At 65.7% G+C, this 53199-nt stretch carries 65 protein-coding genes (1 of these 65 only partly in view); 46 read left to right on the forward strand and 19 right to left on the reverse strand.

Annotation, left to right across the window (positions count from 1 at the left end; all coding sequences use genetic code 11):
• Nucleotides 1–946: IS481 family transposase (locus ASE11_RS11485; protein ID WP_056272151.1), on the reverse strand; the 946-nt coding region annotated here is incomplete at its 3' end.
• A 582-nt stretch (nt 947–1528) separates the two neighbouring features.
• On the opposite strand from ASE11_RS11485, the gene ASE11_RS26130 reads away from it, so the two are divergent.
• The 6 genes from ASE11_RS26130 (at nt 1529) to ASE11_RS25835 (ending at nt 4890) form a co-directional block, all read left to right on the forward strand.
• Entirely contained in the window at nt 1529–2044 is a 516-nt protein-coding gene (locus ASE11_RS26130; protein WP_200959345.1) for a hypothetical protein, read from the forward strand.
• Nucleotides 2045–2125: 81 nt separating this feature from the next.
• A complete protein-coding gene (locus tag ASE11_RS11490; RefSeq protein ID WP_056270983.1) occupies nt 2126–2842 on the forward strand; it encodes a phospholipase D family protein in 717 nt (238 codons plus the stop codon).
• Between the two features lie 55 nt (nt 2843–2897).
• On the forward strand, nt 2898–3785 hold the full coding sequence (locus tag ASE11_RS11495; RefSeq protein ID WP_156406327.1) for a restriction endonuclease: 888 nt from the start codon (nt 2898–2900) through the stop codon (nt 3783–3785).
• 23 nt (nt 3786–3808) lie between these two features.
• Nucleotides 3809–4216, forward strand: a complete 408-nt coding sequence (locus tag ASE11_RS11500) for a phage holin family protein (protein ID WP_056270989.1) — start codon at nt 3809–3811, stop codon at nt 4214–4216.
• A 67-nt stretch (nt 4217–4283) separates the two neighbouring features.
• Nucleotides 4284–4592, forward strand: a complete 309-nt coding sequence (locus ASE11_RS11505) for a nucleotidyltransferase family protein (protein WP_056270992.1) — start codon at nt 4284–4286, stop codon at nt 4590–4592.
• Nucleotides 4593–4689: 97 nt separating this feature from the next.
• Nucleotides 4690–4890 (forward strand): DUF86 domain-containing protein, encoded by a 201-nt coding sequence (locus ASE11_RS25835; RefSeq protein WP_200959346.1) that lies wholly within the window; start codon nt 4690–4692, stop codon nt 4888–4890.
• Nucleotides 4891–4979: 89 nt separating this feature from the next.
• On the opposite strand, the gene ASE11_RS11515 is transcribed toward ASE11_RS25835, so the two are convergent.
• Nucleotides 4980–5408: a hypothetical protein gene (locus ASE11_RS11515; protein WP_056270996.1), complete on the reverse strand. Its 429-nt coding sequence runs from the start codon at nt 5406–5408 to the stop codon at nt 4980–4982.
• 214 nt (nt 5409–5622) lie between these two features.
• Between ASE11_RS11515 and ASE11_RS11520 the strand changes: the two genes are divergently transcribed.
• Both ASE11_RS11520 and ASE11_RS11525 read left to right on the forward strand, forming a co-directional pair.
• A complete protein-coding gene (locus ASE11_RS11520; protein WP_056271000.1) occupies nt 5623–6138 on the forward strand; it encodes a helix-turn-helix domain-containing protein in 516 nt (171 codons plus the stop codon).
• A complete protein-coding gene (locus ASE11_RS11525) occupies nt 6131–6841 on the forward strand; it encodes a nucleotidyl transferase AbiEii/AbiGii toxin family protein (protein ID WP_056271003.1) in 711 nt (236 codons plus the stop codon). Before ASE11_RS11520 ends, ASE11_RS11525 begins: the two co-directional genes overlap by 8 nt.
• A 92-nt stretch (nt 6842–6933) precedes the next feature.
• On the opposite strand, the gene ASE11_RS11530 is transcribed toward ASE11_RS11525, so the two are convergent.
• A complete protein-coding gene (locus ASE11_RS11530) occupies nt 6934–7332 on the reverse strand; it encodes a RidA family protein (RefSeq protein ID WP_056271007.1) in 399 nt (132 codons plus the stop codon).
• Between the two features lie 125 nt (nt 7333–7457).
• Between ASE11_RS11530 and ASE11_RS11535 the strand changes: the two genes are divergently transcribed.
• On the forward strand, nt 7458–8381 hold the full coding sequence (locus tag ASE11_RS11535) for a LysR family transcriptional regulator (protein WP_056271010.1): 924 nt from the start codon (nt 7458–7460) through the stop codon (nt 8379–8381).
• Nucleotides 8382–8403: 22 nt separating this feature from the next.
• Here the strand turns inward: ASE11_RS11535 and ASE11_RS11540 are convergent, their stop codons facing one another.
• Nucleotides 8404–9096 carry a cold shock domain-containing protein gene (locus ASE11_RS11540; RefSeq protein WP_235501268.1) on the reverse strand — a complete coding sequence of 231 codons (693 nt, stop codon included), beginning with the start codon at nt 9094–9096 and terminating at the stop codon, nt 8404–8406.
• Here ASE11_RS11540 and ASE11_RS11545 point away from each other — a divergent pair.
• Both ASE11_RS11545 and ASE11_RS11550 read left to right on the forward strand, forming a co-directional pair.
• Entirely contained in the window at nt 9095–10006 is a 912-nt protein-coding gene (locus ASE11_RS11545; RefSeq protein WP_056271016.1) for a restriction endonuclease, read from the forward strand. The two genes, ASE11_RS11540 and ASE11_RS11545, sit on opposite strands and share 2 nt — an antisense overlap.
• A gap of 25 nt (nt 10007–10031) precedes the next feature.
• Entirely contained in the window at nt 10032–10358 is a 327-nt protein-coding gene (locus ASE11_RS11550; RefSeq protein ID WP_056271021.1) for a hypothetical protein, read from the forward strand.
• On the opposite strand, the gene pcp is transcribed toward ASE11_RS11550, so the two are convergent.
• From pcp to ASE11_RS11570, 4 genes are read right to left on the reverse strand one after another with little or no spacing between them, the layout of a single operon-like run.
• Nucleotides 10359–11000, reverse strand: a complete 642-nt coding sequence (pcp, locus tag ASE11_RS11555; RefSeq protein WP_056271024.1) for a pyroglutamyl-peptidase I — start codon at nt 10998–11000, stop codon at nt 10359–10361.
• An 8-nt stretch (nt 11001–11008) separates the two neighbouring features.
• Nucleotides 11009–11557: an rRNA large subunit pseudouridine synthase E gene (locus ASE11_RS11560; protein ID WP_082585688.1), complete on the reverse strand. Its 549-nt coding sequence runs from the start codon at nt 11555–11557 to the stop codon at nt 11009–11011.
• A gap of 20 nt (nt 11558–11577) precedes the next feature.
• The gene (locus ASE11_RS11565) at nt 11578–12447 is read right to left on the reverse strand and encodes a DUF3014 domain-containing protein (protein WP_056271032.1); all 870 of its coding nucleotides are present in this window, start codon (nt 12445–12447) and stop codon (nt 11578–11580) included.
• A 37-nt stretch (nt 12448–12484) separates the two neighbouring features.
• A complete protein-coding gene (locus tag ASE11_RS11570; RefSeq protein ID WP_056271036.1) occupies nt 12485–13279 on the reverse strand; it encodes a tRNA-uridine aminocarboxypropyltransferase in 795 nt (264 codons plus the stop codon).
• A 128-nt stretch (nt 13280–13407) separates the two neighbouring features.
• Between ASE11_RS11570 and ASE11_RS11575 the strand changes: the two genes are divergently transcribed.
• Both ASE11_RS11575 and ASE11_RS11580 read left to right on the forward strand, forming a co-directional pair.
• The gene (locus tag ASE11_RS11575) at nt 13408–14637 is read left to right on the forward strand and encodes a diguanylate cyclase (RefSeq protein ID WP_156406329.1); all 1230 of its coding nucleotides are present in this window, start codon (nt 13408–13410) and stop codon (nt 14635–14637) included.
• A gap of 159 nt (nt 14638–14796) precedes the next feature.
• Nucleotides 14797–15189 carry a hypothetical protein gene (locus ASE11_RS11580; RefSeq protein ID WP_056271042.1) on the forward strand — a complete coding sequence of 131 codons (393 nt, stop codon included), beginning with the start codon at nt 14797–14799 and terminating at the stop codon, nt 15187–15189.
• A gap of 15 nt (nt 15190–15204) precedes the next feature.
• Here the strand turns inward: ASE11_RS11580 and ASE11_RS11585 are convergent, their stop codons facing one another.
• Nucleotides 15205–15882, reverse strand: coding sequence for an SOS response-associated peptidase (locus ASE11_RS11585; RefSeq protein ID WP_056271045.1), 678 nt, complete (start codon nt 15880–15882; stop codon nt 15205–15207).
• Between the two features lie 110 nt (nt 15883–15992).
• Between ASE11_RS11585 and ASE11_RS11590 the strand changes: the two genes are divergently transcribed.
• The 9 genes from ASE11_RS11590 (at nt 15993) to ASE11_RS11625 (ending at nt 21019) form a co-directional block, all read left to right on the forward strand.
• Nucleotides 15993–16970, forward strand: coding sequence for a hypothetical protein (locus ASE11_RS11590; protein ID WP_056271050.1), 978 nt, complete (start codon nt 15993–15995; stop codon nt 16968–16970).
• A gap of 14 nt (nt 16971–16984) precedes the next feature.
• Nucleotides 16985–17344 (forward strand): hypothetical protein, encoded by a 360-nt coding sequence (locus ASE11_RS11595; protein WP_056271053.1) that lies wholly within the window; start codon nt 16985–16987, stop codon nt 17342–17344.
• A 36-nt stretch (nt 17345–17380) separates the two neighbouring features.
• Nucleotides 17381–18025 carry a DUF938 domain-containing protein gene (locus ASE11_RS11600; RefSeq protein ID WP_056271057.1) on the forward strand — a complete coding sequence of 215 codons (645 nt, stop codon included), beginning with the start codon at nt 17381–17383 and terminating at the stop codon, nt 18023–18025.
• Between the two features lie 40 nt (nt 18026–18065).
• Nucleotides 18066–18542 (forward strand): TerB family tellurite resistance protein, encoded by a 477-nt coding sequence (locus ASE11_RS11605; protein WP_056271060.1) that lies wholly within the window; start codon nt 18066–18068, stop codon nt 18540–18542.
• Nucleotides 18543–18660: 118 nt separating this feature from the next.
• Nucleotides 18661–19140, forward strand: coding sequence for an RcnB family protein (locus ASE11_RS11610; protein ID WP_082585689.1), 480 nt, complete (start codon nt 18661–18663; stop codon nt 19138–19140).
• A gap of 124 nt (nt 19141–19264) precedes the next feature.
• Nucleotides 19265–19870, forward strand: coding sequence for a thioredoxin fold domain-containing protein (locus ASE11_RS11615; protein ID WP_056271068.1), 606 nt, complete (start codon nt 19265–19267; stop codon nt 19868–19870).
• Between the two features lie 66 nt (nt 19871–19936).
• Nucleotides 19937–20077, forward strand: a complete 141-nt coding sequence (locus tag ASE11_RS26220; protein WP_164474141.1) for a hypothetical protein — start codon at nt 19937–19939, stop codon at nt 20075–20077.
• 7 nt (nt 20078–20084) lie between these two features.
• Nucleotides 20085–20366, forward strand: coding sequence for a DUF427 domain-containing protein (locus ASE11_RS11620; protein ID WP_056271071.1), 282 nt, complete (start codon nt 20085–20087; stop codon nt 20364–20366).
• A gap of 110 nt (nt 20367–20476) precedes the next feature.
• Complete coding sequence (locus ASE11_RS11625; protein WP_200959347.1) at nt 20477–21019, forward strand: DUF4399 domain-containing protein; 543 nt, start codon at nt 20477–20479, stop codon at nt 21017–21019.
• Nucleotides 21020–21040: 21 nt separating this feature from the next.
• Here ASE11_RS11625 and ASE11_RS11630 read toward each other — a convergent pair whose 3' ends face one another.
• Both ASE11_RS11630 and ylqF read right to left on the reverse strand, forming a co-directional pair.
• Nucleotides 21041–21634, reverse strand: a complete 594-nt coding sequence (locus tag ASE11_RS11630; protein ID WP_235501270.1) for an NAD(P)H-dependent oxidoreductase — start codon at nt 21632–21634, stop codon at nt 21041–21043.
• Between the two features lie 83 nt (nt 21635–21717).
• Nucleotides 21718–22659: a ribosome biogenesis GTPase YlqF gene (ylqF, locus tag ASE11_RS11635; protein WP_056271077.1), complete on the reverse strand. Its 942-nt coding sequence runs from the start codon at nt 22657–22659 to the stop codon at nt 21718–21720.
• A gap of 133 nt (nt 22660–22792) precedes the next feature.
• Between ylqF and ASE11_RS11640 the strand changes: the two genes are divergently transcribed.
• Nucleotides 22793–23263 (forward strand): SRPBCC family protein, encoded by a 471-nt coding sequence (locus ASE11_RS11640; RefSeq protein ID WP_056271080.1) that lies wholly within the window; start codon nt 22793–22795, stop codon nt 23261–23263.
• An 18-nt stretch (nt 23264–23281) separates the two neighbouring features.
• Here ASE11_RS11640 and ASE11_RS11645 read toward each other — a convergent pair whose 3' ends face one another.
• The 3 genes from ASE11_RS11645 to ASE11_RS11655 all read right to left on the reverse strand — a co-directional run bounded on the left by ASE11_RS11645 (nt 23282) and on the right by ASE11_RS11655 (nt 26831).
• Nucleotides 23282–24172, reverse strand: a complete 891-nt coding sequence (locus ASE11_RS11645) for a dienelactone hydrolase family protein (protein WP_056271084.1) — start codon at nt 24170–24172, stop codon at nt 23282–23284.
• 113 nt (nt 24173–24285) lie between these two features.
• Complete coding sequence (gene gshA / locus ASE11_RS11650; protein ID WP_056271087.1) at nt 24286–25845, reverse strand: glutamate--cysteine ligase; 1560 nt, start codon at nt 25843–25845, stop codon at nt 24286–24288.
• Nucleotides 25846–25946: 101 nt separating this feature from the next.
• Nucleotides 25947–26831 carry a LysR family transcriptional regulator gene (locus ASE11_RS11655; RefSeq protein ID WP_056271092.1) on the reverse strand — a complete coding sequence of 295 codons (885 nt, stop codon included), beginning with the start codon at nt 26829–26831 and terminating at the stop codon, nt 25947–25949.
• Nucleotides 26832–26947: 116 nt separating this feature from the next.
• Between ASE11_RS11655 and ASE11_RS11660 the strand changes: the two genes are divergently transcribed.
• Together ASE11_RS11660 and dkgB are read left to right on the forward strand one after the other, a co-directional pair.
• Nucleotides 26948–28150, forward strand: a complete 1203-nt coding sequence (locus tag ASE11_RS11660; RefSeq protein ID WP_056271097.1) for an MFS transporter — start codon at nt 26948–26950, stop codon at nt 28148–28150.
• A gap of 31 nt (nt 28151–28181) precedes the next feature.
• Nucleotides 28182–28991 carry a 2,5-didehydrogluconate reductase DkgB gene (gene dkgB / locus ASE11_RS11665; RefSeq protein WP_056271101.1) on the forward strand — a complete coding sequence of 270 codons (810 nt, stop codon included), beginning with the start codon at nt 28182–28184 and terminating at the stop codon, nt 28989–28991.
• 6 nt (nt 28992–28997) lie between these two features.
• Here the strand turns inward: dkgB and ASE11_RS11670 are convergent, their stop codons facing one another.
• Complete coding sequence (locus ASE11_RS11670; protein WP_082585690.1) at nt 28998–29957, reverse strand: tRNA dihydrouridine synthase; 960 nt, start codon at nt 29955–29957, stop codon at nt 28998–29000.
• Between the two features lie 287 nt (nt 29958–30244).
• Here ASE11_RS11670 and ASE11_RS11675 point away from each other — a divergent pair, with 287 nt between their 5' ends.
• The 6 genes from ASE11_RS11675 to ASE11_RS11700 all read left to right on the forward strand — a co-directional run bounded on the left by ASE11_RS11675 (nt 30245) and on the right by ASE11_RS11700 (nt 36342).
• Nucleotides 30245–30898, forward strand: a complete 654-nt coding sequence (locus ASE11_RS11675; RefSeq protein WP_414842453.1) for an RluA family pseudouridine synthase — start codon at nt 30245–30247, stop codon at nt 30896–30898.
• Nucleotides 30899–30905: 7 nt separating this feature from the next.
• Complete coding sequence (locus tag ASE11_RS11680; RefSeq protein WP_056271112.1) at nt 30906–31679, forward strand: SDR family NAD(P)-dependent oxidoreductase; 774 nt, start codon at nt 30906–30908, stop codon at nt 31677–31679.
• Nucleotides 31680–31704: 25 nt separating this feature from the next.
• Nucleotides 31705–32268, forward strand: coding sequence for a histidine phosphatase family protein (locus ASE11_RS11685; protein ID WP_156406330.1), 564 nt, complete (start codon nt 31705–31707; stop codon nt 32266–32268).
• Nucleotides 32269–32335: 67 nt separating this feature from the next.
• Complete coding sequence (gene bktB, locus ASE11_RS11690; protein ID WP_056271119.1) at nt 32336–33520, forward strand: beta-ketothiolase BktB; 1185 nt, start codon at nt 32336–32338, stop codon at nt 33518–33520.
• A 3-nt stretch (nt 33521–33523) separates the two neighbouring features.
• A complete protein-coding gene (locus tag ASE11_RS11695) occupies nt 33524–34885 on the forward strand; it encodes an AAA family ATPase (protein ID WP_056271122.1) in 1362 nt (453 codons plus the stop codon).
• Nucleotides 34885–36342: a VWA domain-containing protein gene (locus ASE11_RS11700; protein ID WP_056271126.1), complete on the forward strand. Its 1458-nt coding sequence runs from the start codon at nt 34885–34887 to the stop codon at nt 36340–36342. Before ASE11_RS11695 ends, ASE11_RS11700 begins: the two co-directional genes overlap by 1 nt.
• Nucleotides 36343–36373: 31 nt before the next feature.
• Here ASE11_RS11700 and ASE11_RS11705 read toward each other — a convergent pair whose 3' ends face one another.
• The gene (locus ASE11_RS11705; RefSeq protein ID WP_056272157.1) at nt 36374–37114 is read right to left on the reverse strand and encodes a 2OG-Fe dioxygenase family protein; all 741 of its coding nucleotides are present in this window, start codon (nt 37112–37114) and stop codon (nt 36374–36376) included.
• Between the two features lie 135 nt (nt 37115–37249).
• Here ASE11_RS11705 and ASE11_RS11710 point away from each other — a divergent pair, with 135 nt between their 5' ends.
• A complete protein-coding gene (locus ASE11_RS11710) occupies nt 37250–37648 on the forward strand; it encodes a bacteriohemerythrin (RefSeq protein ID WP_156406331.1) in 399 nt (132 codons plus the stop codon).
• Nucleotides 37649–37692: 44 nt separating this feature from the next.
• Nucleotides 37693–38493: a DUF2189 domain-containing protein gene (locus ASE11_RS11715; RefSeq protein WP_056272163.1), complete on the forward strand. Its 801-nt coding sequence runs from the start codon at nt 37693–37695 to the stop codon at nt 38491–38493.
• Between the two features lie 6 nt (nt 38494–38499).
• Here ASE11_RS11715 and ASE11_RS11720 read toward each other — a convergent pair whose 3' ends face one another.
• The 3 genes from ASE11_RS11720 to ASE11_RS11730 form a co-directional block, all read right to left on the reverse strand.
• The gene (locus ASE11_RS11720) at nt 38500–38865 is read right to left on the reverse strand and encodes a hypothetical protein (RefSeq protein WP_056271134.1); all 366 of its coding nucleotides are present in this window, start codon (nt 38863–38865) and stop codon (nt 38500–38502) included.
• A gap of 104 nt (nt 38866–38969) precedes the next feature.
• Nucleotides 38970–39230 (reverse strand): hypothetical protein, encoded by a 261-nt coding sequence (locus ASE11_RS11725; protein ID WP_056271137.1) that lies wholly within the window; start codon nt 39228–39230, stop codon nt 38970–38972.
• 4 nt (nt 39231–39234) lie between these two features.
• Nucleotides 39235–40959, reverse strand: a complete 1725-nt coding sequence (locus ASE11_RS11730; RefSeq protein ID WP_056271142.1) for a long-chain fatty acid--CoA ligase — start codon at nt 40957–40959, stop codon at nt 39235–39237.
• Between the two features lie 312 nt (nt 40960–41271).
• Between ASE11_RS11730 and ASE11_RS11735 the strand changes: the two genes are divergently transcribed.
• From ASE11_RS11735 to ASE11_RS11795, 13 genes are all read left to right on the forward strand, one after another.
• A complete protein-coding gene (locus tag ASE11_RS11735; protein WP_056271145.1) occupies nt 41272–42309 on the forward strand; it encodes an amino acid ABC transporter substrate-binding protein in 1038 nt (345 codons plus the stop codon).
• 6 nt (nt 42310–42315) lie between these two features.
• Complete coding sequence (locus ASE11_RS11740) at nt 42316–43533, forward strand: ABC transporter permease subunit (protein ID WP_082585691.1); 1218 nt, start codon at nt 42316–42318, stop codon at nt 43531–43533.
• Between the two features lie 2 nt (nt 43534–43535).
• Entirely contained in the window at nt 43536–44639 is a 1104-nt protein-coding gene (locus ASE11_RS11745) for an amino acid ABC transporter permease (RefSeq protein ID WP_056272168.1), read from the forward strand.
• A gap of 12 nt (nt 44640–44651) precedes the next feature.
• Nucleotides 44652–45395: an amino acid ABC transporter ATP-binding protein gene (locus tag ASE11_RS11750; protein ID WP_056271149.1), complete on the forward strand. Its 744-nt coding sequence runs from the start codon at nt 44652–44654 to the stop codon at nt 45393–45395.
• Between the two features lie 88 nt (nt 45396–45483).
• Nucleotides 45484–46206, forward strand: a complete 723-nt coding sequence (locus tag ASE11_RS11755; RefSeq protein ID WP_056271153.1) for a glycerophosphodiester phosphodiesterase family protein — start codon at nt 45484–45486, stop codon at nt 46204–46206.
• Between the two features lie 2 nt (nt 46207–46208).
• On the forward strand, nt 46209–46553 hold the full coding sequence (locus tag ASE11_RS26880; protein ID WP_056271157.1) for a glycerophosphodiester phosphodiesterase family protein: 345 nt from the start codon (nt 46209–46211) through the stop codon (nt 46551–46553).
• An 82-nt stretch (nt 46554–46635) separates the two neighbouring features.
• Entirely contained in the window at nt 46636–47370 is a 735-nt protein-coding gene (locus ASE11_RS11765; protein ID WP_056271161.1) for a DUF1223 domain-containing protein, read from the forward strand.
• A 62-nt stretch (nt 47371–47432) separates the two neighbouring features.
• On the forward strand, nt 47433–47786 hold the full coding sequence (locus ASE11_RS11770; RefSeq protein WP_056271164.1) for a hypothetical protein: 354 nt from the start codon (nt 47433–47435) through the stop codon (nt 47784–47786).
• A gap of 81 nt (nt 47787–47867) precedes the next feature.
• Complete coding sequence (locus ASE11_RS11775) at nt 47868–49274, forward strand: TolC family protein (RefSeq protein ID WP_156406332.1); 1407 nt, start codon at nt 47868–47870, stop codon at nt 49272–49274.
• A gap of 13 nt (nt 49275–49287) precedes the next feature.
• Entirely contained in the window at nt 49288–50682 is a 1395-nt protein-coding gene (locus ASE11_RS11780) for a multicopper oxidase family protein (protein WP_056272171.1), read from the forward strand.
• A 20-nt stretch (nt 50683–50702) separates the two neighbouring features.
• Nucleotides 50703–51200: a plastocyanin/azurin family copper-binding protein gene (locus ASE11_RS11785; protein ID WP_056271170.1), complete on the forward strand. Its 498-nt coding sequence runs from the start codon at nt 50703–50705 to the stop codon at nt 51198–51200.
• Between the two features lie 16 nt (nt 51201–51216).
• Complete coding sequence (locus tag ASE11_RS25840; protein WP_156406333.1) at nt 51217–51948, forward strand: copper-binding protein; 732 nt, start codon at nt 51217–51219, stop codon at nt 51946–51948.
• A 59-nt stretch (nt 51949–52007) separates the two neighbouring features.
• Nucleotides 52008–53199 carry the 5' portion of a TAXI family TRAP transporter solute-binding subunit gene (locus ASE11_RS11795; protein WP_056271173.1) on the forward strand. 134 nt of this gene lie beyond the right edge of the window, so only the first 1192 of its 1326 coding nucleotides appear in the window; it begins with the start codon at nt 52008–52010; its stop codon lies off the right edge, out of view.

The raw sequence follows: 53199 nt of genomic DNA on the forward strand, positions 1-53199 counted from the left end.
TGTGAAGAGTCAAGAGGTTGTTTCTTGAGCGAGTGAGCCGGGACATGGGAGCGATGCCGCCAATGCCTTGATGAGGGCGGTGCCAGTTGTAGTGGTGATTCCAGTAGTCCAGCGCAGCCGTGCGCTCGCTGGAGTTCTGATAGGTGAAGCCATAGGCCCACTCACGCAGGGCCGACTGGATGAAGCGCTCGGCCTTGCCGTTGGTCTGCGGCCGGTAGGGACGCGTGAACCGGTGGCGGATGCCCAGCTCCTGGCAGGCCCGCGCGAAGTCCCGTGACCGGAAGGCCGCTCCGTTGTCTGTGAGCAGGCGCTGGATGCGCACGCCCAGGCTGGCGTAGTAGGCGTGTGCGTTGCGCAGGAACTGCACCGCGTTGGGGGCCTTCTCGTCGGCGTGGATGTCGGTGAAGGCGATGCGGGCGTGGTCATCGATGGCCACGAACAGCATCTCCCAGCCGGCGCCCTCCACGCTGTCCTTGCGGTTGCCCGTCACGCGGTGGCTGGGCCTCACGATGCGCCCGAGCTTCTTGGTGTCGATGTGCAGCATGTCACCCGGGGCTGCATGCTCGTAGCGCACTACCGGCTCGACGGGTTGCAGGTCGCTCAGGCGTGAGAGACCCGCGCGGGCCAGGACCCGCCCCACGGTGCTCTTGGAGAGACCCAGGGCCGCCGAGATGCGCGCCTGCGTGAGCCGCTTGCGGCGCAACTCCACCACGGCCAGGGCTTTGGCCGGCTCGATGGCGCGCGGTGAGTTCGCGGGGCGCGAGGAGGCGTCAACCAGGCCAGCTTGGCCCAGCGCCAGGTAGCGCCCCAGCCACTTGCGCGCGGTGGGCGCGCTCACGCCGTGCGCCTGAGCGGCTGCGCAGGCACTCAGTCCATGCTCCGTGATGTCTTGAACCATTTCGATTCGACGCGCCAGCGTAAGTCGGGCATTCTTATGGATGTTCATCTGGTTGAGTTCCTTGAGGGTTCTGGGGGTGTGGTAATTCCCAGTCTCTCAAACTCAACTCAGATGAACACATACAACCTATTGGGCCTTCACANTCATCTGGTTGAGTTCCTTGAGGGTTCTGGGGGTGTGGTAATTCCCAGTCTCTCAAACTCAACTCAGATGAACACATACAACCTATTGGGCCTTCACACCTAGTGGGCGAAGTAGTTGAAGATCAGGTCTCGGCAGCGAGTGGGATGGGGAACGCGGAAGTCTCTATTAAAGGTGAAGATTCCCAAGGGGACTCAATAAGAGGAAACAATGAAGACTTTTCTCTATCTGTAGAACTTGAAAATTTGTCTAGCAGAATCTCAGCTGCCGCCAAGCAGTTACTTGAGACTTTCTTGAATCTTGCAAACACCGGAGTTATTAAACTACCGACACCCTCTGCAGAGACAGTTCAAAAAGTTCAGAGTTTCTTCATCTCAAAATAAAATGAAACTCAACTTCAAATCATCCGAATTGACTTCAGAAAAGTCTCTTTGAGATGTATATCTACTCACAAGGAAAATTAGACCAAGCCTACTACACATTGTGGTCTTGACCGCAACAGCCGCTGCACTCACATTTAAAGCATGCGCGCTTACCAACCACGCAGACTCGCTGTTAATAGAGATTAGAACTTGGGCCGCAAACGGCTTCAACTTTTCAATTACAACACTTGGCTTCTTAATTGCCGGATTCACAATATTTGTGACAGTCGCAAAACCCGGCATGATGTTGGCAATGATGGATCACACTGATCCTGAAACCAAACTACCAACATTAAAAGCAAATCTCGCGAAATTCATGCATGTGTTTATCATCTATATCGCATGTTCCGGCTTGTATCTCTCGATCCTTTTATTTGGCCAAAACAATAGCATTGTTTGGTGGGTAATAAAATTCACACCCGATCCTCTACTTCTAAGAGATACAATAATAGTTATTGCATATGTATATGTCGGTACGAGCTTCGCATACTTACTCCTCACACTGAAGAGTTTTATTTATAATATCTATACAATTGTTATGAATTTTCTTCGCTGGGAAAGAGAGAACTCAAACAATCAATAAATACTCGCGATCAAATTAAATATTTGGAATCAAATTCCGATTGATTGAACCACAAGCGATCATTTTCGAGGGAGAAAAATAATGGCGAAATTTCTATCCACTACCGGCACCAACTACCACTTGGAAGAATTGATCAAAGGCGCATCCGACCGCCTGATCCTGATCAGCCCCTTCCTAAAGCTCAACGACCGCATGAAAGAGCTTCTGGCGGACAAGAACCGCTTGAAGATCGACGTGCGCATCGTTTACGGCAAGAGTGAGTTGCAGCCGCAGGAGATTGAATGGCTGCGCGGCTTGACCTACATCCGCACCAGCTTCTGCAAGAACCTGCACGCCAAGTGCTACATGAATGAAGAGATGTGCATCATCACCAGCCTGAACCTCTACGAGTTCAGCCAGGTGAACAACAACGAGATGGGCATCCTGATCCAGCGCGGAGAAGATAGCCAGCTCTACAAAGACGCCTACGAAGAAGCCCAGCGCATCATTCGCATCAGCGAAGAAGTGCGCATCACGCTGGAGCGCGTGTCCCATGAGCCCGAAGCTACTGCTGCTGAGACTGGCAAGGGTGTTGATTCAGATTCGGTCGGCGACAAGCTGGCCTCGTCCAAGATCGCGGCCAAGCTGGGCATGAAGACGGCCCAGTTCATGGACCGCGCCGCCGAGCAAGGCTTTTTGACGGTGGACGGCGACAAACATCTGCTGACTGCCAAGGGCGAAAAGGCGGGTGTGGAGTTCGTGGCCAAGTCCCGGTTCGGGCCTTACTTTCTTTGGCCGCAGGACTTTCATCCGGTCTGAGCGCAGACCACGCGCATTCGTTAGCTGACAACGGCGAGTACAGCGGGCAACAGAGATGGCCTACCGTGGCAATCGACGCCGAGGACATCGACAGCAGTCCAACGAAACGTTCCCGGACAGGGTCTTTACCGTCCTGGTTTTGACTGCCCTGCTTTGGGTGGCCAGCGAGTACATGCAAGGACGCCCTCACCTCGCATCTGCAGGAGCCGGTCTGCGCTCCGTGCTCTGGCTTCCATTGACTATCGGTGTGGGCTTGCTGGGCCTGCACTTCGTCTTTCGGGCGCTGGCTGCCTTGTCCTCCAACACTGACTCGGCACGCAACTCCTTCGACGATCGGCGTGATCCGCTTTTTGCCGGAGCCAAGGCGCAGACAGGGCCGGTCACTGAGGTTCATTGGAGTTCCAAGGTCTTCGCTGCCATCGAATGGAGGCGCTTCGAGGCGGTTGTGGAAACCCTGTTTGCGCAGGCAGGCTATGAAACGCGGTCGCAGTTGCACGGAGCGGACGGCGGGGTGGACATCTGGCTGTATTCGAAGAACCCCAATAACTCGGTGTCGGTGGTGCAGTGCAAGCACTGGCAAGGCAATCCGGTCACGGTGAAGGAACTGCGCGAATTCCTGGGTGTGATGGCGTCGCATGGCATCAAGCGCGGCACCTTCGCCACCTCGTCGCGCTACACGTCCGATGCGGTGGCGTTTGCCAAGGCCAACGGCATCACCGCGCAGAACGGCAACGATCTGCTCAGGTTGATTGCCCAGCGCTCACCAGAGCAGCAGGCCCGCCTGCTGGAAGTGGCGTACGAAGGTGAGTACTGGAAGCCCACGTGCGCCAGCTGTGGCGTGAAGATGGTGCAGCGCGAAGCCAGGGGGAACGGGGCACGGTTCTGGGGTTGCACGAACTATCCCCGCTGCAAGTGCACACTCCCCATGAAGACAGTCGATTGAACCCATCACACACCACCCCTCACATGCTCGCCAACGTAACCCCCTTCCTCCTCCACTGGGCCATCACCGCCTTCTCCCTGTGGGTGGCGAGCCATCTGTTCAAAGGCATCCGGTTCGGCAGCACCTCGGCGCTGGTGGTGTCAGCCCTGCTGCTGGGTCTGGCCAATGCGATCGTGCGGCCGCTGCTGGTGGTGCTCACGCTGCCCTTGACGCTGCTGAGCTTTGGCCTGTTCCTGCTGGTGATCAACGCGCTGATGCTGTTGCTGGTGGCCAAGCTGGTGGACGGCTTCAAGGTCGACGGGTTCTGGACGGCGTTCTGGGCCAGCCTGTTCATCTCGCTGCTCAGCCTGGTGCTCGGCGCCTTCGTGCTGGGCGGCACGCCCGAGTTCACCATCGAGACCAGCCCGGCCCCGGGGCGGGTGTGGCTTTGAGGCTTGGGCGCGGCCGAGTCTTGCCCCGCCATTGCTGATCTGCTCGGCCCGTCGATACACTCAGCCCATGCATCCCGCCATCTCCCAACACCGCTCAGGCATCGCTGCCATCTGCCAGCGCCACGGCATTCGCCGCCTGGAGGTGTTTGGCTCGGCTGCACGGGCCGATGACTTCAACCCAGATAGCAGCAACGCAGACTTTCTGGTGGAGTTCGCCCCGGGTGTTCACCCCGATCTGAATTCCTTCTTTGGCGCGAAGTCGGATCTGGAACAGTTGCTCGGCCGGGGGGTGGACTTGGTGGAACCCGGCGCGGTGCGCAACCCCTACGTGCTGGCCAACATCAATCGCCATCGCGAAGCCGTTTATGCAGCGTGATCCGCGCGCTTTCCTGTGGGACGTGCGCGAAGCAGCATTGGCCATTCAGTCCTTCACGTCCGGTATGGACGCCACGGCGTAAGTCGGCAGCGAACTGGTGCAAGCGGCAGTGGAGCGCAAGTTCGAAGTGATCGGGGAAGCGCTGAACCAGTTGGCCAAACTGGATCCATCGCTCGCGGCACGCATTGCAGACCTGCCGCAGATCGTGGCCTTTCGCAACCAGCTCATTCACGGCTACGCCACGGTCAACCCCACCACCGTGTGTGGAACATTGCTCAGAACGCTCTGCCAGGCTTGATCGACGCCGTTCAGGGTTTACTGGACGGGTTGGCTTGAACTGGCAACTGATGCCGTATGCGTTGGCGGAGGCTGTTGATGCCGCCGCTCTCAGTGCAGCGTGTTCGCCATGATCTGGTGCACTTCCTGCTCCAGACCCTGCGACGGTATGACCACCATCTGCTTGCCACCGAATTCCGCCGAGTAGCGCGGCGATTCGCTGGCGTGCTGATAGGCCTCGCCAAGCCGGAAGATCAACTCCCCGACTTCGACTTGCGATAGATGGTGCTCCTTGGCCATGTCATTGAGGCTGGAGACCTTGCCGTCATGAATCCAGGCAATGCCAAAGCTCTCGGGTGGTTTGCCGAGGAAGACGAAGGCTTCATGCTCTGCCGGCACCACTTGCAGGTGGTCAGACACCTTGTGCGCCAGCTCCTCCAGCGGTGTTTTGATTTCATCGAGCTTGCCAATAGCCTCGCTGCCCGGCGGCAGCGGCGGATACATGACTTTGCTGCCGAAAAACTTGTCGAGTAGTCCCATGTTGTTCTCCTTTGAGAAGACAAATAAGAGAGCCTGACGACAACCCACGGCGTGGAGAGACAAGTCGCCAAGCACATCGACCATAGACCTTCAGAGCCGCCAGTTCAACTCGGATCGATGAACCGTGTGTTCCCTGAAGGGCCACGGAAGTTTCGACACGACTTTTGTTTCTCAAACTTGACAAAATGACAATTTTGATCAGAATAAGAAACAAATGTCAGCCCAATCACCTCCCCCGCTCGACCAAAGCACCGCGCAGCTGCAAGCCCTGGGCGCGCAGCTTCGCGCGCGCCGCAAGGCACTGCGTGTGAGCAGCACGGCGGCGGCCGAGGCGGCGGGCATGTCGCGGGTGACGCTGCACCGCATTGAGAAGGGCGAGCCTTCGGTGGCAGGTGGCGCATGGGCCAATGCCATGGCGGCGCTGGGTATGACGCTGCTGGCCCGCAATGCTGAAGACGCCGAAACCGATGGGGAGGGTGCGAGCCCGGCAGATCTGGCCGAGTGGATTCCGGTGCGGGTGCACCTGGCGGACTACCCGCAGTTGAAGGCCCTGGCCTGGCAGGTGCACGGTATCGACACGCTTTCACCCCTGGAGGCCTTGGGTATTTACGAGCGCAATGCGCGCCATCTGGACACTGCTGCCATGTTGCCCGCCGAGAGGGCGCTGTTGCAGGCGCTGCGCACGGGTCTGGGTGGTGGCGCGGCGGTGGTGGGCACACCCGATGTTTGAACGCCCTCACCACCAGCGCATTGCACATGTGCTCGCCGCGCTGGACGGCGATGCGCTGCGGCGGCATGGCTGCTTGTTTGGCGGCGGCACCTGCATCGCCCTGCGCCATGGCGAGTACCGCGAATCGGTGGACATCGATTTTCTGGTGTCCGACGCTGCGGGCTACCGGGAACTGCGTCAGTTGCTCACAGGCGCCGGTGGGCTCAACGCCCTGGTCAGGCCTGGCGCTCAGCCGCTGGAGATGCTGCGCGAGGTGCGCGCCGATCAGTACGGCCTGCGCACGGTGGTGCAAATGGACGGCCAGGCCATCAAGTTTGAAATCGTGCGCGAGGCACGCATCTCGCTGGAAGCGCCGACCAAGGACGATGAGGTGTGTGGCATTGGCACGCTCACGCCGCTGGATCTCGCGGCTTCGAAAATGTTGGCCAATTCAGACCGGTGGGCGGACGACGGTGTGTTCAGCCGCGACGTGATCGACCTGGCCATGATGGGCTTGCGCCTGCCCCTGCTGCGCACGGCGCTGGCCAAGGCCGAGCAAGCCTACGGCCCCGCCGTGGCGCGAGATCTGGCCAAAGCCATTGACCGACTGCAAGACCGCCAGGGCTGGCTGGAGCGCTGCATGCAGGCCATGGCCATGACGCTGCCCAAGGCGGTGCTCTGGCAAAAGATTCGCGCGCTGCGCAGGTTGTTGAAGCCGGTTTGAGTCTTCTATGCATGGGGATTCACTGGCTGACCTTCTGTGGCGCTCAGCCCCGGATCGCCTCAACGATGAAGCGCAAAAGCCAGTTTTGCGCTTCAAGCGGCCTCAGGCAGCTTCGCAATCACCTTGATCTCGAACTGAAACCCGTAGAGCCATGTCACGCCAACGCCGGTGAGCGTGGGGTACGGGGCTTCGCCCCAATGTTCGCCAAACACCTGCCAGATGGTTTCGAAATTTGACTCCGGGTCGACGATGAAGACGGTCACGTCGACCACGTCCTTGAACGTGCAGCCGGCGGCCGAGAGGATCGTGTTGAGGTTGTCGAATGCCAGGCGGACCTGGCCTTTCAGATCGGCCTCGGGTGAGCCATCAGGCCGGCTGCCCACCTGCCCCGAGACGAACAGAAAACCGTTGGAGCGGATCGCTGGCGAGTAGTGGTTCTTTTCATAGAGAGCCTGGCGCCCAGCGGGAAAGACAACATCACGTGCAGACATGGAATACCTCTTTGATGGGTGGGAATGGATCGACTCTAGGCATTCACGGCCTGCAGATAAACGGGCAAGTCGCACAATGACTGTTTGAGATTCCCAAACAATCGAACGAGGTATGAGGAACAGCCATGGACCGTTTTGATGCGATGCAGGCCTTTGCCCGCGTGGTGGAAGCTGGCAGCTTCACCAAGGCAGCGCAGACGCTGCACATGAGCAAGACCACGGTGACGCAGTTGGTGCAGCAACTGGAGGCGCGGTTGCGCGTGAAGCTGCTGAACCGCACGACGCGGCAGGTGAAGGTGACAGCTGATGGCGCTGCTTACTACGAGCGCGTGGTGCGCCTGTTGGCGGACATGGAAGACGCGGACACCAGCCTTTCCAGTGCATCTGCCTCGCCCCGCGGGCGCTTGCGCGTGGACGTGCCCAGCCCGCTGGCCCGCATGATCCTGATGCCGGCCCTGCCGACGTTTCATGCGCGTTACCCCGAGATCCAGCTCCACATGGGCGTGAGCGACCGTATGGTGGACCTGATCGGCGACAACGTGGACTGCGTGCTGCGCGGCGGTGAAGTCACCGACCCGTCGTTGATCGCGCGCCGCGTGGGCGACCTGCAGCTCGGCGTCTACGCGGCCCCCAGCTACCTGGCGCTCGCGGGCACGCCGCTGCACCCGCGCGAGCTGGAAGACACGCACCACCGCACGGTGGGTTTTCTGCGCGCACGCAGCGGCACGGTGGCGCCCCTGGGCATGGAGCGCGATGCTGAGCGCATCGAGGTGCAGGGGCGCTATGCGGTGGCCGTTGACGACGGCAACGCCTACCTGGCGGCAGGGCTCGCCGGCATGGGCGTGCTATGGCTGCCGCACTACATGGCCCAGGACCACGCAGCGCGCGGCGAACTGGTGCCGCTGTTCGACGGCTGGCATTGCGATTCGATGCCGATGCACGTGGCCTTCCCGCCGAACCGACACGTGAGCGCGAAGCTGCGGGCGTTCATTGACTGGGTGGTGGAGTTGATGGCGGTGCATGCGCCGGTGGTGGTCGGGCGCGCTTGAGGTTGCAGCCGGCCCCGGTCTCTCAGCGTTCAAACAGCCCTTTGCACAACTGGTCCTCGCAAGGGACTCCGTCATCATCGCCGTCCATCTTCATGCCGGGGCAGTTCTTCAGGAACAGCTTGGCCTCTGTGCATGAGGTCATTTGCGAGCAGTGCTGGCGCCCGTCGCACTGGAATGTGCTGCGAGCTGGTTGGTCCGCCGCTGGCGCCGGCGCGCTGATCACGCTCTGGCTTGCAGTTGGCACAGGCGGCACCCGCTCGCTGTACTGCGCATACGCATACCAGCCCAGCCCGGCCACGAAGAGCAAGGTGATGAAGCGAGAGGCGAACGGTGACGATTCGGAACGCCGGGGTGCTCTCCGTCCAGTGGTCGCCATCCGTTCGTTCCGACGCGACTGTGCGTGCTGCTCAGCCCCCGGCCTGCGGACCCGGGCCGCACGTTTGCGGCCGTCCTTGTCCAGCTCGATTTCAAACGACAGCGCCTCTCCCACGGTGGGCAAACGCCCGTCGCGCGGGAAGGTGGACACGTGCACAAAGATCGGCTGGTCGCCATGCTCGGCGACGACAAAACCGAAACCTCGATCGGCGTTCCACTTCTTGAGTTGGCCATTGAAGCGGGTGGCGGTTGCATTCATTGCCGCATTGCCTTCTTGACGTTCTTGGGCATGCCTCATCATGCCGTTGACGCAACACAACGGACAGGGGGAATCGAACATGGCAAGACAACGTCAACGAAAATCCAACAGAGGCCCACGCCAGCCGTTCCTTGAAAAAGGCGCCGCTGCTCTGACCATCGGTGTTGCCATGCTGCTGGCGTCGCTCATGCTCTCTGGCAGCACCGTGATGGATGCGGTGGCCCGAGGTCTTCGAACCCCAGCCTGGTTCGCCCTGGGCATTGGCGCAGTGTTGATCGGCATCCACGTGTTGATCAACCGCGTTGTCAACAAGCCGGGTGGCGCGCTCGTGGTACCCGCCGCCAAGCCCCAAGAGCCCAAGGCCTTGCGTCAGCGCTTTGACGAAGTGGCGTATCGCCGGCCCGATGAGCAAAGTACGTTGGCGGCAACACCCGTTCCTACCCAATGGAGCCCTGCCGTGTTCCACGCCATCGAATGGCGCCGCTTCGAGGCGGTGTGCGAAGCCTTGTTCGCCCAGGCCGGGTTTGAAACACGCTCGCAGTCGCACGGGCCCGATGGTGGGGTGGACGTCTGGCTGCATTCAAAGAACGCGCGGGGTGCCGTGTCGGTGGCGCAATGCAAACACTGGCAGTCCAAGGCGGTGGGCGTGAAGGAGGTGCGCGAGTTCTTCGGCGTGATGTCGTCGCACCAGCTCAAGCGCGGCACCTACGCCACCACGTCCACTTTCACACCCGATGCCGTTGCCTTCGGCAAAAGCAACGGCATCCACCTGCTGGACGGCGCGGGTCTGCTCAAGCAGATCGCGCAGCGCACACCAGAACAGCAACAGGCCCTGTTGGCGGTGGCATTTGAAGGCGACTACGCACGGCCGACCTGCGCGAGCTGCGGCACCAAGATGGTGGAACGCACACCAACCAAGGGCGGTTCGGCGTTCTGGGGGTGCAAGAACTATCCGAGGTGTCGTTCCAAGTTGGCAATGTCGCGTCGATGAGGTCAACCGCCCCCAAACCCCCACCATGGCCCGCCGCCCCCACCACCACGTCTACGTGATCGAGCTGTCCAAAGACGTGCTGCTCGAACCGAGGTTCCGCAAGAACAACCCGGGCTACGTCGACGGCAAACCCTGCGTGTATGTGGGCATGACCGGGCTGGACCCGGACGTGCGGTTCGACAAGCACAAGGCGGGCATCCAGTCGAACGCGTATGTGCAGAAATACGGGTTGCGCCTGCTGCCCGATCTGTACGAGGGCTTCAACCCGATGAAATACGCCGATGCGGTGGACAAGGAGATTGAAGTGGGCATCGACCTGCGCTCGGCCGGCTTCGGGGTCTGGCAGGCCTGATCAGTTGGTGGCGCCAGCGCCAAGCGCTGTGTCTTGCTCGATCAACATCGCGCAGCGCACCGCCAGCTTCAGCCCGCGCACGATGTCCTCCAGCGGCATGCTCGGGCTGCCCTGCTCCGGCAGCCACGGCACGTGAATGAATCCACCACGCGTGTGCTTGAGTTCGCGTCGCGTGGCCAGCGCGTGCATCAACCCATAGAACACGTGGTTGCAGACGAAGGTGCCGGCGGTTTGCGACACCTCGGCCGCAATACCTGCTTGCTGCAACTCGGCCAGCATGGCCTTGATGGGCAGGCTTGTGAAATAGGCCGTGGGTGCGCCCTGCTTCACTGCCGTGTCCACGGGCTGTGCACCCGCGTTGTCGGCGATGGGCGCGTCGTTCACGTTGATGGCCACACGCTCCAGCGACAGCGCGCCGCGCCCACCGGCCTGGCCCACGCACACCACCAGCGCGGGCCGGTGTTTTCTCAGGAGTGCGTTCAGTTCGTTCAGCGATGCGTCGAACACGGTGGGCAGCTGCGCGGCGACCACGGTGTGCCCGAGCACCTGCCGGCCGTGCAGCGCTTTCACCGCCAGCCAGCTCGGGTTCAGCGTCGCACCGCCAAAGGCGTCAAAACCGGTGAGCAGGATCTTGTTTTGCATGGAGATGGTCAGCCCCGCAGCGCACCAGGCGCCAGGTCTTGCAGGGCGTGTGGTCCGATGGCGGCGCGGATGAGGCGCAGCGTGGGGTAGCCTACAGCGGCGGTCATGCGGCGCACCTGGCGGTTGCGCCCTTCAGAGATCACCAGCTCCAGCCAGCTGGTGGGGATGGACTGGCGAACGCGCACGGGTGGGTTGCGCTCCCACAGCGGCGACGGCTCGGGCATGCGGCGCGCGCGGGCCGGGCGGGTGGGGCCGTCGTTGAGTTGCACACCTTGGCGCAGCGCAGCCAGAGCGTCCTCGTCGGGCACGCCTTCCACCTGCACCCAGTAGGTCTTTTCCATCTTGTGGCGCGGGTCGCTGATGCGGGCCTGCAGTTGGCCGTCGTTGGTCAGGAGCAGCAGGCCTTCGCTGTCGGCGTCGAGTCGGCCGGCCACGTACACGCCCGGAATGTCGATGAAATCCTTGAGCCCACGCCAGCGGCCTTCGGGCGTGAACTGGCTCAACACGCCATAGGGCTTGTTGAAGCAGATCAAGCGGGCAACGGGTGCAACAACCATGGGCAGAGGTGCGTCGCCGCTCAGGGCTTGGCGACGCGCTGGCGGATGTCGCGCAGCTTGGCCTGCAGGCGCTGTTGGTGCGCGGGCCCCACGCGCAACAGCATCTTTCGCCCGGCCGAGAGCGACTCCAGCGCCGGATCGGAAAACTCGTACCGCACCCAGGGCTGCGTGGAGGTCACCTCGCCCTTCACCTCCACCAGCGTGACGGCTGGCGCAGCGGTCGGCACCGGGGTGGCGATCAGGTGGTCCAGCACCTGGACCAGTCGGTCGTTGAAGTAACGCCCCGGAAAGCCCAACTCTTCATAGGCTTGCTGAAACAGGGGGTAAAGCCGACGGTACAGCGCGACGGCCTGGGCGGTGTCGACCGAGTCGATCATCAGCACCAGCGGCGCGTAGCGGCGCTGGTTGTCGGGGTGGATGCTCTCAACGCCGTCGCTGCCGCGCTGCACGGTGAAGCGCTCGGGCGTGGGCTTGACGGGCCAGACCAGGGTGGGCGCCTGCTCACGCGCAAGGTTGTCCACCGTGGCCACCGCCCGCCGCACAAAGCCGTCGAGCTGCAGGAAGGCCAGAACGTTCTGGGGCGTGAGCAGATCGGTCAGCAGTTCACCCACTTGTTGATCGGACTCGGCCAGTGTGGGCAACGGTGCGGGCCCGCCAGCGGCCTCGGGGGCTGGGGGATCGATGGGATGCTGGATGGCCGGGGTCGCGGGCGCCAGTGGCACGGGCGTTCCCGCAGGCGCCGGGGCCACGGGTTCAACAACAGGCTCGGGTGCCTGCCGAGGTTTGAAGTGCTGCCAACCGTAGTAGCCGCCAACGAGCACCACAACAAACACGACCGCAGAGGTGATGAGCGCGGGTCGTCGGGAAGTGCGGGGAGTGGGTCGGTACATGCCTCGTCGCCTGGGGTGGGTTGGAAGGCTTCCCATCCTACACCGCTGTTTTTTTGAGCCAAGCCAGGGTCAGCGCCAGCAGCCGCTGGTGAGCCTCGCTCTCGCGGTCAAGCACCACGCTGCGTTTGGCGCTGAGGTAGTGCGTGGTGAACACGTCGAGCCAGGCGGCCAGGCTCTGGGCGGCGTGCGTTTCGCCGGCCAGCGCCAGACACAGCGCCGCCACTTCAGAGGTGCAGAAATGGCTCTCGCGCGCCGAGCGGCGCAGCCGGTAGTTGGACACCTGATCGGGGTGCAGACTGAGCACGGGCAGGTGGTCCAGATAGGGGCTCTTGCGGAACATCTTGCGGGCTTCGGACCAGGTGCCGTCGAGCAGCACAAACAGCGGCTTGCGACCATCCTGCTGCGTCCCGGCTTCCACTGAAGCGCTCAGATCGGTCACCACCCGCTCGGGCTGCACGAACTCGCCCGGAAACACCAGGTAGGGCTGCCACTGCGGATCGGCCAGCAAGGCGAGCAGGCCGGGTTCCACCGCGGTGCGGGACCAGCCAAAGGCCCAGGTGTCGGCCACCACGTCAGCCACCAACCAGCCAGTGTTGCTGGGTTTCAGCGCCTCGATGTCGCCCATGACCAGGCACACCCCGGCGCGCGTGGTCACCCGCGGGCGCAAGGCACACAGGCAATGGCTGGCAATGAGCCGGCAACTGGCGCAGCGCCCGCCACCGGAGCCCCGGGCCACGAAGGGTTTGGCGCTCGCGGCCAGGCGCCGGGCTCGCAGGCTGAACACGGCGTGGCTGGGGCGGGTTTCTGGCGGTGGGGCCACTAAAGATGTCATGGGAAGGACTGTAGGCGCAACGCTCAAGGCACTTCCGAGGCACAAGCTGGGCTGAAAACGCCTCTGTGGTGTTTCCAGCGTGACATTTGTCTCAGGGCGTTTGCCTGCGGCCCACCACAATGCGCCGCATGCCTGTATTTGAAATTGCTGTGTGGTCGGCCATGCTGGGAGGCTTGTTGACGTTGTCGGCCGTGGCGCTGGGCGACGCGCTGTCCAGCCGCTCCACGGGCTCGGTGCGCAACCTGCTCTTCGTGCTGATCGCTGGCGCCAGCTGTGTGGTCATGACGGGGTTGCCCGAGGTCTTTTTTCCGGAGCTGCCCGAGCGCCTGATGATGATGCTCAAGGCGAGCCTGGGGCCGCTGGCGAGCGCCATGGCGCTGTACTTTCTGGGCAACTGGCTGGGTGGTGTGCGCGAAGACGCGCTGGTGCACAACCTCACCGCGCTGGGCGGCACAGCCGTCCTTCTGGTGGCACTGGCCCTGACGGCGGTGTCCTCGCAGGTGGACCCCATGGATTTCCCCGCGCTGCTCATGCTGGCGGCAACCGTCAACCTGGTGCCGGTGCTGCTAGGACTGCTCGCGGTCATCCGCGCGGCCAAGCTGGGCGACCCGCTGGCGCGCTGGATGGGCGTGGGCATGGTGTGCCTGGCGGCCGCCACGGTGGGGCTCTATGCGCGGGGCCTGAGCGTGCCGGGGCTGGGCCTGGGCACCTGGCTGGCCACCGCGGTCTTCACCCTGGCCTACTTCCTGATTGCTTCGGCGCTGGGCCTCTTGCGAAACCGGTACAACCGCGAACTGGCGCGCCTCTCGCGGCTGAACGAAGGCGCCGAGCCCGCCACTGGCCTGCCCACGGGGGCAGCGCTGCTGACCGAGGTCGAACACGTTTTCTGGCGCACGGCGCGGCGCGGTGGCCTCTGCACCGTGGTGTGCCTGCACGTGAGCAACCTCTACGAACTGACCGGCGCTCCCGGACAAGGCACGGAGCATCAGATCCTCGCGACGCTGGCGGCCCGGGTGCGCCGCGCGGCGGGGTTTCGGTGCGTGGTGGGGCTCTACCACCCGCGCTGCTTTGTCGTGGTGCTCGCCAGCGACAAGCTCAACAAGGCGACTTTCGAGACCCTCACCCGTCTGAGCTCCACCGTGGCGTTGCCCCTGTCCGTGATGGATGCGAAGCACATGTACCAGCCCTTCACGCCTCAGTTGGGCATGGGCGTGATCACACTCGAGCCAGACGGCTCCTCGCCGATGGAGGTGATCAACCAGGCCGAACGCCGCGCGCTGGCGCAAGTGGGCGAGGCGCGTGATTCACGCCCGATTTCGCAGCACGACATCGACACCGCGCCGGGGGAGTTGGTGTGATGGCCACACCGCGGCATCACCCGTAAGTCCTCAGTGCAGGAGGCGTCTTAAGTCAAAGCGTTTCCTCGTTCCCGAAGGACTGCACGGCCAGCCGGTGGCAGGCCTGCTTCGTCGGGCCGTGGCGCCGTTCATCTCTGTACCAAGGCACCATGTCAAGGCATGTCAACAGAACAAGATTCCTCGCGCAAGGCGCAAGCCTCGCCACGCAAAACCGCGCGACGCAAACACGACCCGCTGCTGGTCAACGGCGTGAGCTCCCTGGTGGCGGGCTGTGGCCTGTGGATGCTTTCGTTGGCGATGGGCGACCAGGCGACGTTCAAGGTTGCGTCGCGGGCCCTGCTGGCGCCGGCCTGGATGGCGCTGGCGGTGGGTGTGGCCCTCTTGTTGCTGCACGTGGTGATCAAGCGGCGCACCCGCTTTGAAGCCGCCATGCTGCTGCGCCAGCATTCGCGGTTTCATGAGCCCATGCCACCGGTGCTCAACCTGCCCAAAATCAACGCCAAGGCGCCTGCCGCGCGCAGGAAGCGTCCGCGAGCCATGAGCGCTGAATGAGCACTCGCGACCGTTTTACTTCTGCACCGGGTTCGCCGTGAGCAAAGTGGCCGAATAGGCCCGCATGAACTCACGCGCTTTCTCCGGGTGAGGCGCGGTCAGCCAGGCGCTGTAGGCGCCCTCGTTCAAGATCGCCGGCATGCGCTTTTCGCTGCCGGGTTGGCCGTAACGGTGCATCAGCGCGTGGCTGTTGGCGTTCACCGTGAGCAGGCAGAAGCTCACGATGACTTCGCCTCCGGCCCCCTTCCAGCTTTCCCACAAACCCGCCACCCCCATGGGTTTTCCGTCCACCCGGGTGATGCGCGTGGGCACGGGCTTGCCACTGCGCAAGTCGTCTTCCTGAAACGACAGCATGGGCACGATGCAGCGCCGCGCGCCCAGCCAGGCCTCGCGGAAGTTGTTGGAGGTGGTCACGATCTCGCAGCGCGCGTTGACCAGTTTGGTCGATCGCAGCTTGGCGTCCGATGCCGACTTGACCCAGGTGGGCACCAGGCCGAACTGGCCCGTGGCAAGCTCGAATGTGGGCTTGTCGGGCTCGGCGCCCTCGGCCAACGGCTCGGTGGCCACCAGCCGCACGAACACGCCCGGCTTGCGCGGCCACACATCGCGCCCCACCGGCGTGTCGGGGGCCGGCACATTGAAGGCGTCGGGGTACAGGCTGGCCAGCTGAAGGCTCTCAAATTGGGTGCTCATCGGGCCATGCTAGCTGATGGGCGCCCCGAAGCCGGCCTGGATGCGGCCACTTGCCAACGGCGCCTTTTTCGCGCACGCTCCTGCACCTCGGTGAAAACAGGAGGTGCTCCATGAACTATTCGGACGGCTACCTGCGCGAAACCCTGCCGTTCAACAGCCCGCCCGCTTTGCTGGTGCCACCCGAGGTTGAGCTTGCCATCGCCCAGGAGGATGAATCGTCCGGGCTGGACGATGAAGACCTCCTTCATCGCTCCCGGCGCTGGACCCACGCCCTGTTCAGCGAGATGCGTCAGGGTCAATGGGTGTTCCGCCCGCGCACCAACGGGGTGGTGGCTTCGTGGGGCCTGAGCACCGCGTTCAGCAACCCTTTCGAGCGCTGCGCCATCGGCCTCATGGATCCCGAGCATGAAGCCCACGGCTTTGGTCTGGTGCTGACATCGCAGTTGCCGATCGATCGGCCCTTCGAGCTGGTGGGCGAAGCGTTTTTCCCCCGGCTTGCACAGACATTCCCCGTGGGCCTGGGCTCGGCCCGCACGGAACTGCATGCACTGGCGCACCCGGTGGGTGCAACAACGGCCTGTTGGGCCCGCAGCCGCAAGTCGGCGCTCTGGGGCGTGCTCACCGCGGGCCACGCGGTGCGGCATGTGGGGCGCGGGGGGGCGGTCGCGATGTCGCTCGGGCAACAAGGCCAGTTGGGGCGAGCCCGCTACCCGCCGATCGATGCCGCCTTTGTACTGACCACACCACCCGGCGGGCCCATCAGTCCTCAGCCGGTGGCACCCTTGCCGTGCCCGGCCGCGGGCTTTCGGGTCTGGGTGGAGAGCCAGAAGACGCCTCAGCAGCGCCACGTGATCCGCACCATGGACACCCTGGGCGTGGTGCGCACCGGCGCGTTTCCCGTGCTGTCGTTTCTGGATCTGCCCTGCGTGCCAGGCGATTCGGGCGCGCTGGTGAGTGACCTGAACCGGCAGGGCCTCGGTCTGTACCTGGGCAGCATGAACACCAGCCAGGTGCCTGGTGGTGTGGTCGGGCTGGTGCAGAACCTCGAACAGGCGGTGCACGTGCTCAAGGTCGATCCCTTCATCTAAACAGGAGAGCCCACATGGCCAGCAAAAAAACTCCCCCCTGGGAAGTGCAGTTGTTCGTGCCCACCGAATTCGATCTGGGTGACCAGGACCTTGATGAAGACGACTTGGTCGAGAGACATTCTCTGAAAAGCTTTTTCAGCGGTGGTGCCGTCAAGGTGGTGGACGGCGAAGCCATGAAAAAGCAGTGGAAGAAGACCATCGAGGACATGCTTGCGCTGACCTCGTCCATGACCGGCGCTCAGAGCGAATGGTCGCTGGACGGCATTGAAATCGGGCTCACCCTCAGCGCGAAGGGAGAGCTGTTGTTCATTGCCGAGGCCGGCGCCGAAGCCAGCGTGAAACTCACCCTCAAGCGCAAGCCTCCCTCGGTCTGAGACGGGCAGGCGCCGGCACTGTCCCACAATGCACCCATGACTGCCCTTCCCGCCAGCCCCGCCGCCGACCGCAACAAGCAGCCCATACTGGAAACCCTGCAGCGGGTGCTGCCCGAGCGCGGCGTGGCACTGGAAATCGCATCCGGCACCGGCCAGCACGCCACCTGGTTTGCCGCCGGTTTGCCGGGATGGCAATGGCAACCCACCGACCTGCAACCCAGTGCGATGGTCACCATCGCCGCCTGGACAGACCAGTCGGGCGCGCGCAATGTGCTGCCGCCGATGCGGCTGGACGTGATGTCCGAACAATGGCCCGACGAGGGCGATCTGTTCGGTGAGGCGTTTGGCGAGACCTTTGACGCCGTCTACTGCGCCAACATGCTGCACATCGCCCCCTGGGCCGCCTGTGCCGGGCTCATGCGGGGCGCAGCAAGGGTGCTAGCGCCCGGCGGTGTGCTCATCACCTACGGCCCCTACCTCGAAGACGGCGTGCCCACCTCGCCGGGCAACCTGGCGTTTGACGAGAGCCTGCGCAACACACACCCGGACTGGGGCTTGCGTCACCTCGCCCAGGTGGAACAGCAGGCCCGCGAGGTCGGCCTGCACTTGCGCGAGCGCCACGCCATGCCGGCCAACAACCTGTTGCTGGTGTGGGGCCGGGAACCAACGACGCCGGCCTGAGCTCCATCCCCTTCCTCACGCACTCCCTTTCCGCCCGCCCATGCTCAGAAACCTCAAAGACCTGTTCGACAACCTCGCGGCCAGCCTCGGCGCGCCGGCCGGCGCCCAACTGCCTGCCGAGCAGGAACACACGCTGCAACTGTCCACCGCCGTGCTGCTGGTGGAGGTGATGCGCGCCGAGCCCGACTTGAAGGCCAGCGAGCGCGACGCGGTCATCACCGCGCTGCGGCGCAAGTTCGCGCTGACCGACGACGAGGTGGAACGCCTGATGGAGCTGGCCCACGAAACAGCACGCACGGCCTACGACTACCAGCGCTTCACCGGCATGATGAACGAGCGCTTCACCCAGGCGCAGAAGATCAGCGTGGTCGAAGCCATGTGGGACGTGGCGTTTGCCGACCACCACCTCGACGCCAACGAGCACCACGTGATCAGCAAGGTGGCGGGCCTGCTGCATGTGACACACGGCGAGTACATCGCCGCCAAGCTGCACGCCCAGGCCGCCGCCCAGGACTGACGCCCGCGCGGGCCGCACAACCGGCTACGCATCTTTGCCTGCGCTGCGGGGCGCGTTCACCGGGCGGATACATGGGGGGCACAACATGAAGACTCACCAACCCCCAGGAGTCAACTCCATGAAACCCCGAAATCTTGTTGTGTACGCCATCGCTGCCGCCACGTTGAGCGTCAGCTCCCTGTCCTTCGCACAGGGCTATGGTCAGGGCGAGCGTTATGGAGCGCCCACCATGCAACGTGTGGATGATCGCCGCGACGACCGCCGAGACGACCGCCGCGATTTCCGCGAAGACCGCCGGGACGATCGACGCGACTTCCGGCGGGAGCGCCGCGAAGACCGCCGTGATTTCCGCGCCGACCGCCGCGACTACCGCCATGGCGCGCAACCCCGCTACTACTACCAGGCGCGTGGACCGCAGTTCCAGCGCGGACGCTACATCCCCGTCGAATACCGCAACCGCCAGTACGTGGTGGTGAACCCCCATCAGCACCGCCTGTCCGCACCTCCGCGCGGCCACCAGTGGGTGCAGGTCGGCAGTGACTATGTGTTGATCGCGATTGCCACCGGCCTGATCGCCAACCTGATCCTGAACAACTGACCTCCTTCGGTCTACTCGCCCCATCAGGCGCTGCGCACCCCTTCATCCGGGGAGCGCAGCGCCTTTTCCTTGAGGCCTTCGGTCTGCGATGATCCCGACTTCTGCCCACACTGCACCGTCCACCATGAAACTCAGACACGTCGCCCTGCCCTTGCTCGCTTCGCTGGCCCTGCTGTCAGCCTGCTCGAAAGAAGACGCCAGTGCGCCAGCTGCCAGAGCACCCACCGCCACCGCCAACGCTCCGATAGCAGCCGCACAGGCATTGGACGTGCTCGCAGCGCAAGGCAAAGGTTTTGCGGCCGGCAAGATCCTCAGCGCCAATGCCGTTTACGTTTTGTTCGACCCACAATGCCCCCATTGCGCACGCCTGTGGGAAGCCTCGATGCCGCTGCACGGCAGCGTGAAGTTCATCTGGCTCCCGGTGGCCATCATGAACGCCAAAAGCGCCCCCCAGGGCGCGGCCATCATGACCTCCACGAATCCCGTGCAGGCCATGACCGCGCACGAAACATCGCTGCTGACCGGCAACGGCGGCACCGCGGCCTCGGCCGACATCGCACCCGACGTGCTGGCCGCCATCAAGACCAACACCGCCCTGCTTGAACGCCTGGGCGCCACCTCGGTGCCCTACATCGTGGCGCGGCACCAGCGAAGCAACGAGGTGGTGATGCAAGCCGGTGCCAACGACACCCAGGCCCTGGCGAGTTTCCTTGGCATCGGACAGCCTTGAAGCGTGGTTTTGTGCCTTACCATCGTGCAGTCAAGCCGCCTTCGCGGCTGTTAAACGGAGGCCCCCATGGGCAAAGAGCAGCGCAACGAAAAACTGTCCAAAAAACCGAAGAAGGACACCTCCGCGCCCAAGGGGCCGGTCACGTCCGACAGGCCCATGCCCCCCGTGACGGCGGTGGTGCCGCGCGGCAAGGAAAAGAACAAGTGAGCCTGGCATGAAGGCCACCTGGAACGGCGCAGTGATCGCCGAGAGCGACGACACGGTGGTGCTGGAAGGCAACCACTACTTCCCCGAAAGCTCGCTCAACCGCGACCACGTGACCTTCAGCAACCACCGCACCAGCTGCCCCTGGAAGGGCCAGGCGAGCTACTACTCGCTGCTGGTCAACGGTGAACTCAACAGCGACGCGGCCTGGTACTACCCGGACCCCAAGCCCGAAGCCGAAGAAATCCGCGGGCGCGTCGCTTTCTGGAAAGGCGTGAAGGTCGCGCCCTGACCCTGCGCGCGCCGGGGCCGCAATGACCCCGGCCAGCACCGGGCGACTGGCTTGCTTGCCCACCCCGCGGCGTATCCTGAGTGGCACAACCCCACCCCAGGAGACACCCCATGCCCCCTTCCCTGCGCACCGCGCAACTCGGCCTGATGGTGGCCGCCCTGCTCGCGCTCGTTGGCTGCGCGCGCCACGACCACGCTGCCATGCACGCCATGCACCACGGCGGCACGATGACCACCGCGGCACCCACCACCCCGGCGAAGCTCACCCCGAGCACGCCCACGCTGTCGTCCGGCTACAGGAAGGTGACCGCACCGACTGAAGCCAGGGTCTATTTCACCAACCTTCGCAACGGCTCCACGGTCACCAGTCCGGTGAAGGTGGGCTTCGGACTGATCGGCATGGGTGTGGCGCCAGCAGGCTTCGAGAAGGCAGGCACCGGTCACCACCACTTGCTGATCGATGTGGCCGAGGTGGACGCCAACGCGCCGTTGCCCGCCAACGACCAGTTTCGCCACTTCGGCCTGGGGCAGACCGAGACCAGCGTGGAGCTCAAGCCGGGCACCCACACGCTGCAACTCGTGTTGGGCGACCAGAACCACATCCCGCACCACCCGGTGGTGATCAGCGAGCGCATCACCATCACGGTGAAGTGATGGCGGGGCGCGGCGGACCGCTCAGGCCGCCTTCTCGCCCAGTTTCCGCAGTTTGCTCAACCAGCGCGCCACGCCCGCAGTGCCCAGGTTTTCCACCGAGCCGACGAGCGTTTCGTGGATGGGTGCAAAGCCCACGAAACCCAGGATGTTGCGCTCCAGCGATTTGACGCTGTGCGCCCGAAAGTACCAGCGGTAGGCCAGCGCTGGCATGCCCATGGTGACCACCACACGCGCCGAGCGCCCGCTCAGCGGCTTGTGGCCAAACGGCTTGGCGCCTTCGGGGCCGACCGCAAAACCCGGGCGCGCGACCTGCTCCAGAAAGGCCTTGAGCAGCGCCGGCATGTCGCCCAGCCAGAGCGGGAAGAAGATCACCACGTGTTGGGCCCAGGCGATGCCGTCCTGCGCGGGCTGCAGGGTCGGCGGCAGCGTGCCGTGGTGCCAGGCCTCCGCGGTCTTGAGCACGGGAAAATCGAGCGCACCCAAGCCGATGCGCCGCACCTCGTGGCCCCCGGCGCGAGCGCCATCGGCATAGGCCTCGGCGAGGACATGGTTGAGGCGCTCCACGCTCGCATCTGGATGGCCTTCTATCAGCAGGATGCGGCGGGAGGTGGTCATGGCGGGCTCCATCGGGTGAGGAAGCTCCATGTTGCGGCCCGACCGCCCAGCGGGCCTTGACGCGGATCAACGCCGCCGGCAACTCAGCGCCGGTCCGGCTTGCGCGGTTTGTTGGCGCGTTCCTTCTTCTTGCTCTGGCGCTCGGCGTCGGCCTGCTGGCCAGCGGCCAGCCAGGCCAGAAACTGTTCGGGCGTCTCCAGCGTGATGCGCCCGAGCACGCCGCTGCGGAAATCGGCGATCAGCAGTTCGGATGCCTTTTGCCAGTTGATGGTGCCGCCCGAGCCGATCGCGCCGCGTTTGCGCGCGATGGCGGCCATCAGTTCCTCGTCGGGCAGGCCGGCCACGGTGTCCAGAGGCAGGCCGAGCTTGTAGCGGGCTTCGAGCTGTGCACCGTAGGTGACCTTGAGTTTGGACAGCAGCTCCAGCGCCACCTCCTGGTCGTCGTAGGCATTGCGGCCCACCGCGCCGCTGGCGGCGAGGTTGTAGCCGCTCTCTGGCACCACAATGCGCGGCCACAGCATGCCGGGGGTGTCGAAGAGGTAGAAGTCGTCGGCCAGCGCGATGCGCTGCTCGGTGCGGGTGATGCCGGCCTCGTCGCCGGTCTTGGCCGCGCGCTTGCCCATGAAGGTGTTGATCAGCGTGCTCTTGCCCACGTTGGGGATGCCGCAGATCAGCACCCGCATGGGCTTGACCATGCCGCCGCGCAGGGGCGCGAGCTCGAAGCACGACGCGATGATGGCGCGCGCTGGCGCGGTGATGCTGGCGTCAAGCGAAATGGCGCGGGTGTTGGGTTGGGCGTTGTAGTGCGCGAGCCAGAGCGCGGTGCGCTCGGGGTCGGCCATGTCCTGCTTGTTGACCACCTTGAGCGCGGGCCGCCCGGCCGTGAGCTCGGCCAGCAACGGGTTGGCGCTGGACCCCGGCAGGCGCGCGTCGAGCATCTCGATCACGACGTCGATGTCCTTCACCCGCTCGGTGATGGCCTTGCGCGTGAGGTGCATGTGCCCGGGGAACCACTGGATGCTCATGGGGGAAGGTCGGGAAATGGGTCTGGAAGAAAGACGGGGACCGGGGATTGTGCCTTGGTGTAACCCCCGGGGGCCGCTTGCGAACCGCGTCCCTACAATGAATTTCCACCACAACAACCCCTTGAGGAGCCCCATGGCCATCACCGTGAAAATCGATCTGGGCTACGAATTCGACGTCAAGGCCCCCGCGGCCGAGGTGTTCGAGGTGCTCTCCAACGTGCCTGAATCGGTCAGCCATTTCCCCAAAGTCGAGAAGCTCACCGACCTGGGCGGCGGTGTCTACCAGTGGGAGATGGAGAAGGTCGGCACCGCGCAGGTGAACATACAGACCATCTACGCCAGCAAATACGTGAATGACAAGGCCAAGGGCACGGTGAAGTGGACACCGGTCAAGGGCATCGGCAACGCGCAGGTGGGGGGCAACTGGAAGATCGTGGACAACAAGAAGTCCACCGGTTTGGCGCTGGCCATTCAAGGCGAGATCGAGGTGCCGCTGCCCGGGTTGATGAAGATGGTGGTGGCGCCGGTGGTCGAGGGCGAATTCGAGAAACTCGTCGAAAAATACATCGACAACCTCATCAAGCGTTTTGGCGGCGAGGCTTGAAGCACCCCCGCCACGCTCTCACGCGTTCAAGTTCTGCTTGAAAAACGCCATGGTGCGATCCCAGGCCAGTTTGGCGGCAGGCGCATCGAAACGCGGCGTGGTGTCGTTGTTGAAGCCGTGCTGCGTGCCCGGGTACTGGTGGGCCGTGTAGCGCACACCGGCGGCTTTCAATGCGGCTTCGTAGGCGGGCCAGGTGGCGTTGATGCGTTCGTCGACAGCGGCGAAATGGATCAGCAGCGGCGCCTTCACTTTCGCGGCATCTGCCACCGGCGGGTGGTTGCCGTAGAACGGCACGACCGCGGCCAGATCGGGGATCTGTGTCGCCAGCATGTGGGCGATGCCCCCGCCATAACAAAACCCCACCACGCCCACACGGCCATTGCTGTCCGCACGGGCTTTGAGCGTGGCTGCGGCGGCCAGCATGTCTTGCCCGGTCTTGGCCTGGTCGAGCGTGGCAAACAACGTGCGTGCCTTGTCTTCGTCGCCGGGGTAACCCCCCAGCGGCGTGAGCGCATCGGGTGCCAGGGCCAGGTAGCCGTCGAGCGCGAGGCGGCGGGTGATGTCTTCGATGTGCGGATTCAGCCCCCGGTTTTCATGGATGACGAGCACGCTGGGCAACCTGCCAGTGGCATTGGCCGGCTTGGCCACATAGGCCTTGACGGTGCCATGGCCCGCGGGTGAAGGCACGTCCACCATCTCGGTTTTCAGGCGCGCATCGTCCTTGGGCACCATCTGCGCCGCCGCAAAGTTGGGGCTGAGCGCGGCCAGCAAGCCGGCGGCTGTCATGCCACCCACGGCAAACTTGCTCGCGCGGTCCAGAAAACCCCGGCGGTCCAGGTCGCCGTGCACGTAGGCGTCAAACAGGATCAGCAGTTCCTGGTCAAAGTCCGCGGCGGTCAGTCGGGTCATGGCGGCTCCTGTGCAAAACGTGCAGGATAGACGCGACCTGCGCCGAATGCGCATTCACCACCCGGGCGTGCGGGTTTTGAGGTGTCGTGAGCAGCATGACGCTGCTCCGGCCATCACGCGATCACGGCGGCCGTGGGCTGCACCTGGGGCCGACCGAGGCGAGCCGCAGAGGTGTACTCCTGCCGGTAGATCTCGAACGGCATGGTGTCCGCCGCTTCGATCGCGCGCTGGTCTTCGACCGACTTGGCCGCCATGGCCTCGAAGCGGGCCTGCTGTTTGGCGCTCCATTCGAGCGAGAGCAGGTGCTGATGCGAAACCAGCGACTGCGCACGCGCAAAGCCCACGAACGAATCGTCGTGGTGCGCGTGCATGGCCTGCAGCACACGGGCCGAGGGCAGCAGCTCGGGCGACTGGAGGTGGGCGATGGCCAGCGCCACGGCGCTGGCGTGTTCGATGCTCCCTTGCGCCTGGTCGAGCGACTCGGCGATGGGCATGAGCTCGGCCAGGATCTCGTTGGCCCATTGCATGAGCGGCACCGCCTGGCCTTCGCGCATGAGGTTCAGGCCCGACTCACGCCCGCGCGCGGCGGTGAGATGCTGGTTGTGCGCGAGTTCGCGGATCTCGGCCGGTGTGTCTGGCGGGCTGTCGGACAACAGGCAGTGCAGCAGGAACACATCGAGGAAACGCAGCGTGGAGGCACCGATGCCGATGGGCTCGAACGGGTTGAGATCCATCAGGCGGACCTCGATGTACTCCACACCTCGCTCGCGCAGCGCGTGCAGCGGGCGCTCGCCCGGGTAGATCACGCGCTTGGGTCGGATGGTGCCGTAGAACTCGTTTTCGATCTGCAGCAGCGTGGTGGCGAGCTGGTTGTAGTCACCCCCCGGGTTGCGGATGCCCACCGCCTCATACGCCGGCCAGGGGCGCGTGAGCGCGTCGTGCAGCGAGGCGGCGTAACCCTCAAGGCCGTTGTAGCTCACCGCCAGCGTGGCCTGCGCCTCGCTCTGATAGCCCAGACGCCCCATGCGCAGCGAGGTGCCGTGCGGCATGTAGAGCGTGCGATCACTGAGCTTCTGCAGCTCGTGCTCGCGGCCTTCGACAAACGACGAACACACCGCCGGCGACGCACCGAACAGCGTGAGCAGCAGGAAGGCGTGGCGGCGGAAATTGCGGATGGTGGCGAAATACTCGTCGCTGGTCACGCCGGGCAGCGACCAGTTGTAGTGAATGCCCGAGATGGTCTGCATGCGCCGGCCATAGCGATGACCCAGACCCATGCGGTAGACGCTCTTGGCACGGCCCACATTGGACGAGCCGTAGAGGCCCAGCGGAATGGTCTCGTCGGTGGGCAGGCCGCAGGGCATGCTGGAGGCCCACATCATCTCGTTGCCCAGCGCGTGCAAGCTGCGCACGGTGTATTGGTGGACCTCGGTGAGCTCGGCCAGGCACGATTCAACCGATTCGTGCACCCCTGTGATGAGCTCAAGCTGCGATTCGCTGTAGTCGGTGGTGATGTGCGGGTGCGTCAGCGCGCTGCCCAGGGCCGCCGGGTGCGGCGTGAGGGCCAGCCGGCCGTCGGGCTGGGCACGAAGGCTCTCTTTTTCAAGGCCACGGCGCATGCCGCGCAGGCGCTCGTTCGTGAGAGCGTCTAGCCGGTGATTCAGAGAAGTCATACAGGGGTCGTGTTGCAGGTCCGGGGGCGGAAGTTAACACGGCTGCGCCATTTCTGCTGGCGCCCAGGTGCCGTGAGCCCGGGCGAGACGGGGCATGGCACTCAGCCCATGCGCTCTTGCAGGAAATCCAGGAAGCACGCGATGCGGGCCGCCAGCTGCGTGTTGCGGTAGTACACGGCGCTGATCGGCTGGCGCACATCCACCGTGTCTTTCACCAGCACCTGCACCAGATCGCCGCGCTCGCGGTCGGTGCTGGTCATGAAGTCGGACAGGCAGGCGATGCCCAGGCCCTGCAGCGCGAGCTGGCGCAGCGTCTCGCCGCTGGAAGCGGTGATGTCGGGCACCACCGGCCATTCGTCGCCATGGGTGCCGCGCAGCGGCCAGCGGTTGAGCGACTCGGGCTGGGTGAAACCCAGCAGGCTGTGCCGGGCGAGGTCGGCCACGCTCTTCGGGCGGCCATGCGCGGCCAGGTAGTCCGGGCTGGCCAGCACCCGGATGCGGCTGGTGCACAGCGCGCGGGCGTGCAGGGTGGAGTCGCGCAGCGCGCCGATGCGGATCGCCACGTCGGTGCGGCGCTCGAGCAGGTCGATGTTGAGCTCGTCGGTGTCGAGTTCGAGCGTGATTTGCGGGTAGGCCCGGCGAAACGCCGCCACCAGCGGCACGATGGCGTGCAGCATGAACGGCGTGGCGGCGTTCACCCGCAGGCGCCCAGCCGGTCGCTGGCGGCGCGCGGCCATGTGCTCTTCGGCGTCGTCGATGGCCGCCAGGATCGCGCGCGTGCGCAGCAGGAAGGCCTGGCCTTCCTCGGTGAGTTCGGTGCGACGGGTGGTGCGGCGCAGCAGCGTGGTGTCGAGCTTTTTCTCCAGCCGTCCCAGCGCCCGGCTGATGCCCGAGACGGTCTGGCCCAGATGGTCGGCGGCGGCGGTGATCGAGCCACCATCCACCACGGCGGCAAAGGCCTGCAGCTCTTCCAGAGTGGTTTTCATGGGTGGTGACTGTCCTCCATTGTTGATTTCACAGCAAGTATCTTTGGCTCAAAACCCCATTTTTCTGCAAATCAATTACGCCCAGACTCCAACTCCTCATCTTCAGGAGTTGTTCCATGCCCATTGCCTTGCTCGCGCTGACGCTCAGCGCATTCGCCATCGGCACGACCGAGTTCGTGATCGTCGGCCTGCTGCCCACGGTGGCGGCGGACCTGGCCATCAGTCTGCCCTCCGCCGGCCTGCTGGTCAGCCTCTACGCGCTGGGCGTTGCCATCGGTGCGCCGGTGCTCACGGCGCTGACCGGCCGCCTGCCGCGCAAGCGCTTGCTGTTGGCGCTGATGGCGCTGTTCACCGCCGGCAACCTGCTGGCCTGGCTGGCGCCCACCTACGAATCGCTGGTGGCGGCGCGCATCCTCACGGGTCTGGCCCACGGCGTCTTCTTCTCCATTGGCTCGACCATCGCCACCGGCCTGGTGCCGCGCGAGAAAGCGGCCAGCGCCATCGCCGTCATGTTCACCGGCCTCACGGTCGCGCTCGTCACGGGCGTGCCGCTGGGCACCTTCATCGGCCAGCATTTCGGCTGGCGCGAGACCTTCCTGGCCGTCTCGGCACTCGGGGTGATCGCCTTCGTCGGCAGCGCGCTCTTCGTGCCGCGCAACATTGCCCACAAGCCACCGGCCTCGCTGTTGCAGCAGGCCCGGGTGCTGGGTCAGCCGCGCCTGCTGCTGGTGTACGCGACCACCGCCATCGGCTACGGCGGCACCTTCATTCCCTTCACCTACCTGGCCTCCATCCTCACCGAGGTTTCGGGCCTGCAAGCCAGTGCGGTGGGCTGGGTGATGCTGGTCTACGGCATCTCGGTGGCCGTGGGCAACCTCTGGGGTGGGCGTCTGGCCGACCGGCTCGGTCCCATCCCGGCGCTGCGCATCATCTTCGCGCTGCTCGCCGCCGTGTTGCTGCTGCTGCAGTTCACCGCACCCCACCCCTGGCTGGCGGTGGGCACCGTGCTGCTGTGGGGCGCCGTGGCCTTTGGCAACGTGCCGGGCCTGCAGGTGTATGTTGTGAAGCAGGCCGAGCGCGTGGCGCCCGATGCGGTGGACGTGGCTTCGGGGTTGAACATCGCGGCGTTCAACCTCGGCATTGCCGGCGCCGCCTGGGCCGGTGGCCTGATCGTCACGCACCTCGGGCTGATCCACACGCCCTGGATCGGCGCGCTGGTGGTGCTGGTGTCGCTGGCCCTTACCCAGCTCAGCGGCGTGTTGGACCGCCGCAGCGGGCTCCCGGTGCGCGGCCACGGTCCGGTACCTGTGGGCCACTGATGCAACCTCTCTTTTCACAACGAAAGAAACCATGACCCACCCCATCCCCGCCTTCGGCCTGGGCACCTTCCGGCTCAAGGACCAGGTCGTGATCGACTCGGTCAGGAACGGCCTCGACCTGGGCTACCGCCTGATCGACACCGCGCAGATCTACGGCAACGAGGCCGAGGTCGGCCAGGCCATCGCCGAGAGCGGCGTGCCGCGCGCCGAGTTGTTCATCACCACCAAGATCTGGACCGACAACCTGGCGGGCGACAAGCTCGTGGCCAGCCTCAAGGACAGCCTGGTGAAGCTGCGCACGGACCACGTGGACCTCACGCTCATCCACTGGCCCTCGCCCGGTGGCGCGGTGCCGGTGGCCGAGTTCATGGGCGCGCTGGCCGAGGCGAAGGCGCAAGGCCTCACGCGCCTGATCGGCGTGTCGAACTTCAACATCGCCTTGCTGCGCGAGGCGATCAGCGCGGTGGGCGCCAGCGAAATCGCCACGAACCAGATCGAGCTGCATCCCTATTTGCAGAACCGCAAGCTGGTGACGTTCGCACACAGCCAGGGCATCCACACCACCTCATACATGACGCTGGCCTACGGTCAGGTGCTGAAGGACCCGGTGGTCAAGGACATCGCCCGGGAGTTGGGCGCCACCGCAGCGCAGGTGGTGCTGGCCTGGGCCATGCAGCTGGGCCACGCGGTCATTCCTTCGTCAACGAAACGCGAGAACCTGCAGAGCAACCTGCTCTCCACCCGGTTGCGTCTGAGCGACGATCAGATGGCGCGCATCGCGGCGCTGGACAAGGGCGGGCGCATGGTCAACCCCGAAGGTCTGGCGCCGGTCTGGGACTGAGCGGCTTCAAGCAGGGCAGGCTTGCTGCTCTGTTTGTCGCTGCAGCCAGGCTTCGATGTGCGCGGTTTCGTTGAAGAGGCGCAGGTCGTCGTAGGCCTGCTGCGCTTCGGGGTAACGCTTGCGCAGGTAGTTGAGCCACTGCTTGAGACGCCCGGCGCGGTGGCGGCGCTCCACGCGCGCGCTCACCTGTTGCCAGAACACCTGAAGCAACGGCGGCAGCACCTCCCAAGCCACGCCGCCCTGCCCCTTGATGGCCAGCGCCAGACCGGGGTCGGTCACCATGCCGCGACCGATCATGAGGTGTTCGCAGCCGGTCACTTCGCGGCAGCGAACCGCGTCGGCCACGGTCCAGATCTCGCCATTGGCGATCACCGGCAGGCGCAGGTGAGAAGGCAGCGACTGGCGCACCTCGGCCAGCCGGTCCCAGTAGGCGGGTGGTCGGTAGCCGTGGGCCTTGGTGCGCGCATGGATCACGAGTTCATCGGCGCCGGCCTCGGCAATCGCATGCGCGCACTCTTCGGCGCGCGTATCGTCGTTGAAACCCAGGCGCATCTTGGCCGACACCGGCACGTGCGCCGGCACGGCGCGGCGCACGGCGGCCACGATGCGGCCGATGAGTTCGGGCTCGTCGAGCAGCACGGCGCCACCGCGGCTCTGGTTGACGGTCTTGGCGGGGCAGCCGAAGTTGAGGTCGATGCCGTGCGGCCCCAGGCCGGCGAGTCGCGCGGCGTTCTCAGCGAGGCAGGTCGGATCGGAGCCGAGCAGTTGCGCGCGCACCGGCACGCCCGCGCGGGTACGACCACCATGGAGCAGCTCGGGCACCACGCGCACGAAGACGCGCTCGGGCAGGAGCATGTCGGTGACGCGGATGAATTCGCTCACGCAACGGTCAATGCCACCGGTGCGCGTGAGCACATCGCGCAGGGTGGCGTCGAGCAAACCTTCCATGGGGGCCAACAAGAGCATGGGGGGTATTGTCCTTTGCATCGGACAATGCTTTCCTATGGCTTCTTGTTTCTCTCCGGTTGGTCCGGTCATCGGCGATCGCGGTGCCCGGCTCCGCGAATGTCCCCCGGGTCGGCTGCGCCGCCCCTCCTCCTTGATTTCGCTGCGCAGAGCGCCGTGCGTCCGCGAGCCTGAAGTGATGCTGGCGCGCAATCGTCCGCACACCAACGAGGCAAGGGGGAGGACCGGCGCAGCCGGTCCGGAGGACATTCGCGGAGCAGAGCGCCGTGCGTCCGCGAGCCCGCGAGGTGCAGGTGAACAATCTCCAAACCATCCACGAAGACCCACACTTCCTCGTGCTGGAAAAACCAGAAGGCTTGCTCGCCGTCCCAGGCCGAGGCCCCGACAAACAGGACTGCCTGAGCACCCGCGCCCAGGCCCGCTGGCCCGACGCACTCGTGGTTCACCGGCTCGACATGGCCACCTCCGGCCTCGTCGTGATGGCCAGAGGCATCGAAGCCCAACGCACGCTGAGCCTGGCGTTTGAAGAACGCCGCGTGCACAAGCGCTACACCGCCGTGGTGGCTGGTGAACTGGTCAACACCCAACCGGACAACGGCTGGAACACCATCAACCTGCCGCTCATGGCCGACTGGTCCAACCGCCCGATGCAGAAGGTGGATCACGAACAGGGCAAACCCAGCATCACCCGCTGGCGCATCGCACCGGGCCACACAGTCCCCGGCACCACACGGCTCGAACTTGAACCCGTGACCGGTCGCACCCACCAGCTGCGCGTGCACCTGCAAGCCCTTGGACACCCCATGGTTGGAGATGCGTTGTACGCTGCGCCCGACCAACACGCCATGGCCAACCGCCTGCTGCTGCACGCCCACTGGCTTTCGCTGCCGCACCCCCTGGATGGCCAGACCATCGAATTCCACAGCCCCTGCCCCTTCTGAACACACCATGACGCCACAACACCTCACCATCCTCACCGGCGCCTCGCGCGGCATGGGCCTGGCCATGGCCCGCCAGCTGCTCGGCCCCACGCGCCACCTGTTGTGCATCTCGCGCCAGGTCAACGACGACCTGACCGCAGAAGCCAGGACCCTCGGTGCCACGCTCACCCAATGGTCACAAGACCTCGCCGACACCACGGCGGCCGCCAACCGGCTGCAAGCGTTTCTGGAGAGCCAGCCCGCGAGCGCCTGGGCCAGCGCCACGCTGATCAACAACGCCGGGGTGATCCCGCGCATCGGCCCGCTGGACCACTGCCCGCCCGACGACCTGGCCAATGCGCTGCGCGTGGGGCTGGAAGCCCCCATGCAGCTCACCGCCGCCTTTCTGCGTGCCACCACCGCCTGGGTGCAGGGCGGCTGGCGCGGGCCGCGCAAGGTGCTCAACATCTCCTCGGGTCTGGGGCGCAGCGCCATGGCCGCGCAAGCACCCTACTGCGCCGCCAAGGCCGGCATGGACCACTTCACTCGCTGCAGCGCGCTCGACGAAGCGCAGCGCGAGCACGGGGCGCGCCTGGTCTCTCTGGCGCCCGGCGTGATCGACACCGACATGCAGGTTCAGTTGCGCGCGGGCGACCCCGAAGCCTTTCCTGACCGCAGCCGCTTCGTGGAACTCCAGCGCCAGGGCCAGCTCACATCGCCTGTGGATGCCGCAGCCCGCGTGCTCGCCTTTCTGGACCGCGCGGATTTCGGCGAACAGCCGGTGGCGGATGTGCGCGGCTGAGCCATCCAGCCAGCAGGAGTCCCTCATGAACCGACGTGAATTTGCGCTCTCGACCGCCGTCGGGCTCGCCCTGCCCGCCCGCGCCCAGGCCCCAGGCTTCTGGACCCTGCTGCGCGAAGGCGGCTGCGTGGTGCTCATGCGCCACGCGCAAACCGAACCCGGTGTCGGCGACCCACCCAACTTCAAGCTGGGTGAGTGCGGCACCCAGCGCAACCTGAGCGAAGTCGGGCGCGAACAGGCGCGGCGCGTGGGCGCGGCTTTCACGCGCGAACGCGTCAAGCTCGACCAGGTGCGCTCCAGCGTCTGGTGCCGCTGTGTGGACACCGCCATGCTGGCCTTCAAGCAGAACACCGTTTGGCCACCGATCAATTCGTTCTTCGGTGGCGGCCAGGACGAGCAGACCCGCGCGGTGCTGGCCGCGGTGGAGGGTTGGCAGGCACCGCGCAACCTGATGCTGGTCACGCACCAGATCAACATCTCCGCCCTCACCGGCGAGTTTCTGACCATGGGCGAAGTCTTCGTGACGCGCCCAGGCTCCCAGGGCAGCCACGCCAACCGCTTGCGCGTGCTCGCCCGCCAGACGTTCTGACGCAGGTCAATGTGGGCGCTGGTGCGAGGGCTACGATAGCGGCTGCCCAAACCACCAGGAGACCCCCATGAGCAGAGAAGTTGTTGTCGTCAGCGCCGTGCGCACCGCCATTGGCACCTTTGGCGGCAGCCTGAAGGACCAGGCCCCCACCGAACTCGGCGCGCTGGTCGTGCGTGAGTCGCTAGCCCGCGCCGGCGTGGACGGCAAGGACGTGGGCCACGTGGTGTTTGGCCATGTCGTCAACACCGAGCCGAAGGACATGTACCTCTCGCGCGTGGCCGCCATCAACGGCGGTTGTGCCGAGGGCACGCCCGCCTTCAACGTCAACCGGCTGTGCGGCTCGGGCCTGCAGGCCATCGTCTCGGCCTCGCAGAGCATTCTGCTCGGCGACGCCGACGTGGCCATCGGCGGGGGTGCGGAAAACATGAGCCGCGCACCGTTTGCCAGCCTCAACATGCGCTGGGGCGCCCGCATGGGCGACACCAAGATGGTGGACATGATGGTCGGCGCGCTGCACGACCCCTTCCACACCATCCACATGGGTGTGACGGCCGAGAACATCGCGGCCAAGTGGGGCATCACCCGCGACGACCAGGACAAGCTGGCGGTTGAAAGCCACAACCGCGCGCAACGCGCCACCGTGGAAGGCCGCTTCAAGGACCAGATCGTGCCGGTGGTGCTCAAGAGCAAGAAGGGCGATGTGTCCTGGGCGACCGACGAACACTTCCGCCCCGACTGCACGATGGACGATCTGGCCAAGCTCAAGCCGGTGTTCCTGAAAGAAAACGGCACCGTGACCGCCGGCAATGCCTCGGGCCTCAACGACGCGGCCGCGGCCGTGGTGCTGATGGAGGCCGGTGCGGCCAAGGCACGCGGCGCCAAGCCGCTGGCGCGGCTGGTGTCGTACGCGCACGCCGGTGTGGACCCGAAGTACATGGGCATAGGCCCGGTGCCGGCCACGAAGATCGCGCTGGAGAAGGCTGGCCTGACGGTGAAGGACCTGGACGTGATCGAGGCCAACGAAGCCTTCGCCGCGCAGGCCTGCGCCGTCACGCGCGATCTCGGACTGGACCCGGCCAAGGTCAACCCCAACGGTTCGGGCATTTCGCTGGGCCACCCCATCGGCGCCACCGGCGCGCTGATCACGGTCAAGGCCATCCACGAGTTGCACCGTGTGCAGGGCCGCTACGCGCTGGTGACCATGTGCATCGGTGGTGGGCAAGGCATCGCGGCGATTTTCGAAAGGGTCTGAAGCATGTCGCGCTGGGCGCCCGCCCTGGCCGAACTCGAACGCGGCCTGCTGCAGCGCGACGTGGCCGCACGCGCGCTGCTGCTCGCCGCGCTCGCGGGTGAACATGTGCTGCTGCTCGGCCCGCCGGGCACCGCCAAGAGCGAGCTCGCGCGGCGGCTGCAGCGTCTGTTGCCGGGCGCGCACTACTTCGAGCGCCTGCTCACGCGCTTCACCGTGCCCGAAGAACTCTTCGGCCCGCTCTCGCTGCGCGCACTCGAAGACGACCGCTACGAACGCCTGACCGAGGGCTACCTGCCCAGCGCCGAGGTGGCTTTTCTCGACGAAGTCTTCAAGGCCAACTCGGCCATCCTCAACACCCTGCTGGGTCTGTTGCACGAACGCCAGTTCGACAACGGCAGCCAGCGCCTGCCGGTGCCGCTGGTGTGCTTGGTGGGCGCGAGCAACGAGCAGCCGCAGGACGACAGCCTGCTCGCCTTTTACGACCGCTTCCTGCTGCGCGTGCCGGTGCTGCCGGTGGACGAAGCGCACTTCGCCGCGCTGCTGCAAACCAGCGTCCTCACCCCGGAAGCACCGCCGCCCGAGGCGCTGATCAACCACGAGCGGCTCAAGGCCCTGCGCGACCAGGCACCCCACACAGCGCTGGGCGAGCCCGTGCTCGCGCTTCTGCTGCAGGCGCGCCAGCACGCCACGCAGACCGGTCAGCCGGTGTCCGACCGACGCTGGCGCCAACTGGTGGAGCTGCTGAAGCTGCAAGCCACCAGCCGCGGCGCGCACGAGGTTGGGCTGTGGGACCTGTGGGTGCTGCCCTGTGTGCTCGCCGCCGATCCCGCCCATGCACCGGGCTGGATCGACTTCTTCATGCACCGCGTGGCGCAGACCGAACCCTTCCCTCTGGACGGCCTGGAGCGCGCGGTCATGGCCTTCGAGCAACAACTCGACATCGAGCGCCGTGCACCCACCGACGCGCAGGACGACAGCGCCGGCAAGGTGGCCTTGGCCCGGTCCATCGCCGGGCCCACCGCCAGTGAGAGCGAGATGGTGCGACTGACCACTGAACGCGCGCAACGGCGCTACAGCCCCGTGCACATCGAGGCCCGCGTGGTACAGGCCGATGCACTGCTGGATCGCTTGCGCAGCCTGCACGGCGCATTGACGGAGACGGCGCAGACGGTGCTGGGCGCCGCGCGTTCGCACGACTGGCTGCCTCCTTCATGGCTGGCGCAGATCGAAGCCGTGCACCTGGGCCGCTGTGCCAGTGTGGTGGTGCTGCTGGCACAGCTGCAGACCACGCGCACCGGCTTCGCAGGTCTGCCGGTCGACGAAACGCTGACGAATCGTCCCGCGCCGGTGAGCTGGGAAACGTGATGGCTTCGACAGACTCAGCCTGCGCCCCCTACCACCACCTCGACGCCCTCCCCCGCGAACTCTGGCGCTCGGCCGTGGTGTGCAGCAGCGGCCAGGCCAGCAAGCGCCTGCCCCACATGGCTCGCTGGATGTATGCACTCCTGGCCGGCGCCTTGCCCGACGCAGCCGACGATTTCGGCGATGACGTCGCCACGCAGGCGCTGCGGCCCCTGCTCGTGGAGCTGGAGCTGCTGACGCTCACGCAGGGCAGCGCGCCGCTCACGCGCCAGGTCATGCAAAGCCTGCTGTGGCACCTGGACAGCCTGATCGACCGCCCGACCGACGAGCCCCGCGACCAGGCCATCGCGCGCATGCGCAACGAGTTTCGCGACAGCTGGGACGTGCAGCGCCAGGGCTGGGACGAGGTGCTCTCGCTGCTGCAGTCGCTGGGCGATCTGGCGCACCTGCGCTGGGACGATCTGCAGGGCCACCTGAACCGGCGTGAATGGGGTGAGGCCCGGCGCATCGGCGAACTGCTGCAGCGCCTGCCGCAGCTCGCGCGCTTCATCGACGGTGTGGGCCGGCGCGAGCATGCACAGCACCCGCCGGCCATCACCACCCAACCCGATGCGCGCGATCAGATACCCGCGGCGCGTCACCCCGCCGACGAAGAAGAGCGCCGGCCCGAGCCCACCGCGGTGGACGGCGTGCGCCGCTCGCGCACGCTGGCGCGCATGGCCGGTGGCGAAAGCCTCAACCTCACCCACCCGGTGCTGCGCCGGCTGTGGCGTGCGCGTTTTGCCGAAGCCCAACTATTGACCTACGACGACCGTGCGCGCGAACAGTCACAGCGCCCGCTGCCGCAGCCCGAACTCCAAGCGCTGCGCCGCGCCGTCACCCAGGCCGGGCGCGGCCCGCTCATCGTGTGCCTGGACACCTCGGGCTCGATGCGCGGCGCACCGGAGAACGTGGCCAAGGCCTGTGTGCTGCAAGCCCTGCGCAGCGCGCACGCGGGCCATCGCGCCTGCCGCCTGCTGGCTTTCGGCGGACCCGACGAACTGCTGGAACGCGACATGGCCATGGACGCCGAGGGCCTGTCGCACCTGCTCGACCTCATGGGTCAGAGCTTCGATGGCGGCACCGACGTGCAGACGCCGATGGAGCGCGCTGTGCAACTGGTGCAGACCACCGAATGGCAAGAAGCCGACCTGCTGATCGTGAGCGATGGCGAGTTCGGCGTGACCCACCAGACGCTGGCGCAACTGCGTGACGCCAAACAGCACTTGGCCCTGCGCGTGCACGGCATCCTGATCGGCGACCGCGAGACCGTGGGCCTGGCCGAGGTGTGCGACCACCTGCACTGGGTGCGCGAATGGCGCCGCTACGGCAGCGGCACCACGGTGGTGGGCGACGACTTCTCGCCGGTGCACAGCCGCAGCCTCACGGCGCTGTATTTTCCGAACGCGATCCGGCGGTGATCCCGACGGGGGTCAGCAACACGGGCGCAGCTCAGTCGCCCTGAAAACCACCGGCGCGGCAAGTCACCACCAGCGTGTCGCGCCAGCCCAGCGCGTCGCCCTCCAGCGGCTGAATGGGCGTGCTCTCGTGGATCACGCGCGCATCGTCCAGCAGCAACAGCGACCACGGCTCGCGCAGCGTGAAGCGCTGGCCGCCCGGGCCGTTGGCCTCGAACACGCGACTCTCGCCGCCCTTGATGCCGTGGCGGCCCACCATGAACACGGCCACCAGGTCCACGCCGTCGCGGTGCGCGCCTTCGGGCGTGGGGCGGCCAATGCCGTCGGTGGTGTCGATGCGAAAGGGGTGCGCCTCCATGAACCAGGGCTGCTCGCCGCGCAGCGCGCTGGCCACCTCGCCCAGGCGCATCAGCAGGCGGCTCCAGACCGGCTGCCCGACCACCGCCGGCTCCATGGGTTCGAACCAGCGTTGCATGCCACCGTGCAAGGCGTTGTATTCCAGCGGCTGCCAGTGCGCCCGGTGCGGCGACGGCTGCACCTGTTCACCGTCCACCACAAAGCAGCTGTGGCGTCGGCTGCGGTAGCGCCCGCCGTCCTTCAGGTAGGCGTCGGCCGGCAGATGGTCCCAGCCAGCGTGCAGGGCCTGCAGTTCATCCGCGCTGGCTGGCAACCATTCGGCCACGCTGGCGGCGCTGAGCAGTGCGAATCCGGTGGCCTTGAGGGACGCGTCGAGCTGTGGAAGGGGAACGTAGGGGGGCTGGAATTCGCTGGTCATGGTGCGGCAGTTTACCGGCGGCGCCAAGCGCGGCCGCGCGGCTTGACTCGCTTTCATGCGCTGGATCAAAGCGCCGTCGTCCGACCGGGCGCAAGCTCCGCGAAGGCCGTGTGAATCCCGGCCAAGGAGGCAAACATGCAGGCTTTGAAATGGACCCCCGCCTTGTGGCTGGACTTTGAACCCATGGACGGGATGAACCGCGAATTCATGGAACGGCTGGGAAGCGCGCAGGCCGCGCCCGACGACCGACTGGTCGAGACCTGGCAGGCGCTGGTGCAGCATGCCGTGGCGCATTTCAGCACCGAGGATGCCTGGATGCGCCGGGAAGCCTTTGCCACGGCCGATCAACACACCCTGGAACACCGCGTGGTGCTCAACCTGCTGCGTGAAGGCCTGGGCAAAGCGCAGGGCGGGGACCTGGCGCCGGCTCGCCAGATGGCGGCCGAGCTGGGCGCATGGTTCAGCCGGCACACGCAGTCGCTGGATGCGGCCCTGGCCCTGCACATGCGCCGCGTCACCTCGGCAACGGCCTGACGCTGCGGTTGGTGGTTCAATCGATGGCCACAGAGGAGGACTTCATGACCGAAGCCACGCCCGCCACCGAGAGCCCATCCGAACCACCACGGCCCCCGTCGGTGTTCGACCTGACCGTGACCGACCTGCGCGCGGGCGATCCACTGCAATGGCTTCGTCTGGGCTGGGCCGACTTCGTGCGCTGCCCGCGCATCGGCCTGTTCTACGGCCTGTGTTTTTTCCTCATGGGCCATGCACTGCTGGCGGTCTTTCGCGCCGCACCGGCCTATGTGCTGGCCTTGAGCGCGGGCTTCCTGCTCATGGGCCCGTTTCTCTGCCTGGGCCTGTACGACGTCAGCCGCGCACTGCAGAATGGTCAACGTCCGTCGCTGCGGGCCTCGCTGCTGGCGTGGCGGCCGACGCAGGGCAGCATGGCGATCTTCGCGGGCGTGCTGCTGATCCTGGAGATGCTGTGGGGCCGCGCTTCGCTGGTGGTGTTTGCCGTGACCTTCAACACCATGCCATCCACGACGAACCTGCTGGCCCAGCTGATCAACCCTGAGAACCTGTCCTTCCTGATCACCTACACGGTGGTCGGTGGCCTTTTTGCCTCCCTCATCTTTGTCACCAGCGTGATCTCGATCCCGATGATCATGGACCGCCGGGTTGACGCGATCTCGGCGGGACTCACCAGCATCCGTGCGTGTCTGCAGAACCCGGGCGTGATGCTGCAGTGGGGCGCGCTGATCACGCTGCTGGTGGGCCTGGCGATGCTGCCGCTGTTCGCGGGCCTGTTCGTGATCGGGCCGGTGGTGGGCCACGCCACCTGGCACGCCTACCAGGGCACGGTGAGCGACCCGGCCTGAGGAGGCTCAGCGACCGGGTGGTGTGTCGCCGCGTTGACCGTTGCCCCGTCGGCCAGGACGCTTGCCCAGCAACGCTGGCTCGATGCTGTCTTCAAACAGCGGCCACAGGGCCTGCACGCGCTCCAGTGCCACCTCTTCACCCATGGAGCGACACAGGCGCTGGTGCAGCTCCACACGCATGAACCACAGGCTTTTGGGATCCACCGCCACCAGCAAGCGGTGGCGCAGGCGCTCGTCTTCCCAACTGGGTTCGTTGGGCAGCAGCTCCAGCATGGCGCGGCGGATGCGGGACAACGCTGCGGGATCGTGACGAACCGGATCGCTCACAAGGCGTTGCGTGACGGTGTCCAGGATGGTGGAGAAGATGCGCATCGGGTAGCAATCTTTTTGTTTGAGCCATGAACCAACACAACGCATTCAGGGGGTGCGCATTCCCGCGCTTCCGCCCTGCTTTGTAACACGCGTGACGTTATGTATCAACGATCTGCGTTCGAGACAGGGGAGCTGGCCGGCCGGTTCGGATCGGTCTCGCGCCACAGGCGCACGGTCAGCCACCAGCCGATGAGCGAATTGGTGAGCGCAAACACGCTCACCACCAGGCGGATGCCCATGGGCGGATCGCTCAGCTGAAGGAAGCCGACCATGAAACTGGAGAGTGCGCTGAACCCCAGCATGAGCCAGAACAGGCCGCGACGGGGCTGCCAGAGGCGGTGGAAGACGTGAGAAATCGAGGGCATGCCGTCATTGTGCCGGCCGGGCTTTGCTGGCTTCCTGCTCCTGCAAGAGCCGCCACATCACCTTGCCGCTGCCGCTCTTGGGCAAGGCGGTGAGGAACTCCACGGTGCGCGGGCATTTGTAGACCGCCATGTGCTCACGGCACCAGTCCAGGATGTCCTGCTCGCTCGTGGTCTCGCGGTGCGACTCCCGCAGCACCACCAGCGCCTTCACGCTTTCTCCGCGGTAGGCGTCGGTGGTGGCGATCACGCAGGCTTCGGCAATGGCCGGGTGCTTGAACATCAGCACCTCCACCTCGGCCGGCCAGACTTTGAAGCCGCTGGCGTTGATCATTCGCTTGAGGCGGTCGGTGATGAAGTAGTAGCCGTCTTCATCGATGCGGCCGAGGTCACCCGAGCGGAAGAATCGTTTGCCATCGATGGTGATGAAGGCGGCCTCGGTGGCCTCGGGCCGTTTCCAGTAACCGTCGAACACCTCGGGGCCACAGATGATGATCTCGCCGGCTTCGCCCTGCGGCATGTCCTCCAGCGTGATCGGGTCGACCACCCGCGCTTCGGTGCTCATGAACGGAATGCCCAGGCATTGCTGCTTCGGGTGGTCGGGTGGGTTGTTGTGCGACGGCGCGGCGGTCTCGGTGAGGCCATAGCCCTCGGAATAGCGAAGCCCGTACTGCTCCAGCAGGCGCTGCGCCACCGCCTGCGGCATGGCCGCGCCGCCACCGCCCACCAGCACCAGGCTGGAAAGGTCATACTGATCAAAGCGCGGGCTGGCCAGCAGGTCGATCACCATGGTGGGGATGTTGGTCCAGTGCGTAACGCGCCAGCGCGAGATCAGCTGGCCGGCGAGTTCGCGGTCCCAGCGGGGCATCACCACCAGGGTCGCGCCGTTGTAGATGGAAGCATGCATGCCGGCCACCATGCCGGTGATGTGGAACATGGGCACCACGAGCAGTCCCACGTTCTCCGAAGTGCTGTTGGTCCACAGGCCCACGGCCACCGCGTTGTGCATGAGCGTGCGGTGCGGGTGCATGCAGCCCTTGGGCAGGCCCGTGGTGCCGCTGGTGTAGGGCAGCACGGCGAGATCGTCCGGACCGCGGTTGTGGGCCGGCGCGGTGTCGCTGCAGGCCAGGGCCTCGGCCCAGTCGCTCACCGTGCCGCCGGGCAGCGTGGGCACAGCGTGGCGCGCGCCCAGCCACTCGGCCCAGGCCGGCGGTATGTCGGCCCGGGGGCCGAAAGCGTCGCTGTAGTGCGAGACGACCAGATGGCGCAGGCGATCACTCTCGCGCACCTCGGCATTGGCCTTGATCAACTCGCCGGCCAGGTCGGCCGCGGCAATCGCCACGCGCGCGTCGGGGTCGGTGATGTAGTGCTGCAGCTCGTCCGAGCGGTTCATCGGATTCACCGGCACCACCACCGCGTTGGCCCGCAGGATGGCGAAGTGCGCGACGATCCACTGTGGGCAGTTCTGCATGAGCAGGATCACGCGGTCGCCGTCTTGCACACCCTGTGCGCGCAGGTGAGCAGCGAGCCGCTCGGCCTGTTCCAGCAACTGTCGGTAGGTCAGCACCTGGTCGAAGAAGACCAGTGCGGTCTTGTCGGGGTAGCGCTGCGCACTGACCACCAGGTTGTGCCACAGCGACGTGGCTGGCGAGTTGATTCTGTGCGGCAGGCGCTTGGGCCAGAAGCGGTAGTGAGGCGCGGAAAGGCCCGCCTCCTTGGTGCTGTTGCTCATGCGCTGGTCTCCGTTGTTCTGCGTTTGGACCGAAGGATACGGGTCGCCCTCTCCGAAAGAAAACGCAACTTGTCGCGGGAGAGACCTTGACCACCAGCCCCTCAATGGCACGGAACCTGCGTACCCAAGTTCACGGGCGTGCGCGTGATTCCGTCGCGATGTCGTCATGTGCTATTTGCATGGCTTTCACACGTAAACCCCGATCCCGGGTCCAAAACCCGGGGGATACATTCGGTTGCGGTCGCGATGCGCACCCAATAGGTGCGCAACCAGCGCCGACGGACATTCTTTCAAACACCTTGGAGAGACCAGATGACGATGACAACCCTGAAACTCGCAGCCGTGGGCCTGAGCGCCGCGGCCACCCTGGCCAGCTTTCCCGCACACGCGGGCAAGGACCTTGATGCCATCAAGAAACGCGGCGAGTTGATCTGTGGAGTCAACACCGCACTGCCCGGCTTCTCGGCGGCCGACAGCCAGGGCAAGTGGAGCGGCATGGACGTGGACGTGTGCCGCTCGGTGGCCGCTGCCGTTCTCAGCAGCCCGGACAAAGTGCGCTACGTACCCTTGACCGCTCAGCAACGCTTCACCGCCCTGCAGTCGGGCGAGATCGACATCCTCGCCCGCAACACCACCTGGACCCTGACCCGCGACGCCTCCCTGGGCCTGAGCTTCACCGGCGTGAACTTCTACGACGGCCAGGGTTTCATGGTGCCCAAGAAGCTCAACGTGAAAAGTGCCAAACAGCTCAAAGGCGCCACGGTGTGCGTGCAGTCCGGCACCACCACCGAGCTCAACCTGACCGACTATTCGCGCGCCAACAAGCTCAACATGAAACCTGTGGTGTTCGAAAAGCTCGAAGCCGCCCTGGCCGCTTATTCGTCCGGGCGCTGCCAGGCCTACACCACCGACGCCTCGGGCCTGGCCTCCAGCCGCGCCAAGGACATGGCCAAGCCCGACGACCACGTGATCCTCCCCGAGTTGATCTCCAAGGAACCTCTGGGCCCGGCCGTGCGCCGGGGTGACGACGAGTGGGCCGCCATCGTCCGATGGGTCGGTTTCGCCTTGCTGGAGGCCGAGGAATACGAAGTGACTCAGGCCAACGTCGACCAGATGAAGACCAGCAGCACCAATCCGGGCGTGATGCGCCTGCTGGGTGCGGGCACCGAAGACACCGGCAAGCTGCTCGGGCTGGACAAGGAATGGGCTTACCGCGCCGTCAAGGCCACCGGCAACTACGGCGAGATCTTCGAGCGCCACGTTGGCCCCAAGACCGCCATCGGCCTGCCCCGTGGCAGCAACAACCTCTGGAGCAAAGGCGGCCTGATGTACGCACCTCCGGTGCGCTGAACCCGCATGCCGCCACGCACCGTTGGTTCATCCACTTTCGAGGCTGTCTTGAAATCCCCCACTCCCCCTCCCCAACGGCGCCAGTGGTCGCTCAACAGCCGGGCCACCCGCGGCCTGCTGTTCCAGCTGATAGCGCTGGTCCTCATCGCACTGGGCATCTGGTTCCTCGCGCACAACACGCAACGCAACATGCAGGTGCGTGGCATCCAGAGCGGCTTCGACTTCCTGGGCTCCGCCGCCGGTTTCGACATCGGCGAAACCCTCATCGCCTACGACCCGAGCGAGAGCTACGGCAAGGCCATCTGGGTCGGCGTGCTCAATACGTTGAAGGTGGCCGGACTGGGCATCCTCTTCACCACCATCCTGGGGGTTCTGCTGGGTGTGGGCCGCTTCTCGCGCAACGGTCTGGTGCGCGGCATCTGCTATGGCTACGTTGAGCTGTTCCGCAACGTGCCCATCCTGCTGCAGCTGCTGATGTGGTACCTGATCTTCATCCAAGTCCTGCCAGCGTCCAACGAGGCCTGGAGCATCGCCGGCCTGTTTTTCCTGAGCAAGGGTGGGTTCGCCTTTCCCTACCCCACCGCCGGCCTGGGAGCCGTGACGGCCGGGGCCGCTGTGGGACTGGTGGCCGTGTGGCTCTGGCTGCGCAGGGTTCAGCAGCGCTTTGAAGCCACCGGGCACGATGGCGACCGGCTGTGGACCCCCATCGCCCTGGTCATCGCGTGTGCCGTCGCCGGCTGGGCCATCTCCGGCATGCCGACCGAATGGAACGTGCCCGAGCAGTTGGTGTTCATGGTCGACGGCGGTGTGTCCGCCACACCCGAGTTCATGACCATCCTCGTGGGGCTGGTCATGTACACCTCGGCCTTCGTGGCCGAGGTGGTGCGCAGCGGCATCCAGTCGGTCAGCCGGGGCCAGGATGAAGCCGCCGCCGCGCTGGGTCTGGATCCGCGCCAGAAGATGAGGCTGGTGGTGCTGCCGCAGGCCATGCGGGTGATCGTCCCACCCCTCACCAACCAGTACCTCAACCTGACCAAGAACTCCTCGCTCGCAGTGGCCATCGGCTACCCCGACGTGGTGTCGATCGCCAACACCACCATCAACCAGAGCGGTCGCGCGGTGGAGTGCATTGCCATCATCATGCTGGTCTACCTCACCACATCACTCAGCACATCGCTGCTGATGAACTGGTACAACCAGCGCGTGGCGATCAAGGAGCGATGAGCATGTCCGACACGTTCACGCCCATCGCCCCCCGCCCCTCCCCGGTCAAAGACTCGGGCCTCGTGCCCTGGATCCGGCGCAACCTGTTCGCCGACTGGCGCAGCACCATCGTCACGCTGTTCGTGCTCGGCCTGCTGGCCTGGGTGCTGCCCGGCTTCATCCGCTGGATGCTGATCGACGCCGTGATGCGGCCCGACTCCGAAGCCTGCCAGGCCGCACGCGGCGTGGGTGCCTGCTGGGGTGTGGTGGCCGAGAAGTACCGCATCATGCTCTTCGGCCGTTACCCGTTCGACGAGCAATGGCGTCCGCTGGTGGCCACCTCCCTCATGATGGGCGGGTTGATCCTGAGTTGCGTTCGCTTCTTCTGGAAACCCTGGCTGGCGCTCATGTGGGTGGGCATTCTGGCGCTGTTCTTCATCCTCATGGGTGGCGGCGTGTTCGGTCTGTCCGACGTGCGCACCGACCTCTGGGGCGGCCTGCCCCTCACCGTGATGCTGGCCACGCTGTCCATCTTCTTCGCCTTTCCGTTGGCGGTGGTGGTGGCGCTGGGGCGGCGCGGGCGCTTGCCCGCGATACGCACCGCCTGCATCGTCTACATCGAACTCATCCGCGGCGTGCCGCTGATCTCGGTGCTGTTCATGGCGTCGTTCATGTTTCCGCTGTTCATGCCGCAGGGCGTGACGTTGGACGTGCTGGTGCGCGTGATCGCCGGCATCACGCTGTTTGCCGCGGCCTACATGGCTGAGATCATCCGCGGCGGCCTGCAGGCCATCCCCAAGGGTCAGCTCGAAGCGGCCGACACGCTGGGCCTGACCTACTGGCAGACGCAACGCAAGATCGTGTTGCCACAGGCGCTGGCGATGGTGGTGCCCAGCATCATGAACACCTTCATCTCGCTGTTCAAGGACACCTCGCTGGTCACCATCGTCTCGCTCTACGAGCTCACCGGTGCGCTGGCGCTGGCACTGAATGCGGACGTGAACTGGCGCCCGTTCAAGCTGGAGGCCTACCTCTTCATCACCCTCATCTACTTCACGGTGTGCTTCGCGATGTCGCGCTACAGCCTGTGGGTCGAGAAACAACTGAGTGCCAGCAAAGCCCGCTGAAGGAACAAGAACATGTCAGACCCCATCATCCGTTTCGACAAAGTCAACAAGTGGTACGGCAACGACTTCCACGTGCTGCGCGACATCGACCTCGACGTGGCCAAGGGCGAGCGCATCGTGGTGTGCGGCCCCTCCGGCTCGGGCAAGTCCACACTGATCCGCTGTATCAACCGGCTCGAGGAACACCAGCAGGGCCATCTTTTCGTTGACGGCATCGAACTCACCGATGACATCAAGGCGATCGATCAGGTGCGCAGAAACGTGGGCATGGTGTTCCAGCAGTTCAACCTCTTTCCCCACCTGACCGTGCTGGAAAACCTCACGCTCTCGCCCATGTGGGTGGGCAAGATGCCGAAGAAGGAGGCCGAGGAAAAGGCCATGGTGCAGTTGCAGCGCGTGCGCATTGCCGAGCAGGCCGGCAAGTACCCCTTGCAGCTCTCGGGTGGACAGCAACAGCGCGTGGCGATTGCGCGCGCGCTGTGCCTCACGCCCAAGATCATGCTGTTCGACGAGCCCACCTCGGCACTCGACCCGGAGATGATCAAGGAGGTGCTCGACGTGATGGTGGAGCTGGCCAACCTGGGCATCACCATGATCTGCGTGACGCACGAAATGGGCTTTGCCAAAGCCGTGGCGGACCGCGTGATCTTCATGGACCAGGGACAGATCGTGGAGCAGAACACACCCACCGAATTCTTCAACCATCCACAGAACGAACGCAGCCGGGACTTCCTCTCCAAGATCCTCGGACATTGATTCGTAACGGTTCTTTTCAAGGCAGGGTTTTTGACTTGTGAGGGTCATGTGGCGCTGACACAATGCGCGGGTTCTCAAGGAGGCCCACATGACCACGCAACCCCCGTTCACCGTCCAACGCCTTTCCTGGCTGCGCTGGAGTTGCACCACCGCGCTGGGTCTGTCGGTGTGGTGCGCGGGCGCGGCACTGGCCTTTGACGCACAAGGCCACCGGGGGGCGAGGGGCCTGGCACCCGAAAACACGCTCGCAAGCATCGAACAAGCCCTGGCCATTGGCGTGACCACGCTCGAATTCGACGTCGTGCTCAGCGCCGAGGGCGTGCCGGTGATCTCGCACGACACCACACCCAACCCCGACATCACGCGCGACGCCAGCGGCAAATGGCTGCAGTCGCGCGGCAAGCCGTTCAACCAGTTGACCCTGGAGCAGATCACCAGCCTGGATGTCGGGCGCATCAATCCGTCGAGCCGATACGCCCGCGACTTCCAGAACCAGGCGCCGCAGGACGGTGAGCGCATCCCCACTCTGGCTTCCGTGTTCGAACGGGTCAAGCGGCTGGGCGCCGGCCATGTGCGCTTCAACATCGAGCTCAAGATGCATCCTCTGCGCCCAGAGGAATCGCCAGAACCCGAGGCGTTCGTGCGTGCTGTCGCCGCCGTCATCAGCAGCCACGGAATGGCATCGCGCACGACCCTTCAAAGCTTCGACTGGCGGGTGCTCAAGGCCAGTGAGGCCATCCGCGTTCGTTCCTCTCCGCCCAGACGCCGCGCTTCAACACCTTGGCCGATGGTGCATGGACTTCGGGTCTGAAGTTGGCCGATTTTGAAGACGCGCCCGCCATGGTCGCGGCCGCAGGCGGCAAGCTCTGGTCGCCCCATTTCAACGACCTGAGTCAGGCCACGCTGGCGCGCGCGCGCACGCTCAACCTGCGCGTGATTCCATGGACTGTGAACGAGGTCAGCGACATGGCGCGGCTGATCGACTGGGGCGTGGACGGCCTGATCACCGACTACCCTGACCGATTGCGCGCGGTGATGCAGCAACGCGGCATGGTGCTCCCACCGACCGTGGCCGCCCCAACGGCCAACGCGAAGTTGACGCTGTCCGCCACCACCCCGGAGCCGGTGCGCTTCGGAGTGGCCCCCGACCTGCGCTGAGCCGGGCCGACCTCCCGTCGGTTCGGGTGTAAGCCGGCGGCCGTGCGACCGACCAACGGCCATCCTTCACCTGGAGATGGCCATGATCCTCACCTCACGCGCATTGCCGTGCATCACGGCCTTCGTCGCCGCCGTGGGGGCGGCGGGGACAGCCGCGCAGACCTGCGAGGTGCGGTCCGGCCCCAGGCCGCCCGCGGTCGTCGAGCTTTACACCTCCGAGGGCTGCAGCTCGTGCCCGCCGGCCGACCGCTGGCTCTCCACCCTGAAGACCCAGGACAACGTGCTGGCGCTCTCCTTCCATGTGAACTACTGGAACCACCTGGGTTGGCGCGATCCGTTCGCCACACCCGAGACCACCGCCCGCCAGTACCAGCTGAAGGAAGCGCTGCGCGGCAAGCACGTCTACACACCGCAGGTCGTGCTCAACGGGCGTGACCACCGCGACTGGCACGGCCAGGCCGCCAGCCACCTGAGCGGCCTGCCCGCCGCGGCCGCCCCGGCCCTGCGCCTGAGCCGCCAGGGGACCGTGGTGACGGCACAGATCGCGGCCACGCCGGGCACCGAACTGGCGGGCTATTGGGCCGTCCTGCAGGACGGCCTGGTGAGCAAAGTCACGCGCGGCGAAAACGCCGGCGAAAGCCTGCGCCACGACCATGTGGTGAGCTTGTACCAACCGGTGGCGCCCTGGGCCGCCGGGCAGGGTGGCAGCGCCAGCCTCGTGCTGCCCGCCGGCTCGACACAACGCTTGGCTTTCGTGGTGACGAACCCCGGCCTGACGCAGCCAGTGCAGGCACTGGTGTTGCAATGCCCCGCCTGAAACAGGCGAGTTTCAGCCGCGCGGATGGAACCAACACAGGTTGATCCGTATCATCCCTAGCCATGCGCCACTGGTTCCTCGTCCTCATGATCGCCCTGCTGCCCCTGCGCGGCTGGGTGAGTGATGCCATGGCGGTGGAGATGTTGACCCAGCCTGCACACGCCGCCATGACCACCATGGCGACGGATGAGCATGCGGCTGAGCACGACCACTGTGCCTGCGACGAGCACGCAACGTCGACAGAAGACAGCGGCGACCACCAGCACAGCGCCTGCGATGTCTGCAACGTGCCCGCCCTGGCCATGGCCACGCGCGCGCTGCAGACTCCGCCCACACTGCACAGCAAGCTCGCGCCTCCCGCCGATCGCTTTGCCAGCAGCGAGGCCCAACGGGGCATCAAACCACCCATTTCCTGACTTCACACGCCACAGGTGCGTCCGCAGCCACCCGATGAGGGCGTGCCAGCGGGCGTCGGTTCGTGATTTCAGGAGATTCCCATGATGGTTTTGCGGCGGTTTTCACCGCCTTTCACAAGCACACGTTGTCGCGTCGCGGCCTTGAGCCTGGCCTGCCTGTCGGCGGTCTGGGGGCCGGCACAGGCTCAGCCTTCCCGAGCACTGCAAGCCGCCGATCCGGCAACCCCCGCACCCGCTGCAGCCCCTATGGTGCTGCCCGCCACCGGTGCGATGGCGCCGCAGGAACGCCCGGCAGACATCGCCCGGGCGCGCGAGATCTGGCGACGCGCCAACGAACGCGTGGCCGAGTTCCCGCGTGGCCACGCCGACCTGCTGCGCTGGGAGGCGAAAAATCCGGGCGACGCCGCGCCCGCCGCCGATGGCAACAGCGCCAGGCCCGAGGCGCTGGACGTGGCGCAGGCGCTGCGCATGTCCTTGCGCCAGCGGCCCGACCTGTTCACCCACGCCGACATGAACGCGCTGGCCACAGGTGCGGTGCGGGTGGCCTACGCCCGCCACGTGCGCGACGTGCAGCGCGCCTGGGTCGACGCGGTGAGCGCGCGCCAGAGCTGGCGCCACGCGAGCGACATCTGGGACGCCACACGCACCGGCAGCGAACTCGGCCAGCGCATGGTGGTGGCCGGCAACTGGAGCCAGGCCAGGCTGATGCGCGAACAGTTGCTGGAAGCCAGCGCCTGGCAAGCCAGCGTGAACGCGCAAGCCACGGCCTTGGCAGCCCAGGAGCGGCTGGCGCAACTGTTGGGCCTGTGGGACGCACAGGCCGTGGCGCAGTTGGGTGAGCGACTGCCCGCTGGCTTGCCGGCCGTGCCGCCGCGTGCCGTGCCGGGCGAGGGCCTGAGCGAATCCTCGCTGGAAGCTGCCGTGCTGCGCGCCGACCCGCTGCTGGCCCAGCAACGGATCGAGGCCCAGCGTGAACTCGCCGCCGTGAGCAGCGCCCGCCGGCAGACCTGGAACGCCGCGGTGGACGCCGCCCTGGCGGCCATGCCGGACCCAAGCACCACGCCGACACCGCCGCACATCGGGGACCTCTCGCTGCTGCGCGATCACCCGCTGGAGCGCGCGACCCGCGCCGAGGCCAGGCTGCTGCGCGCTGCAAGCGAACGCCGCTCGATGGCGCGCCAGGCCTGGGCCCAGCTGCAAGCGCGCCACGCCAGTGCGGTGCACGCGCAAAACGTGGTGGCCCAGCTGCAAGCCGCCCTGGAGCAGGAAACCTTGCTCCGCTACAACGGCATGCTGCAAAGCAGCTGGGAACTGCTGGCCAGCGCGCGCGAGCGCATGCAGTCGCTCGACGCCGCCTTGCAGGCCCGGAGCGACTACTGGCGCGCCAAAGCCGACTGGCAAGCCCTGCTGGCCGGCGCGGAATTCGCCGGCTCCGACACCTCTTCCAACGCCGGCGCAGGCGCAACCGCCACCCCGGCAGGACACTGACATGAACAAAACGATGAACCGAAGAAACTGGCTCGCCGGTGCTGCCGTGGGCGCAGTCGCGGCCACCAGCGTGAGCCGCGTGGCGCTGGCCGCCATCCCCGAGCCGGTGCAGCAAACCTCGGCCAACACCGCGCCGCCCTGGACGCCACCGGGCGTGACCGGTGCGGGCCGCCCCTACAACCCGGTGGTCACGCTCAACGGCTGGACCGCGCCCTGGCGCTTGAACGCGGGGGTGAAGGAATTCCACCTCATGGCCGAGCCGGTGGTGCGTGAAATGGCGCCAGGCTTCATGGTCAACATGTGGGGCTACAACGGCCAGAGCCCGGGCCCGACCATCGAAGTGGTCGAGGGCGATCGCGTGCGCATCTATGTGACCAACCGACTGCCCGAACACACCACCATCCACTGGCACGGCCAGCGCCTGCCCAACGGCATGGACGGTGTGGGTGGCCTCAATCAGCCGCAGATCAAGCCCGGCCAGACTTTCGTTTACGAATTCACCGCGCGCCGGCCCGGCACCTTCATGTACCACCCGCACGCCGATGAAATGACGCAGATGGCCATGGGCATGATGGGCCTGTGGATCACGCACCCGAAGGCGAAGCACCCGCTCATCGAAGACGTGCAACGCGACTACTGCTTCCTGCTCAACGCCTTCGACGTGGAGCCCGGCAGCATGACGCCACAGGTCAACACCATGCTCGACCAGAACATCTGGGCCTGGAACAGCCGCGTGTTCCCCGGCATCACACCGCTGGTGGCCAGGCTCGGAGAACGGGTGCGGGTGCGCGTGGGCAACCTCACCATGACCAACCACCCGATCCACATCCACGGCATCGAGTTCGAAGTGACCGGCACCGACGGTGGCGCCACGCCCAAGGGATCGCGTTGGCCCGAGGTGACCACCGACGTGGCCGTGGGCCAGATGCGGCAGATCGAGTTCGTCGCCGACGAGCCGGGCGACTGGGCCATGCACTGCCACAAGAGCCACCACACCATGGGCGCCATGGGCCACGGCGTGCCCACCATGATCGGCGTGGACCACCGAGGGCTGGTGAAACCGCTGCAGCGCGCCGTGCCCGACTACATGGTGATGGGCGAACGCGGCATGGCCGACATGGGCGAGATGGAGATGGAACTGCCCGCCAACACCTTCCCCATGATGACCGGCACCGGCCCCTTTGGCGCCATCGAAATGGGCGGCATGTTCACCACGCTCAAGGTGCGCGCCGACCAGCAGACCGGCGACTACAGCGACCCGGGCGACTACAAGATTCCGCCGGGCACGCAGGCACGGCTGGTGGACACCGGTGCCGCGCCCGTGGCCACCCGGCCTGCTGCAACCACCCCGACGACCCCACCCGCCGCCACTGCCCGCAAGCCCGCGGGCGGCCACGGCAACCATTGAAACTTCAACGGAGAACACGCATGCCCTTCAAGACACGACGCAGCCTGCTGGCCCTTCCCCTGGCGCTGGCCTTGCCCCGCGCCTTTGCCCACGCCGATCAGCACCCCAAGGCAGCCACCCCGTTGGTGAAAGAGCAGAAGCCCTGGGGCATCGCCGCAGAACCGGCCAAGGCCAGGCGCACGGTGGACATCCGCATGAGCGACGACATGAAGATGACGCCCAACCACCTCGACGTGCGTGAGGGCGATACTTTGCGCCTTCGCGCCATCAACGTGGGCCAGCTGCTGCATGAGATCGTGATCGGCACCGGCGAGGAGCTCAAGGCGCATGCCGAGATGATGAAGAAGTTTCCCAAGATGGAGCACGACGAGCCCTACATGGCGCACGTCGCTCCCGGCAAACGCGGCGAGATCGTCTGGACCTTCAACCGCCCGGGCGACTTTGAATTCGCCTGCCTGATTGCCGGCCACTTCGAAGCCGGCATGCGCGGCACGATCCGCGTCGCCCCCAACGCTTGACCACCAGGAGACCACCATGCAACGACGTTCCCTTATCAACACCGCAGCGGCATTGATCGCTGGCGCGGCCCTGCCCGCCTGGGCTCAAACACCCACCACCCTGCCCGTGCTGCAGGTCTGGAAAGATCCCAACTGCGGCTGTTGCCAGGACTGGGTGAACCATCTCCAGGCCGACGGCTTCCAGGTGCAGGTGTTCGCCACCGGCAACGCCGCCGTGCGCAAGCGCCTGGGCCTGCCCGACAAGTTCGCCTCCTGCCACACCGGCCTGATCGGTGGCTACGCCATCGAGGGCCACGTGAACGCGCGCGAGATCCGCCGCCTGCTGGCCGAGAAGCCCAAGGCCATCGGTCTGGCCGTGCCGGGCATGCCGGTGGGCAGCCCGGGCATGGATGGCGCCGTGTACGGCGATCGCCGCGACGCCTACGACGTGGTGCTGGTGCAGCCCGACGGCACGGGCCGCGTGTACCAGCACTACACCGGCAACACGACGGGCTTCAAGCGCACGGCCACCACCGCAGACACGTTGTCGATGGTCGAGGCCGAGGTGCGCCGCGTGGACACGGCCGCCGGCAAGATCTCGCTCAAGCACGGAGAGATCAAGAACCTGGACATGCCACCCATGACCATGGTGTTCCAGGTGAACGACCCGGCGTTGCTGGGCAAGGTCAAGGCCGGCGACAAGGTGCGTTTCACCGCCATGCAGATCAATGGTGCCTACACCGTGATGAGCATCGAACCGATGCCCTGAGCCCGCCTCGAAGGTCCCCGGCAACCGCTTATTACAGGGTGCCGTGCTAATGTCGCGGCATGCCCAAAACCCTTCGCTACACGCTCATCTCCCTGCGCGAGATGATCGTGTCATTCGGTCCCTTTGCCCTGCTCACCATCGCGTTGCTGGGCGTGGCCTATTGGTGGCTCAACCCCACGCCCCCCAAGCGCGTGGTGCTGGCCACCGGCCCGGATCAAAGCGCCTACGCGGAGTTCGGCAAACGCTATGCCGAAGCGCTGGCGCGCTACGGCATCACGGTCGAGCTGCTGTCCTCCGAAGGCTCCTCCGCCAACCTCGAACTGCTGCGCACCGGCAAAGCCGATCTCGGCTTCGTGCAGGGCGGCACGGCCGACATCGGCTACGACGAGGAAGACAGCATCACTTCGCTGGGCAGCCTGTTCGTGGAACCGCTGTGGCTGTTCTACCGCGAGGACTCGGCCAGGCGCCTGCGCAAATCGCCCACCGTGAACCAACTCGCCGAGCTCAGCGGCTGGCGTGTGAACGTGGGCACGGCCGGCAGCGGCGTGCCCCGCCTGTTCTCCACGCTGCTCGACGTGAACCGCGTGGACCCGAAGCAGTTGCGCCTGAGCGAATTGGAGCAAACCCCGGCCACGGTGGCCTTTCTGGGTGGCAAGATCGATGCCGTGGTGTTCGCTTCGGCACCCGAGTCGCTGATGGTGCAGATGCTGCTGCAGACCCCGGGCGTGAAGCTGCTGGACTTCGCGCAAAGCGAAGCCTATTCAAGGCGTTTTGGCTACCTCACGCCGGTCGTGATGCCGCAGGGCGTGGTGGACCTGGCGCGCAACATACCGACCCGGGACGTTCGACTGGTCGCGTCCACCACCAGCCTGCTGGCGCACAGCGACACCCACCCCGCCATCCTGCAGCTGTTCGCACAAACGGCCACCGGGCTGCACGGGGGCTCGGGCTGGTTCAGCAAGGCGGGCGAGTACCCCAGCCTGGAGCACAGCGAGGTGCCGATCTCACCCGAGGCGTCACGCGCCATCAAGAACGGCGCCCCGTTCCTGCAACGCTACCTCCCCTTCTGGTTGGCCAACCTGATCGAACGCATGTGGCTGGCCATGGGCCTGATCCTGGCGCTGGCGCTGCCGCTCTCGCGCATCGTGCCCCCGCTCTACACCTTCCGCATCCGCAAGCGGGTGTTCCGCTGGTACGCCGAACTGCGCGACGTGGAACAACGGTTTGAAGCCGACGCCGACAAAGCCGCCG

The sequence above is a fragment of the Hydrogenophaga sp. Root209 genome (assembly GCF_001428625.1).
GTDB lineage: Bacteria > Pseudomonadota > Gammaproteobacteria > Burkholderiales > Burkholderiaceae_C > Hydrogenophaga.

Excerpts from the sequence above, each read along its gene's own strand:
- ASE11_RS11490 (WP_056270983.1), top strand. The coding sequence starts at position 2,126 with ATGGCGAAATTTCTATCCACTACCGGCACCAACTACCACTTGGAAGAA.
- ASE11_RS11495 (WP_156406327.1), top strand. The coding sequence starts at position 2,898 with ATGGCCTACCGTGGCAATCGACGCCGAGGACATCGACAGCAGTCCAAC.
- ASE11_RS11500 (WP_056270989.1), top strand. The coding sequence starts at position 3,809 with ATGCTCGCCAACGTAACCCCCTTCCTCCTCCACTGGGCCATCACCGCC.
- ASE11_RS11505 (WP_056270992.1), top strand. The coding sequence starts at position 4,284 with ATGCATCCCGCCATCTCCCAACACCGCTCAGGCATCGCTGCCATCTGC.
- ASE11_RS11515 (WP_056270996.1), bottom strand. The coding sequence starts at position 5,408 with ATGGGACTACTCGACAAGTTTTTCGGCAGCAAAGTCATGTATCCGCCG.
- ASE11_RS11520 (WP_056271000.1), top strand. The coding sequence starts at position 5,623 with ATGTCAGCCCAATCACCTCCCCCGCTCGACCAAAGCACCGCGCAGCTG.
- ASE11_RS11525 (WP_056271003.1), top strand. The coding sequence starts at position 6,131 with ATGTTTGAACGCCCTCACCACCAGCGCATTGCACATGTGCTCGCCGCG.
- ASE11_RS11530 (WP_056271007.1), bottom strand. The coding sequence starts at position 7,332 with ATGTCTGCACGTGATGTTGTCTTTCCCGCTGGGCGCCAGGCTCTCTAT.
- ASE11_RS11535 (WP_056271010.1), top strand. The coding sequence starts at position 7,458 with ATGGACCGTTTTGATGCGATGCAGGCCTTTGCCCGCGTGGTGGAAGCT.
- ASE11_RS11545 (WP_056271016.1), top strand. The coding sequence starts at position 9,095 with ATGGCAAGACAACGTCAACGAAAATCCAACAGAGGCCCACGCCAGCCG.
- ASE11_RS11540 (WP_235501268.1), bottom strand. The coding sequence starts at position 9,096 with ATGTTCGATTCCCCCTGTCCGTTGTGTTGCGTCAACGGCATGATGAGG.
- ASE11_RS11550 (WP_056271021.1), top strand. The coding sequence starts at position 10,032 with ATGGCCCGCCGCCCCCACCACCACGTCTACGTGATCGAGCTGTCCAAA.
- pcp (WP_056271024.1), bottom strand. The coding sequence starts at position 11,000 with ATGCAAAACAAGATCCTGCTCACCGGTTTTGACGCCTTTGGCGGTGCG.
- ASE11_RS11560 (WP_082585688.1), bottom strand. The coding sequence starts at position 11,557 with ATGGTTGTTGCACCCGTTGCCCGCTTGATCTGCTTCAACAAGCCCTAT.
- ASE11_RS11565 (WP_056271032.1), bottom strand. The coding sequence starts at position 12,447 with ATGTACCGACCCACTCCCCGCACTTCCCGACGACCCGCGCTCATCACC.
- ASE11_RS11570 (WP_056271036.1), bottom strand. The coding sequence starts at position 13,279 with ATGACATCTTTAGTGGCCCCACCGCCAGAAACCCGCCCCAGCCACGCC.
- ASE11_RS11575 (WP_156406329.1), top strand. The coding sequence starts at position 13,408 with ATGCCTGTATTTGAAATTGCTGTGTGGTCGGCCATGCTGGGAGGCTTG.
- ASE11_RS11580 (WP_056271042.1), top strand. The coding sequence starts at position 14,797 with ATGTCAACAGAACAAGATTCCTCGCGCAAGGCGCAAGCCTCGCCACGC.
- ASE11_RS11585 (WP_056271045.1), bottom strand. The coding sequence starts at position 15,882 with ATGAGCACCCAATTTGAGAGCCTTCAGCTGGCCAGCCTGTACCCCGAC.
- ASE11_RS11590 (WP_056271050.1), top strand. The coding sequence starts at position 15,993 with ATGAACTATTCGGACGGCTACCTGCGCGAAACCCTGCCGTTCAACAGC.
- ASE11_RS11595 (WP_056271053.1), top strand. The coding sequence starts at position 16,985 with ATGGCCAGCAAAAAAACTCCCCCCTGGGAAGTGCAGTTGTTCGTGCCC.
- ASE11_RS11600 (WP_056271057.1), top strand. The coding sequence starts at position 17,381 with ATGACTGCCCTTCCCGCCAGCCCCGCCGCCGACCGCAACAAGCAGCCC.
- ASE11_RS11605 (WP_056271060.1), top strand. The coding sequence starts at position 18,066 with ATGCTCAGAAACCTCAAAGACCTGTTCGACAACCTCGCGGCCAGCCTC.
- ASE11_RS11610 (WP_082585689.1), top strand. The coding sequence starts at position 18,661 with ATGAAACCCCGAAATCTTGTTGTGTACGCCATCGCTGCCGCCACGTTG.
- ASE11_RS11615 (WP_056271068.1), top strand. The coding sequence starts at position 19,265 with ATGAAACTCAGACACGTCGCCCTGCCCTTGCTCGCTTCGCTGGCCCTG.
- ASE11_RS26220 (WP_164474141.1), top strand. The coding sequence starts at position 19,937 with ATGGGCAAAGAGCAGCGCAACGAAAAACTGTCCAAAAAACCGAAGAAG.
- ASE11_RS11620 (WP_056271071.1), top strand. The coding sequence starts at position 20,085 with ATGAAGGCCACCTGGAACGGCGCAGTGATCGCCGAGAGCGACGACACG.
- ASE11_RS11625 (WP_200959347.1), top strand. The coding sequence starts at position 20,477 with ATGCCCCCTTCCCTGCGCACCGCGCAACTCGGCCTGATGGTGGCCGCC.
- ASE11_RS11630 (WP_235501270.1), bottom strand. The coding sequence starts at position 21,634 with ATGACCACCTCCCGCCGCATCCTGCTGATAGAAGGCCATCCAGATGCG.
- ylqF (WP_056271077.1), bottom strand. The coding sequence starts at position 22,659 with ATGAGCATCCAGTGGTTCCCCGGGCACATGCACCTCACGCGCAAGGCC.
- ASE11_RS11640 (WP_056271080.1), top strand. The coding sequence starts at position 22,793 with ATGGCCATCACCGTGAAAATCGATCTGGGCTACGAATTCGACGTCAAG.
- ASE11_RS11645 (WP_056271084.1), bottom strand. The coding sequence starts at position 24,172 with ATGACCCGACTGACCGCCGCGGACTTTGACCAGGAACTGCTGATCCTG.
- gshA (WP_056271087.1), bottom strand. The coding sequence starts at position 25,845 with ATGACTTCTCTGAATCACCGGCTAGACGCTCTCACGAACGAGCGCCTG.
- ASE11_RS11655 (WP_056271092.1), bottom strand. The coding sequence starts at position 26,831 with ATGAAAACCACTCTGGAAGAGCTGCAGGCCTTTGCCGCCGTGGTGGAT.
- ASE11_RS11660 (WP_056271097.1), top strand. The coding sequence starts at position 26,948 with ATGCCCATTGCCTTGCTCGCGCTGACGCTCAGCGCATTCGCCATCGGC.
- dkgB (WP_056271101.1), top strand. The coding sequence starts at position 28,182 with ATGACCCACCCCATCCCCGCCTTCGGCCTGGGCACCTTCCGGCTCAAG.
- ASE11_RS11670 (WP_082585690.1), bottom strand. The coding sequence starts at position 29,957 with ATGCTCTTGTTGGCCCCCATGGAAGGTTTGCTCGACGCCACCCTGCGC.
- ASE11_RS11680 (WP_056271112.1), top strand. The coding sequence starts at position 30,906 with ATGACGCCACAACACCTCACCATCCTCACCGGCGCCTCGCGCGGCATG.
- ASE11_RS11685 (WP_156406330.1), top strand. The coding sequence starts at position 31,705 with ATGAACCGACGTGAATTTGCGCTCTCGACCGCCGTCGGGCTCGCCCTG.
- bktB (WP_056271119.1), top strand. The coding sequence starts at position 32,336 with ATGAGCAGAGAAGTTGTTGTCGTCAGCGCCGTGCGCACCGCCATTGGC.
- ASE11_RS11695 (WP_056271122.1), top strand. The coding sequence starts at position 33,524 with ATGTCGCGCTGGGCGCCCGCCCTGGCCGAACTCGAACGCGGCCTGCTG.
- ASE11_RS11700 (WP_056271126.1), top strand. The coding sequence starts at position 34,885 with ATGGCTTCGACAGACTCAGCCTGCGCCCCCTACCACCACCTCGACGCC.
- ASE11_RS11705 (WP_056272157.1), bottom strand. The coding sequence starts at position 37,114 with ATGACCAGCGAATTCCAGCCCCCCTACGTTCCCCTTCCACAGCTCGAC.
- ASE11_RS11710 (WP_156406331.1), top strand. The coding sequence starts at position 37,250 with ATGCAGGCTTTGAAATGGACCCCCGCCTTGTGGCTGGACTTTGAACCC.
- ASE11_RS11715 (WP_056272163.1), top strand. The coding sequence starts at position 37,693 with ATGACCGAAGCCACGCCCGCCACCGAGAGCCCATCCGAACCACCACGG.
- ASE11_RS11720 (WP_056271134.1), bottom strand. The coding sequence starts at position 38,865 with ATGCGCATCTTCTCCACCATCCTGGACACCGTCACGCAACGCCTTGTG.
- ASE11_RS11725 (WP_056271137.1), bottom strand. The coding sequence starts at position 39,230 with ATGCCCTCGATTTCTCACGTCTTCCACCGCCTCTGGCAGCCCCGTCGC.
- ASE11_RS11730 (WP_056271142.1), bottom strand. The coding sequence starts at position 40,959 with ATGAGCAACAGCACCAAGGAGGCGGGCCTTTCCGCGCCTCACTACCGC.
- ASE11_RS11735 (WP_056271145.1), top strand. The coding sequence starts at position 41,272 with ATGACGATGACAACCCTGAAACTCGCAGCCGTGGGCCTGAGCGCCGCG.
- ASE11_RS11740 (WP_082585691.1), top strand. The coding sequence starts at position 42,316 with ATGCCGCCACGCACCGTTGGTTCATCCACTTTCGAGGCTGTCTTGAAA.
- ASE11_RS11745 (WP_056272168.1), top strand. The coding sequence starts at position 43,536 with ATGTCCGACACGTTCACGCCCATCGCCCCCCGCCCCTCCCCGGTCAAA.
- ASE11_RS11750 (WP_056271149.1), top strand. The coding sequence starts at position 44,652 with ATGTCAGACCCCATCATCCGTTTCGACAAAGTCAACAAGTGGTACGGC.
- ASE11_RS11755 (WP_056271153.1), top strand. The coding sequence starts at position 45,484 with ATGACCACGCAACCCCCGTTCACCGTCCAACGCCTTTCCTGGCTGCGC.
- ASE11_RS11765 (WP_056271161.1), top strand. The coding sequence starts at position 46,636 with ATGATCCTCACCTCACGCGCATTGCCGTGCATCACGGCCTTCGTCGCC.
- ASE11_RS11770 (WP_056271164.1), top strand. The coding sequence starts at position 47,433 with ATGCGCCACTGGTTCCTCGTCCTCATGATCGCCCTGCTGCCCCTGCGC.
- ASE11_RS11775 (WP_156406332.1), top strand. The coding sequence starts at position 47,868 with ATGATGGTTTTGCGGCGGTTTTCACCGCCTTTCACAAGCACACGTTGT.
- ASE11_RS11780 (WP_056272171.1), top strand. The coding sequence starts at position 49,288 with ATGAACCGAAGAAACTGGCTCGCCGGTGCTGCCGTGGGCGCAGTCGCG.
- ASE11_RS11785 (WP_056271170.1), top strand. The coding sequence starts at position 50,703 with ATGCCCTTCAAGACACGACGCAGCCTGCTGGCCCTTCCCCTGGCGCTG.
- ASE11_RS25840 (WP_156406333.1), top strand. The coding sequence starts at position 51,217 with ATGCAACGACGTTCCCTTATCAACACCGCAGCGGCATTGATCGCTGGC.